This window comes from Bradyrhizobium sp. 191, from assembly GCF_023100985.1.
Taxonomy (GTDB): domain Bacteria; phylum Pseudomonadota; class Alphaproteobacteria; order Rhizobiales; family Xanthobacteraceae; genus Bradyrhizobium; species Bradyrhizobium diversitatis.
This window is the reverse complement of the sequence record NZ_CP064692.1, coordinates 4,717,156-4,774,664: the sequence shown is the minus strand read 5'-3', so window position 1 is coordinate 4,774,664 and position 57,509 is coordinate 4,717,156. Positions and strand designations below refer to the sequence as shown.

The window sequence follows — 57,509 nt, the reverse complement described above, 5'->3', positions numbered from 1 at the left end:
TTCGACGGGAAAGCCGAAATTCGCGGCTGGAGTCGTTCCGATGAAAATCGGAACGGCTTTAGAGTCTCAATCTGACGCGTTTTCTTTACGCGAACCGGCCACTGCTTCGCTCGAAAACGCTCTATTCGGCCGCGAGAGCCTGCAACGAGCTCGGATTCGCGGCCGAAACCATGAAGTCGTGAATCCGCGGCACGATCTCCGACTTGAAACGCGATCCGTTGAACACGCCGTAGTGTCCGACGCCCTTCTGGACGTAATGAACGCGACGATGATCGGGGATCGAGCTGCACAAACCGTGTGTTGCTTCCGTCTGACCGAGGCCGGAGATGTCGTCGTTCTCGCCTTCGACCGTCATCAACGCGACGCGCTTGACCTTGGACGGTTCGACGCGGGTTCCACGATGGGTCATCTCGCCCTTCGGCAGCGAGTGCTTCACGAACACGGTGTCGACGGTCTGCAGGTAATACTCGGCCGAGAGATCCATCACCGCGAGATATTCGTCATAGAAGTCGCGATGCTTGTCGACGAGATCGCCGTCGCCCTTCACCAGATTGGCAAACAGCTGCTTGTGCGCATCCATGTGCCGATCGAGATTCATGCTGATGAAGCCGTTCAGCTGCAGGAATCCCGGATAGACGTCGCGCATCATGCCCGGATGCGGGAACGGCACCTTGGTGATGACGTGGTTGCGGAACCAGTCGATACCGCGCTCCTGCGCGAGGTTGTTCACCGCGGTCGGATTGCGGCGGGTGTCGATCGGGCCGCCCATCAGCGTCATCGAGGTCGGCACGAACGGATCGCGCCGCGCTTCCATGATCGAGACGGCCGCGACCACGGGCACGGAGGGCTGGCACACCGCCATGACATGGGTGTTGCCGCCGAGCACATGCAGCATCTCGATGACATAGTCGATGTAATCGTCGAGATCGAAGCGACCTTCGCTCAAGGGGACCATGCGGGCATCGGCCCAGTCGGTGATGTAGACCTCATGCGCCGGCAGGAAGGCCTCGACCGTGCCGCGCAGCAGCGTTGCGTAATGGCCGGACATTGGGGCCACAATCAGCACGCGCGGTTGCGGGCTACGCAGCGGGCGGGTGAACTTGCGATCGAAATAGAGCAGCCTGCAGAACGGCTTTTCCCAGACCGAGCGGACCTCGACGGGGACGCGGATGCCGTTGACCTCGGTGTCGTCGAGACCCCATTCCGGCTTGCCGTAGCGGCGGGTGGTGCGCTCGAACAATTCGCAGGCCGCGGCGACCGACTTGCCGACCTCGGTGCGCGCCCAGGGGTTGAGGGGATTCTGAAAGAGCAGCTTGGTCGCGTCGGTGACCGCACGTGCCGGATTGAGAGAGGCATGAGCCATCTCGTACATCCAGTACATCGGCGTCGTCAGGACCGGACTGCCTTCTGCCGCCAGCGGCGGCGCGCCGCCAAACTCACCAATGGGCATTGCTATATTCCTCTTCGCATCGCAACATACTGCCGAATGCGTAATATTGCGTCAATGCATGGTTCCGTACATCTACGTAGCCGAAGTGGCCAAATCACCATGAATCCACGGGAAAGTGACCCTATTCGCCACCCGACAGCAGTGAGCCATGCTCCCGGGCGCTGCGCAAAAGGGCAAGGAATGCCCAAAAAGATGCAGCCAGAAGCAGGGCGTTGATGGCCAATGCCTGCAGCATCAGATCGGTCCTGAAGGTGTGCTCGATCAGGAGCGCGCGCATGCCCTCGAAGGCGTAGGTCGGCGGCAATGCCCAGGCGACGTATTGCAGCCAGACCGGCAACACGCTGACAGGATAGTAAACGCAGGCGAGCGGCAGGATCGCGAACATCAGCGTCCAGACGATGCTCTCGGCGCCGAGACCGTTCCGCAGCACGAGACCCGAGACGAAGATGCCGACCGACCAGCTCGTGAAGATCAGATTGCAGAAGAAGGCGATCAGCGGCAGGCCGAGGGCATAGACGTTGAAGTGAAACAGAAACAGCGCCAGCAGCGTCATCGGGATGACACCGATCGCGAGCCGGATCAGGCTCATGACCATCAGCGACAGCAGAAACTCGATCGGCTTGAGCGGGCTCATCATGAGGTTGCCGAGGTTGCGCGCCCACATCTCTTCCAGGAACGAGATGGAGAAGCCGAGCTGTCCGCGGAATAGGATGTCCCAGAGGATGACGGCGCCGATCAGCGTGCCGCCGGCGCGCGCGAAGAAACTGGCGTTCTCGGCGATGTAGAGCTGGAGGAAGCCCCAGGTAATGACCTGCAGCGCCGGCCAGTACAGGAGCTCGAGCAGCCGCGGCCAGGACGACAGCAAGAGATACCAGTAGCGCAGGATCATCGCGCCGATGCGGTGGAGCGAGATGCCGCGGTGGAGGGAGAGCTCGGTCATCGCGCGCTTCTGCTGTCATCCCGGGGCGCGACATCGTCGCGAGCCCGGGATCCAGAACCACAGGATTGAATTTGGCGGAGATTCGGAGTTGCCCGTCTCGGTCCATAACCGCCATTTGTGGTTATGGATTCCGGGCTCGCGCTCCGCGCGCCCCGGGATGACGACACTCTATTCAGGCTACGATTGCGGCTCCGCTTGTTCACCGCGCCGCCTCCTTCGTACCATTCACCCGGCCGCGCGCGACGTCCAGAAACACCTCCTCCAGCGTGGTGCGGTTGTAGCGGGCCATGATCGCTTCCGGCGCGTCGTCGTCCTCGATGCGGCCGCGCTTCATGATGATGACGCGGTCGCAGAGCCGTTCGACCTCGAGCATGTTGTGCGAGGCCAGGAGAATGGTGGCGTTGTTGTCCCGCCGATACCGCTCAAGATGCGCGCGCACCCAGTCGGCGGTATCCGGGTCGAGCGAGGCGGTCGGCTCGTCGAGGAGCAGCAGCTCGGGCTGGTTGATCAGCGCCTTCGCCAGCGCCACGCGGGTCTTCTGACCGGCCGAGAGCTTGCCGTTGGCGCGGTCGATGAATTCGGTGAGGTCGAGATCATCGGCGAGCTTCGCGATGCGGCCAGAGAGATTCTTCACCGCATAAAGCTTGCCGAACACGGTGAGGTTCTGCCGCACCGTGAGCCGCATCGGCATGTCGACATAGGGGCTCTCGAAATTCATCCGGCCCAGCACGGCCGCGCTCTCCTCGGGCATGCGATGCCCCAGCACCCGCACGCGGCCGGAGGTCGGCAGCACCAGGCCCATGATCATCGCGATGGTCGTGGTCTTGCCGGCGCCATTGCCGCCCAGAAGGCCGGTGATGCTGCCGCGCGGAAGCGTGAAGGAGATATCGTCGACGGCGCGGGTCTGCTTGTAGACCTTGACGAGGTGCTCGACCGCGATTGCCGCGGAGGAGCTGCGATCCGCGACAGTCGGCCGACTTGAAGCCTTGTCATTCTCGGTCATGCTGGCCGTTCTTCTGCTATTGCAGCGAAGAGCGCAAGGCTTGTAATGCCTGCGTGGTTCCGCGAGCCCAGCGCTGTGATCGAGAAAGCACCGCCACATTGTCCGATATGACCGAAATTGCCGCTTCCGACTTCCGCCACGCGCAGCGGCACATCCGGCTGGACACGATCCTGCGGCTGCGCTGGCTCGCGGTGCTGGGCCAGCTCGCCGCGATCTTCATCGTGGCACAGGGGCTGGAGTTCAACGTCGAGATCATCCCATGCGTCAGCATCATCGCTTTGTCGGCCGCACTCAATCTGGCGCTCCAGACCGCGGCCAATCCGATGCAGCGGCTGGAGCCGATGCAGGCGGCCGGGCTGCTCGCGCTGAACATCGTGGAGCTGGCCGGCCTGCTGTTCTTCACCGGCGGCCTGCAGAACCCGTTCTCGTTCCTGTTCCTCGCACCCGTGCTGATCTCGGCCACCGCGCTGCCGGCCCGTTTCACCTTCGGCCTCGGCCTGCTCGCGGTTGCCTGCGCTTCGCTCCTGTTCTTCTTCCATTTTCCGCTGCCGTGGGATTCCGACGATCCGCTGGTGCTGCCGCCGGTCTATCTCGTCGGCGTCTGGCTCTCGATCGCGCTTGCGATCGGCGTCACCAGTCTCTACTCGTTCCAGGTCACCGAGGAGGCGCGCAAGCTCGCGGACGCGCTGGCCGCGACCGAGCTAGTGCTGACGCGCGAGCAGCATCTGACCCAGCTCGACGGACTCGCCGCCGCCGCCGCGCACGAGCTCGGCACGCCGCTCGCGACGATCTTCCTGATTTCGCGCGAACTGGAAAAGACGGTGAAGGACCCGAGCTTTGCCGCCGACCTGAAGACCTTGCGCGAGCAGACCCAGCGCTGCCGCGACATCCTGAGCAAGATCACCCAGCTCTCCTCCACCGGCGCGCCGTTCGACCGCATGAAGATGTCGGAGCTGATCGAGGAGGTGGTGGCGCCGCACCGCGATTTCGGCGTCGAGATCAAGGTGCGGATCGCGGTGGCCGCGGCGGCCGAGCCGGTCGGCTCGCGCAATCCGGCGATCCTTTACGGCATCGGTAACATCGTCGAGAACGCGGTCGATTTCGCCCGCACCACCGTCGAGGTGAACGCATGGTGGAACAAGGATACTATCGAACTCGTGATCTCCGACGACGGACCGGGCATTCCGCCCGACATCCTCAACCGGATCGGCGAGCCCTATCTGTCGCGGCGCCGTACCCAGGACGATGGCGGCGGACGACGCGGCCTCGGCCTCGGCGTGTTCATCGCGCGTACCTTGCTGGAACGCACCGGCGCCAAGGTCTCGTTTACCAATCGGACCTTTCCGGAACACGGCGCAGTGGTCCAGATCACATGGCCCAGGCAGCGTTTTGAGGCTATCGAGACGCACGAAGAAACAATAGGATAGCCGCGACCTTGCGTCGCACAACAGGGCCGATCGACCATCGGCGGCCTTGGCACCGCGTGATTGCGAGGCCATATGTCGATGCGCTGGAGAGAGGACAAAACCTTGAACGCCATTGCCGAACTGAACGAACAGAGCGACCGCTCGCTTCTCATCGTGGAAGACGACAAGCCGTTTCTGGAGCGGCTGTCGCGCGCCATGGAAACGCGGGGCTTCTCGGTGACATCGTGCGACACCGTCTCGGACGGACTTGCGCAGATCGGCAAGTCGGCGCCGGCATTCGCCGTAGTGGACCTGCGGCTCGGCGACGGCAACGGCCTCGACGTGGTCTCGGCACTGAAGAAGAAGCGCCCCGATGCACGCGCGATCGTGCTGACCGGCTATGGCAACATCGCAACCGCCGTCACCGCGGTGAAGATGGGCGCGATCGATTATCTCTCCAAGCCGGCGGATGCCGACGACGTCGTCGCGGCACTGCTGTCAACCAGCGCGGAGAAATCCGAGCTGCCGACCAACCCGATGTCAGCCGACCGTGTGCGCTGGGAGCACATCCAGCGCATCTACGAGATGTGCAACCGCAACGTCTCGGAAACGGCGCGCCGGCTCAACATGCACCGCCGCACGCTGCAGCGCATTCTGGCCAAGCGCGCGCCGAGGTAATAAAAGGTGTCGTAGGGTGGGGTAGCCGAAGGCGTAATCCACCACCGTTTTGCCCCAGCGGAAACGAAAGAGGTGGGTTACGCTTCGCTAACCCAACCTACTGCCTCACTCCCAAGAATCCGCATGCCCCTGCGGATCGACCAGGCGGTTGATCCTTGAAGCCGCCGCCATCGCGAACCGCACCGTCATCTGCTTGCGCGTGGCGGCCGCGAGCTTGTGCTCGGGCGCCTCGCAATGCAGATGCGCGCCATAGGCGTCGGCGACGATCAGGCCGGTGTCATCGGGGAAGATCTCGCAGGGCAGATCCTGCGTGAAGGCGAAGAACAGCCGATCGCAATGGGCGCGGTATTCGTGCCATTTCTGGTCGGCGCGCAGATCCTCCACCGACGACTTGATCTCGACGATCCAGATCTCGCCGCGCTCATTGAGGGCCACCAGATCGGCACGGCGGCCCGAGGGCAGCGGCAATTCGCTGATGCAGGAAAAGCCGAGCGAGCGCAGCAGCCGCGCGGTGCCGCGCGCGATGGCGAGCGCGGTCTCAGACTGGCGGCGGTCCGGCGGCGGCACAAGGGCGATGTTGCGGGCGGTGTTGTCCATGGCGGGAGGATAGCCGATTCCCCTCCACCCGTCATTCCGGGGCGCGCGCAGCGCGAGCCCGGAATCCATAACCACAGGGAGACGTGTGGGGCAAAGCGGGCAACTCCGAGTGATCGCAAAACTCCTTCCTGTGGTTATGGGTCCCGGGCTCGCGACTTCGTCGCGCCCCGGGACGACAGTTTACGACGACGCCACCACCACGCCCTCGTTGCCGCGCAGGTCCAGCACGCCTTCGATCCCCTCGCCTTCGCGATCCAGGAACGTCGACAGCAGGATGTTGCTGCCGAAGCGGATCGCGCTGGTGGTCACCGCAACCGGATCGGGACCGAGATTGAGCGCCACGATCACGGCCTTACCCTGGATCTCCCGCCGATAGATCAGGAGATCGCCTTGCGCTGAGATCGGATGATAATCGCCCGCCATGAGCGGGGGACAACTCCTCCGCAGCGCGATCAGGCCCTTGTAGAGATTGAGGATCGAGCCCGTATCGGCTTCGAGATTGGCGACGTTTTCGCGGATGTGATCCTCCGGCAGCGGCAGCCACGGCCGGACTTGCGAAAAACTGGCGAAGTTCGACGAATCCCATTGCATCGGCGTGCGGCAGCCGTCGCGGCCGACGCCGATGCCGGGCACGTTCTTCTCGAAGGGATCGCGCACGTCCTCCGGCGCGATCGCGAGCTGGTGCATGCCGATCTCGTCGCCATAATAGAGCGTCGGCGTGCCGCGCAGCGTCAGCAGCAGCATGGCCGCGACGCGGGCCTGCTCGGGACCGACGCGGCTCGCCACGCGCGGCCGATCATGATTGCCGAGCACCCAGTTCGGCCAGGCGCCCTTCGGCAGCAACTTCTCGTAATCCTCGATGATCTTCTCGATCGAGCGCGCGCTCCAGAACGTCGAGAGCAGCGCAAAGTTGAACGGCATCTGCGCGCCGGTGAGATCGTTGCCGTAATAGGCCATGAGGCGGTGCAGCGGCAGATAGATCTCGCCGATCAGGACGCGGGCGCCGTAGGTATCGGTGACGCGCCGCATCTCGGCGATGACATCGTGCACCTCCGGCCGATCGGTCGAGTACTGCGTCAGGATCTTCTCGTTCGGCGGCCGGCCCTCGACATAATGCGGGTTGGACGGGTTGTCGCGGAATTCGGCGTCCTTGATCAGGTGCCAGATCACGTCGACGCGAAAGCCATCGACGCCCTTGTCCAGCCAGAACCGCATCACGTCGTAGATGGCGGCCCGGACATCCGGATTGCGCCAGTTCAGGTCCGGCTGCTGGGCGAGGAAGGCGTGGTAATAATATTGACCCGTGGTCTCGTCGAACTGCCACGCGCTGCCGCCGAACTCGGACAGCCAGTTGTTCGGCGCGCCGCCATCGGGGGCCGGATCACGCCAGATGTACCAGTCGCGCCTGGGATTGTCGCGCGACGACCGGCTCTCGATGAACCAGGGATGCTGGTCCGAGGTATGGTTCGGCACGAGATCGAGGATCAGCTTCAGGCCATTGTCATGGGCGGCCGCGAGCAGCGCGTCGAAATCGGCCATCGTGCCGAACAGCGGCTCGATGCCGACATAATCCGAGATGTCGTAGCCGAAATCCGCCATCGGCGAGGGAAAGATCGGCGACAGCCAGATCGCGTCGACGCCGAGCGATTTCACGTAAGGCAGCCGCCTGAGGATGCCGGCGAGATCGCCGACCCCGTCACCGTTCGAGTCCTGAAAGGAGCGAGGATAGATCTGGTAGAAGATGGCGTCGCGCCACCAATTCTCGTCGCCTTGAGCCATGCCGAGGACCACCCGAAATCTGCGCCTTGCGCGGGAGAACGCGACAGCAACGCCTGGGTTCGAATTGGCAGACCAATTGGGACGGCCATGTGACGAGAACCGCGGCTGTTCCCGAAGCTCTTGTCCGAATCTTTTGCGAATCTTTTGCTTGGCGGACTGACAAAAATCGGCATTGTGGCGCCATGACCGAGCAAACTGACACCCAGGACTCCTCGCCGCCCAAGGCGGGCGCGATCATCGTTCCCGTGACGCTGTTCGAGCAGAACTGCACCATCATCTGGGACGAGCCCGCCAAGAAGGCGGTGGTGATCGATCCCGGCGGGGACGTGCCGAAGATCCTGGACGCGATCAAGCAGACCGGCGTCACCGTGGAGAAGATCTGGCTCACTCACGGCCATATCGATCATGTCGGCGGCGCGGCCGAGCTGCGCGATGCGCTGAAGGTGCCGATCGAGGGACCGCATGTCGCGGACAAGTTCCTGCTCGACAACGTGGTCGAAAGCGGCGCGCGCTTCGGCATGACCGGCGTACGCAACTTCGCACCCGACCGCTGGCTCAACGAGGGCGACACCGTGTCGATCGGCGATCTCAAGTTCGACATCTTCCACTGCCCCGGCCACTCGCCGGGCAGCGTGGTGTTCTTCAACAAGGAGCTGCGCTTTGCCCATGTCGGCGACGTTCTGTTCGCGGGCTCGGTCGGACGTACCGACCTGCCCGGCGGCAGTCACGGCACGCTGATCGACTCGATCAAGACGAAATTGCTGCCGCTCGGCGACGATGTCGGCTTCATCTGCGGCCATGGCGCCGGCTCGAGCATCGGCCAGGAGCGGATGACCAATCCGTTCATCACCGGCGAGATGTAGCAACGAACTCCGCTATCGTCACCGACAGTCCGCCACAAACTCCGCCGTCGTCCCGGACAAGCGCAAGCGCAGATCCGGGATCCATAACCACAGGGAGACGTGGTTACGGGGACTCGGAGTTACGCTTTCGCGTTTCACTCAATCCTGGGAGTATGGGTCCCGGATCGGCGCGCGCTTGGAGCGCGCTTGTCCGGGACGACAGCGGGGATGGAGCTACTTCATCAACCCCGCGGCCGTGAGCGCGCGCGTGATGATCTGGCCGAGATCGAAGCCGCGAGCCTTCTCGCCCTGCGGCTCGGCCTGCTCTTCGGCAATTGCTGCACGGATCGAGCGGGCGAGATGCGGCGCGGGCGAGAGCGCCGGCTTCGTTGCAGGCTTCATGGCAGGCTTGGCCTCCGCCTTTTTCGTCGCGGCGTCCGGAATCCAGCCGGTGAGGCCGAAGAACTTTGCGATGTGGTAGGACGAGGAAATGCCGGCCTCGATCAGGAATGCGCCTTCGACGCCGTAGCGCTGATCGTTGTCGGCCAGCCCGAGCGGCGTGCCATGCGCCATGTCGGTGATGGCGTAGGATTCGACCAGCGTCTCGCCGTCCTTGTTCCACCAGGCCTGGCGCGGATGACCGTCGACGACCGTCTCCGCCATCGGCGCATCAGGCAAGTCGTGCAGATCGAGCCATTGCTTGACGATCTCGTTGGCATTGCCGGGGTTGACGGTGCGGTCGGCGCTGCCGTGCCACACCGAGACCTTCGGCCATGGCCCGCGATGATCCGAGGCGCTGCGCACGAGATCGCCGAGCTCGCGCGCGGGACGCGCTGGAGAATGAAACATGCCCTCGAGCGCCTCGCGCAGATTCGAGGCGATGCCATAGGGCAGCCCGGCAATGACCGCGCCGGCTGCGAAGATTTCCGGATAGGTCGCGAGCATCACCGACGTCATGCCGCCGCCGGCCGACAGGCCGGTGATGAAGACGCGCCTGGAATCGATGCGGTGCGTCTCGACCATATGCGCGATCATCTCGCGGATCGAATGCGCCTCGCCGCTGTCGCGCGTGGTGTCTTCCGGATTGAACCAATTGAAACAGGTGTTGCCGTTGTTGACGCGCTGCTGCTCGGGCATCAGCAGCGCGAAACCATAGTGCCGTGCCAGTGTCGACCAACCCGCGCCGAGATCGTAACCGGCTGCCGTCTGCCCGCAGCCATGCAGCACGACGACGAGCGCGCGCGGCTTCTGCAATTGTGCCGGCACGAACGCGAACATGCGCAAGGCTCCGGGATTGTCGCCGAAGCCAATAACCTCCTCTAAGGGGCAGGATGAATCGGCGCTGCGATCGAGCTCGGCAAAGCGCAGTCCGTCCAGCCTCGGCAGACGTCTCAAGAGATCGATATTTTTGGCTAGCGACACGGCGGCTTCCTGGTGGGCGACGTACAACGTCAGTCCAACCAGATAGTTGCTGCATTGCAAAATAAAAAGACCGTGCGCTGTCAATCTCGCGAAAAGGCCACGGATTCCCGCAGAAATCCCCACGTATTAACCGCAATGCCTCAACATCGTGCAGATGCGCGGGCATGCACGCCGGAAATGCGGCGCAAATCAAGATGATGTCACAAACGGCCAGAGCGAGACGACAGATCCTGCGCGCGCTGATTGCACCGCTCGGGCGATGGACAACACCGCGCCGCGAGCGGCCATCAGAAGTCCCCGACCATCAGCGAAGATGCTTATGATGAGCGCAGGCGCGAGCGGCGTCGGCACATCGACATGAAATGTGACGAGCGCGAGCGCAGCAAGGCCTGCGATCTGCAGCCCTCGATCAGCAATCTGGTGTCGCGATGCCCGCCTCGCCTCACCTCGCATGCCTGCATTCCGCTGCGCGGGACATCGCGCGATTGCGTTCGCGCCATCAGGCACGTAGCCTTGCCATCTCAACAAGCAGAAAATCAAAGCCGGAGAGACCGCCATGGCGCGCCTGAAGTTCGGAGCCTTTCTTGCCCCGCATCACCCGATCGGGGAGCATCCGATGCTGCAGTTCCGGCGCGATCTCGACCTCGTCGAGCAGCTGGATGCGCTCGGCTATGACGAGTTCTGGTGCGGCGAGCATCATTCCTCCGGCTGGGAGATGATCGCCTCGCCCGAGATGTTCCTGGCCGCGGCCGGCGAGCGCACCAAGCGGATCAAGCTCGGCACCGGCGTGGTGTCGCTGCCCTATCACCATCCCTTCAATGTCGCCCAGCGCATGGTGCAGCTCGACCACATGACCGGCGGCCGCGCCATCTTCGGCTCCGGCCCCGGCGCGCTCGCCTCGGACGCGCACACGCTCGGCATCGATCCGATGACGCAGCGCGACCGCCAGGACGAGGCGATCGGCATCATCCGCCGTCTCTTCAACGGCGAGCGCGTCACCGCCAGGAGCGACTGGTTCACGATGAACGACGCCGCGCTGCAGATCCTGCCGTTGCAGGAGGAGATGCCGTTCGTGGTGGCCTCCCAGATCTCGCCCTCCGGCATGACGCTCGCCGGCAAATACGGCATCGGCATCATCTCGCTAGGCTCGATGACGACGCAGGGCCTGATGTCGCTGCAGCAGCAATGGCAGTTCGCCGAGGATGCCGCCAGGAAGCACGGCACCAAGGTGAACCGTGCCGACTGGCGCGTGCTGCTGACCTTCCACATCGCCGAGACCCGCGAGCAGGCGCGCCGCGAAGCGGGCGCCGGGCTGATGCGTTGGCACAACGAATATAATGTCGGCACGTTGCAGCGGCCGGGCCTCACCGCATTCTCCTCACCCGACGAAGCGGTCGACAAGACCGCCTTCGTCGAGGGCGCCGCGTCCACCATCGGCACGCCCGACGATCTCGTCAAAACCATCAAGAACGTGATGCAGGTCTCCGGCGGCGTCGGCGCCATCATCGGCTTCGTGCACGACTGGGCCAATCCGGAAAACACGCGGCGGAGCTGGGACATGGTGGCGCGCTACGTCGTGCCGGAGATCAACGGCTACATCGACGGCCTGCGCAAATCGCAAAAATTCGTGATCGAGAACCGGGCGATCTTCGAGCGCGCGGGACAGGCCGTGATGGCCAAGATCATGGAGAACGAGAAGGCCGCCGAGGCGCTGAAGGTCACCGGCCCCGGCCGCGTCGCCATTCCCGCCGTCATCGCCCCGGATCTGCAGAAGGAAGCCGCGAAGCGGTAGGCCGGCAAACCATCGTCGTCCCGGACAAGCGCGCCCCAAGCACGCGCAGATCCGGGACCCATAGCCACAGGGAGAAGTTTGGCGGAGACTCGGAGTGGGAATTTCGCGCACGACTGCTTCCTGTGGTTATGGATCCCCGCCTACGCGGGGATGACGATCTCCGCTGTGATAATCTGGACGGCGTCACCCCGAGCCATCGTGCCAGTTTTGTACTATATCGTCGGAGTCAGCCAACCGGAGCAATCCTGATGTCGATGCAGACTGTGGCCGCCCCTGCACTTCAGTTTACTCCACCGAGGCGCAATGAGCTGACCCACATCCCCGGCGACGAAGGCTGGCCGATCATCGGCAAGACGTTTCAGGTGCTCGCCGATCCGAAGGGCCATATCGAGGCGAACGGCGCCAAATACGGCTTGGTCTACCGCACGCATTTCTTCGGCGAGACCAATGTCGTGCTGCTCGGGCCCGAGGCCAACGAACTCGTGCTGTTCGACCAGCAGAAGCTGTTCTCCTCGACGCATGGTTGGAACAAGGTGCTGGGCCTGCTTTTTCCGCGCGGATTGATGCTGCTCGATTTCGACGAGCATCGCCTGCATCGCAAGGCGCTGTCGGTCGCCTTCAAGTCCGGGCCGATGAAGTCCTATCTCGGCGATCTCGACCGCGGCATTTCTGCGCGCGTCGCGCAATGGAAGGCAAAGCCCGGCGAGATGCAGCTTTATCCGGCGATGAAGCAGCTCACGCTCGATCTCGCTGCGGCCTCGTTCCTCGGCGCCGATATCGGGCCTGAGGTCGATGAGATCAACCGCGCCTTCGTCGATATGGTCGCCGCCTCCGTCTCGCCGGTCCGCCGTCCCCTGCCCGGCACCCAGATGGCGCGAGGGGTGAAGGGACGCAAGCGCATCGTCGCCTATTTCCAGGAGCAGATTCCGCTCCGCCGCGGCAATCATGGCGGCGACGATCTGTTCTCGCAGCTCTGCCGCGCCACCCATGAGAACGGCGCGCTGCTCTCGGAGCAGGACATCATCGATCACATGAGTTTCCTGATGATGGCGGCGCACGACACGCTGACCTCGTCGCTGACGTCCTTCATCGGCGAGCTCGCCGCCAATCCGGACTGGCAGGACAGGCTGCGCGCCGAGGTGCTCGCGCTCGGGCTTGCCCCGGGGGCGCCCAGCAGCTTCGACGATCTCGAGAAGATGCCGCTGTCGGAGATGGCGTTCAAGGAAGCGCTGCGGATCAGGCCGCCGGTGCCGTCGATGCCGCGCCGCGCGATGCGCGATTTCAGCTTCAAGGGCTTTGCGATCCCCGCCGGGACCGCAATCGGCGTCAATCCGCTCTACACGCACCACATGAGGGAGATCTGGCCGGAGCCGGACCGCTTCGATCCGCTGCGCTTCACCGAGGAAGCGCAGCGTGGCCGCCACCGCTTCGCCTTCGTGCCGTTCGGCGGCGGCGCGCATATGTGCCTCGGCCTGCACTTCGCCTACATGCAGGCGAAATGTTTCGCGCGGCACTTTTTGCAGAACATCGAGGTGTCGCTCGCGCCGGGCTGCAAGCCGGACTGGCAGATGTGGCCGATCCCGAAGCCGCGGGATGGGCTGCGGGTGAAGGTGAAGGCGGTTTAGCGCCGCTCTCGTAGGGTGGGTTAGCGACGCGTAACCCACCACTTCTGTCACCGCGGACACCAAAGAGGTGGATTACGCCTTCGGCTAATCCACCCTACGGCCCTGCCCCTACGCCCCCTGATCGAACGCCTTGCGCAGGGCCACATAGCCCTGCTGCTGCTGGCTCCAATTGCGGCCGCCGGTCATGGCGCCGTCGACGACGAGGTCGTGGCCGTTGACGAAGCTGGATTCGTCGCTGGCCAGGAACACTGCGGCATGGGCGATGTCGTCGGGAAGGCCGGCGCGCGGGATCGGCTGTGCGGTCTTGTAGACCTCGCGCATCACGGCGGGCGTCTTCTCGGCTGCGTCGGTCGAGAGCCCCAGTGCCTTGCCGAAGATGCCCGTTGCGATCGCGCCGGGCGAGATCGAGTTGACGCGGACGTTGGATTCGCCGAGCTCCATCGCCACGCACTTGGTGAGATGGATCACCGCCGCCTTGGCCGCGCTATAGACCATCGACGACGAGAATCCGGCGAGGCGGCCGGCAATGCTGCCATTGTTGATGATGCTGCCCGCCCCCTGCTTCTTCATGTGTGGCGCGGCATGCTTCATGCCGAGCATGACGCTGCGCACCAGCGTCGCCATCGCCGCATCGAACCGCTCGGCCTCGAGGCCCTCGATGCCGCCGGTCTGCGCCGGCCCGCCGGCATTGTTGAACAGGCAATCGATCCTGCCGAATTTCTCGACCGCGAGCGCGATCAGCGCATGCATCTGCGCTTCGACCGTGACGTCGGTCTGGCGGAAGATGCAGTTGGCCCCGAGCTGCTTTGCCAGTGCCTCGCCTTCAGCTACGCGCCGGCCCGCGATCACAATTTTGGCACCTTCGGCAACGAAGACTTCCGCAGTGCGCAATCCGATCCCGCTCGTCGCCCCCGTGATCACTGCAACCTTGCCGTCCAGCCTGCCCATGGAATGTTCCTGTTTTCGAGCGATTTGATGCCAAATGGCGAATGTCGGCCGCCGCCGTCGCCGGAGCGGCCACTATCCCTGCCCGCTTCCGACAAGGCAAGCTATGCTTGTGCGGGCGGCATGCGTAACGTTCTCACAGGCCGCTCGATGTTCGAACGCATATCGCAACTGGGCTGCGCATGGGGAAGCTGATCGACGAGTTCCGCAAGGGCTGGCAGGGCGCGGCGCCGCCCTCGCTCGGTCTGAGCATCTCGTTTGCGATAGTCTGCCTGTTGGCCGCAACCCTGGTCCGCTGGGGGCTCGCTCAGGTTCGCCCCGACATCTACTTCACGCCGTACTTTCCGGCCGTGTTCTTTGCAGCTGCTCTGGGCGGATTCCGGATCGGCGTGGTCACGGCGCTGATCGGCGGCGTGCTTGGAGTCGTCCTGAATTTCGGCGATGCCTTTGCCGATCGCGCGCGCTTTGCGCTGCTGGCGCTTTACTGGGCCGTCTGCGCGATAACCATCTGGGGTGTCGAGCACTATCGCACCATGCTGGCAGAGCAACGCCGGATTTCCAAACGCCTGATCGAGGAAGAAGAGTATCGCAAGCTGCTGGTCGAGGAGCTGCAGCACCGGCTGAAGAACAAGCTGTCGACGGTGCATGCCGTGCTGCACCAGGTGCTGCACGACCACCCACAGGTCTGGGCCCGAGTCGATCCCCGGCTGCGCTCGCTGGCCGCAACCGACGATCTGATCTCGCGAATCGACAAGGGCGGCTGCGATATCCGCGACCTCCTGATCTCGGAGCTCGGCCCCTATGGCCATGTCCGCTTCACTCTCAACGGTGAGCGGCTGTTCCTGCCGCCGAAGCTCGCGGTCACGCTATCATTGATGTTTCACGAGCTCGCTACCAATGCGGGCAAGTACGGCGCATTCTCCTCACCGCGCGGCCTGTTGCAGGTGTCCTGGACCATCAGCGACGACCGCCTGACCATCACCTGGGACGAAACCGAAGGTCCGAGCGTGGACAAGGTGTCCGAGCCCGGCTTCGGTACCAAGCTGCTGAAATCGGCACTGTCGTCCTTCGATGGCAGGACCGAGATCGCGTATCTGAAGACCGGGCTGCATTGCATCATGCAGTGCCGAATCCCGCGAAGCGAATAGAACGCAGCGACGTAAAAGGCGTACTCCCTCCCCGCTTGCGCGGCGGCGCAATCGCGTATGGCATTTGCGCGACCCGAGCAAGCGCCTCGTCCTTCTAGACGGCGCTGACGCGCCTCCTCTCCAGGATGAGGCTAAGCGGCATCGATGTTCGTTCAAAGTGGCGCAACGCACTCCGGTCCTCATCCTGACGGCCCGCCAGCGGCGGGCGTCTCGAAGGATGGCCGCAGGCGAAATCGTTCCAACGCGCACTGCGCTCGCAGTTTCGCTTTGCGCGTTGACCCTCTGTTAATGACGATCGTCAGCGCGCGTCGCATCGTCGCAAGTTTTCTCCAAAACACCCCCGTATTTCTCCTGGCCCCTTAACCAAACTTAAGAGGGAACTGCGCAAGATCGCGCCCATTGCAAAGGCGCGCCGAAACAACAAGATTCATGACTTGTATGAACGACGATACATATTCCGGCGCGACTGAAGCCGAGCTCGGTTTTCTCAAGGAAATCGTTAGAATGCTACCTGCCGGCCTCACCGTGCAGGACGCGCATGGCGAGCTTCTGCTGGTCAACGATGCCGCCGCCGCCCAGCTCGGCATGGACGGCAGCCGTCCCTCACCCGATCTGGCCCCGCGACGCCAAGCCTGCCGGCAGGCGCTGAACGCCGGCCAGGCGGTCGTGACCGAGGAGGCGCTTCACGTCGGCGCCGCACGCCAGGTGCTGCTCACGACCCATCGTCCCGTTCGCCTCGCCGGGCGCGAGCTCCTGATCTCGGCATCCTCCGACATCACCGAGCAGAAGAATTTCGAAGACCAGCTGTTCCGCTCGGCCTATTTCGACGAACTGACCGGCCTGCCCTCGCGGCGCGTGATCGAGCATCGCGCCACCAGCCTGCTCGCGCGCGATCGCAGCAGCGAGCGCTTTGCGCTGGCCTTTCTCGACGTCGACAATTTCAAGCACATCAACGACTATTACGGCCACACCGTGGGCGACGCGCTGCTGGTCGAGCTGTCGAAGCGGCTCGGGCGCGACCTGCGCGATTCCGACATGCTCTCGCGCATCTCGGGCGACGAATTCCTGCTGCTGCTGTCACCGATCCAGAGCCAGGAGGAAGTCGCCGAGTTCATGCAATCGACGCTGGAGCGGCTGACCGCGCCGTTCTTCATCGACAATTCGGAGGTCTTCGCCTCGACCTCGGTCGGCATCAGCCTTTATCCCGACCACGGACGCAGCTTCGAGACGCTACGGCAGAACGCCGATATCGCGATGTACCGCATCAAGAACAACGGCAAGGGACTGGCCGCCTTCTTCGATGCCAGCATGGAGCGCGAGGCACAGGCGCGGATGAAGGTCGAGCAGTCGCTGCGGCTCGCCATCCTGGAAAAGCGCTTCTGCTGCGCCTTCCAGTCCAAGGTTGACATCCGCACCCAGGCCGTGAAGGGCATCGAGGCCCTGGTGCGCCTGCGCGACGACGAAGGCGTGATCCAGGCGCCCGGATCGTTCATCAATCTCGCCGGCGAGCTCGGCCTGATCGACGAGCTGACCCATCTCGTACTCGCCGAGATCGTCAAATCGATCGACCTGATCAACGACACGTTCGGCGCGGAAGCGACCATCAGCATCAACGTCGCCGCCAAGCAGGCCGGCAATCCCGAGTTCATGCGCAGCTTTGCGCAGGCGCTGGAGGAGACCGGCTTTCCCCAGCGGTTCATGATCGAGGTGACGGAAGATGCTTTCGTCGCCAAGAATCACTTCCAGGCCGAGATCCTGCCGATGTTCCGCAAGCTCGGCGTCGGCATCTCCATCGACGATTTCGGCACCGGCTATTCCTCGCTCTCGGCGCTCGCCGACATCACCGCGGACGAGATCAAGATCGACCGCTCCTTCATCACCGACATCCATAAGCGCCCGCGCAGCCAGGGCATCCTGCGCGCAATCGAATCCTTGAGCGAAGCGCTCGGCATGACCGTGATCGCCGAAGGCCTCGAATCCTACGAGGAGCTCGCCTATCTCCATGCGGCAACGAAGATCCGCTACGCGCAGGGCTACTACTTCTCGCGGCCGATCTTCCTGGAGGAGCTGAAGCTCGCAACGCCCGCCGCCAGCGAGGCGCGGGTCAGCGTGGCGAGCCGCCCGATGCAGCAGAACCGCCAGGGCTATTCGCGGGCGAGCGGGTATCGGCGGTAGGGCTAGAGCGACGCAACAAACACCGCTGTCGTCCCGGGCTAGCGTTAGCGCAGACCCGGGACCCATAACCACAGGGAGCCATGTGACGCGAAGCTCCCACTCCGAATCTTCGCCAAACGTCTTCCTGTGGGTATGGGTCCCGGGTTCGCTTCGCGCCCCGGGACGACAGCAATTGCCGAGCTCGCTGAGTACCCATTTCCCCCTTTGAAATTGCTGGCCTTTTGCTAATACACAGGCGGACCTCCCCGAGGTATCTCATGCCTGCCGCTTCCGCCTCGATCAGCGACCCTGCTTACCTTCGCGCGCGCGCGATGGAGACGCTGTTCGAACGGCTGGAACAGCTCTGCGAAGGTGCGATTGCGATCGACCGCGGCGGGCGCGTCGTCTACGTCAACGAAAAATATCTCGCCGCGCTCGGTCTCGACCATGCCCGCGAGGCGATCGGCCGGCCGATCGAGGAGGTCATCCCGAACAGCCTGATGCGCAAGGTGGCCGAGACCGGCGAGCCGATCCTGCTCGACATCATGGAGCTCGGCGGCGAGCAGCTCGTCGTCACCCGCATGCCGATCGAGGACGAGAACGGGACGGTGATCGGCGCGATCGGCTTCGTGCTCTATGATCATCTCGAGAGCCTGAAGCCCCTGCTCGCCCGCGTCGCCCAGCTCGAGAGCGATCTGCGGCTGGCGCGGCGGCAATTGTCCAACGCCCGCGCGGCGCGCTTCACCTTCGCCGATTTCGTCGGCACGACGCCTGCCATCGCGCGGGCCAAGGAGATCGCAAGCCGTGCCGCGCGGCAGAGCGTCACCGTCCTGCTCACCGGCGAAACCGGGACGGGCAAGGAGATGCTGGCGCAGGCGATCCACAACGCCTCCTCGCGTGCAGAGAGGCCGTTCGTCAGCGTCAACGTCGCCGCGATCCCGGACACGCTGATCGAGTCGGAGTTCTTCGGCACCGCGCCGGGCGCCTATACCGGCGCCGACCGCAGGGGCCGCGAGGGCAAGTTCCGCATTGCCGACGGCGGCACGCTGTTCCTCGACGAGATCGGCGAGATGCCGCTGCAACTCCAAGCCAAGCTGTTGCGCGTGCTCCAGGAGCGCGAGATCGAGCCGCTCGGCTCGGACAAGATCTCGAAGGTGGACGTGCGCGTGATCGCCGCCACCAATGTGGACTTGCGCAAGCGCGTCAGCGACGGCGCGTTCCGGCCCGACCTTTATTATCGGCTCAACGTGCTCTCGATCGAGCTGCCGCCGCTGCGCCATTGCCTCGACGATCTCCCGGATATCTGCGCCCGGCTGTTCGACGACATCAGCGGATCGGGCGACTACGTCAAGGCGAAGATCACGCCGAGCGCACTCGCCGCGCTCGCGCGCTATGACTGGCCGGGCAATGTCCGCGAGCTCCGCAACATCCTCGAGCGCGCGCTGATCCTCAGCGATTCCGGGCGGCTGACCGGCGAGGACGTCGCGCGCATCCTCCCGGTCGACACGGAGGTCAGGCTTGCACCGCCAGCGCGACCGGCCGGAGCGGTGGTGCCCTATGCCGAAGCCGAGGCGGAGTTCGAGAAGCACACGCTCGAACAGGCGCTTGCCGCCAGCAACGGCCAGATCACCGAGGCCGCCAGGATGCTGCGGATCTCGCGCGCGACCTTCTACAAGAAGCTCGCCAAGTTCGGTCTCACGACGGGGGCGGCGCCGGCCTGAGATCGTAGATCCGGATGGAGCCGTAGCTGCTGCCATACTCTCCGTGTCGTCCCGGACAAGCGTAAGCACAGATCCGGGATCTATAGCCACAGGGTTGAGTTTGGCGAAGATTCGTGGTCGCCAGCTCGCGCCACAACTTCCCCCTGGGGGTATGGATCCCGAATCAGCGCGCGCTTGTGGCGCGCTTGTCCGGGACGACAGCGGAGTGAATGGCTCGCTGTCGTGCGCTCTGTTCAGGTGCCTTAGTCCGTCTGAGTTTCGAGACACCGGACTGTCCGGAGTCTCGGATTCCGGACAGCTCGCCCGGCTGCTCTTCCGGGGCGAATTGCAGGCAATTCCCGCAGATTTCAGCAGTTTTGCGCGAAGCTGCGGGATCTGGCGCGGACCTTGCTCTCCGCTTTGCCGTCTTTCATTCGCGAGGAGCAACCTGTTCCGGGGCAGCTCTCCGCGGTAAGATCAAGCAAAACAAGGCCTACGGTCCAGGGTGCGGGAGGAACGCCGTGAGCCATCATCCAGCTCTGCCTTACTTGCGCAATTCCGAGAAGGGCAAGGTCGTCTCGGCGAATGAAGCCGTCATGCTGATCCGCGACGGCGACACCGTGGCGACCGGCGGCTTCGTCGGCATCGGCTTTGCCGAGGAGATCGCCATCGCGCTGGAAGAGCTCTATCTGTCCCACGAGGGCGACGCGCCCTATACGCAAGGCAAGCCGCGCAACCTGACGCTGGTCTATGCGGCCGGTCAGGGCGACGGCAAGCAGCGCGGCCTCAATCATTTCGGACATGAAGGCCTGGTCCGGCGCGTGATCGGCGGGCATTGGGGCCTTGCGCCGAAACTGCAGCAGCTCGCGATCGCAAACCAGATCGAGGCCTATAACCTGCCGCAGGGCGTCATCACGCATCTGTTCCGCGACATCGCCGCGCACCGGCCCGGCCACATCACCCGCGTCGGCATGGGCACCTTCGTCGACCCCAGGCATGGCGGCGGCAAGCTGAACGCACGCACCACCGAGGACCTGGTGGAGCTGATCACGCTGCGCGGCGAAGAGTGCCTGCTCTACAAGACCTTCCCGATCGATGTCGGGATCATCCGCGCCACCACCGGCGATCCCGACGGCAACCTCACCATGGAGAAGGAGGCGCTGACGCTGGAAGCGCTCGCCATCGCCATGGCGGCGCATAATTCCGGCGGCATCGTCATCGCCCAGGTCGAGCGCGTCGCCGAAGCCGGCAGCCTCAATCCGCGTCAAGTGAAGATTCCCGGCATCCTCGTCGACTGCGTCGTGGTATCGAGGCCCGAGAATCACTGGCAGACCTTCGGCACGCAATACAATCCGGCTTTCTCGAGCGAGATCCGCGTCCGCGCCACCTCTCTGCCGGTGATGCCGATCAGCGAGCGCAAGATCATCGCCCGGCGCGCCGCGCTGGAGCTGAAAGCCAACAGCGTCGTCAATCTCGGCATCGGCATGCCCGAGGGGATCGCCTCGGTCGCCAATGAGGAGCGCATCATCGATCTCATCACGCTGACGGCGGAGCCGGGCGTGATCGGCGGCATCCCCGCGAGCGGCATCGATTTCGGCGCGGCAATCAACACCCAGGCCGTGATCGACCAGCCCTACCAGTTCGACTTCTACGACGGCGGCGGCCTCGATGCCGCTTTCCTGGGACTTGCTCAGGTCGACAGTGCCGGCAACCTCAATGTCAGCAAGTTCGGGCCGAAGCTTGCCGGGGCCGGCGGCTTCATCAACATCAGCCAGAACGCCAAGGAGGTCGTTTTCGTCGGCACGTTCGGTGCGGGCAAGCAACGCATTTCAGTGGAGGACGGCAAGCTCGTCATCCTCGACGAAGCCAGGTCGCGCAAGTTCGTCGATCGCGTCGAGCACGTCACCTTCAGCGGCCCGTTTGCCGCCGCGCGCAAACAACGCACGCTGTACGTCACCGAGCGCTGCGTGTTCGAGCTCAGGGGCGAGGGGCTTGAGCTCACCGAAGTCGCGCCCGGCATTGACATCGAGCGTGACATCCTGCGCCTGATGGATTTCAAGCCGCTGATCCCGCGCGACCCTGTGCTGATGGACGCGCGCATCTTCGGCGAGGGTCTGATGGATCTGCGCGAGCGCCTGCTCACCATCCCGCTCGACCAGCGCTTCACGCTGGACGAGCAGCAGAACCTGTTCTTCGTCAATCTGGAGCGCTACCCGCTGCGCAGCAAGGCCGAGATCGACACCATCGCTGCCATCGTCGAGGCCCGCCTGGCGCCGCTCGGGCGTCGGGTCTACGCCATCGTCAATTATGACAACTTTTCCATTCTGCCGGAGCTGATGGACGATTATTCTGCGATGGTGCGCAGCCTCGTCGACCGCTTCTATTCCGGCGTGTCGCGCTACACCACGTCGGGCTTTCTGCGCATCAAGCTGGGTGAAGCCCTGGAGAAACGCGGCGTCGCGCCGCACATCTTCGAAAGCGCGGAGGAAGCGCAGTCGGACTGGCGCCAGGTCGAGGCCGGCGCAGCGAGGCAGGCCCAAAAATGATGCATGCCCGCAAAGGCCAGCCCGCGCCACCGGAAGGTTCAATTGCAATGTTCCCAAGCTTGTGCAAATCGCTGTTACCGAGAAACTTCAAATCAGGAGGGACCATCGTGCGTCGATCACTCATCATAACAGCAACCATCCTCGCGCTCGGCGCGGGCACCGCCGCACAGGCCGACGATCTCAAGATTGCGCTGATCTATGGCAAGACCGGTCCGCTCGAGGCCTACGCCAAGCAGACCGAGACCGGCCTGAAGATGGGCTTTGAGTACGCCACCAAGGGCACCATGACGCTCGACGGCCGCAAGATCGTCGTCATCACCAAGGACGACCAGGGCAAGCCGGATCTGGCCAAGGCCGCGCTCGCGGAGGCCTATCAGGACGACAAGGCCGACATTGCGATCGGCACGACCTCGTCGGCGGCGGCGCTCGCGATTCTCCCGGTCGCCGAGGAGAACAAGAAGATCCTGATCGTCGAGCCCGCGGTCGCGGACCAGATTACCGGCGAGAAGTGGAATCGCTACATCTTCCGCACCGGGCGCAACTCGTCGCAGGACGCGATCTCCAACGCTGTCGCAATCGGCAAGCCGGGCGTCACCGTCGCGACGCTGGCGCAGGACTATGCCTTCGGCCGTGACGGCGTCGCCGCTTTCAAGGAGGCGCTCGCCAAGACCGGCGCGACGCTCGCCGCCGAGGAGTATGCCCCGACCTCGACCACCGACTTCACCGCCGTCGGCCAGCGCCTGTTCGACGCGCTGAAGGACAAGCCGGGCCGCAAGGTGATCTGGGTGATCTGGGCCGGCGCCGGTAACCCGCTGGCCAAGCTCCAGGACATGGACCCGAAGCGCTATGGCATCGAGCTCTCCACCGGCGGCAACATCCTGCCGGCGCTCGCCGCCTACAAGGGCCTGCCCGGCATGGAAGGCGCGACCTACTACTTCTACGACATTCCGAAGAACCCCGTGAACGACTGGCTGGTCGCCGAGCACCAGAAGCGCTTCAACGCGCCGCCGGATTTCTTCACCGCGGGCGGCTTCGCCGCCGCGATGTCCGTCGTCGCCGCCGTCACCAAGGCGAAGTCGACCGACACCGAGAAGCTGATCACGGCAATGGAAGGCCTGGAGTTCGACACGCCCAAGGGCAAGATGGTGTTCCGGAAGGAAGATCATCAGGCGCTGCAGAGCATGTATCACTTCAAGGTCAAGGTCGATCCGAACGTCGCCTGGGCCGTGCTCGAGCCGGTGCGCGAGCTGAAGATCGAGGACATGAACGTTCCGATCAAGAACAAGCGCTGAGGTTTCTTGCTTCACCTCTCCCGCTCGCGGGAGAGGCCGGGAGAGGGCTCTATCCTCTCAGGGGTTCTCGCTTGCGGAGACACCCTCTCCCCGACCCTCCCCCGCAAGCGGGGGAGGGAGCGCAGCGCAGCCGCGGATACATCTCGTTTCATCGATTGCCAGATCCTCAATGCCGCTCACCCTCGAAACCCGCGACCTCACCATCCGCTTCGGCGGCCATGTCGCGGTCAACAACGTCTCCTGCACGTTTCGCCCGGGCGAGCTCACCGCCATCGTCGGGCCGAACGGCGCCGGCAAGACCACCTATTTCAATCTGATCTCGGGCCAGCTCCGCGCTTCACACGGCAGCATCCTGTTCGACGGCACCGACATCACGGGGCAGTCCGCGCCGATGCGCACCCGCGCCGGTCTCGGACGAGCGTTCCAACTGACAAATCTCTTTCCGAATCTCACCGTGGAAGAGAACGTCCGCCTCGCGGTGCAGGCTGCCAGCGGCACCCATTACGACATGCTGCGGCCCTGGATGGTGCGCCGCGATTTGATCGCGCGTGCCGACGCCATCCTCGACCAGGTCGCGCTCGGCAGCCGCCGCGGCGTCGCCGCGACCGCGCTGTCCCATGGCGATCAGCGCAAGCTCGAGGTCGCGCTGATGATCGCGCTGGAGCCGAAAGTGTTCATGTTCGACGAGCCGACCGCCGGCATGAGCATCGACGAGGTGCCCGTCGTCCTCAACCTGATCGCGCAGCTCAAGCAGGACAGGAGCAAGATCATCCTTCTCGTCGAGCACAAGATGGACGTGGTGCGCTCGCTCGCCGACCGCATCATCGTGCTGCATAACGGCCAGCTCGTCGCCGACGGCCCGCCCGCGGAAGTGATCGCCTCGCCGATCGTGCAGGAGGCCTATCTCGGCGTCGCGCCCAAGAACACTGCAGGGGACGCTGCAGGGGACACTGCAGGGGACACTGCAGGGAGCGCAGCATGACTGACCTGCTCAAGCTCTCCGGCGTGCACACCCATATCGGCCGCTATCACATCCTCCAGGGCATCGACCTCGCAGTCCCGCAAGGACAGGTCACGATGCTGCTCGGCCGCAACGGCACCGGCAAGACCACGACGCTGCGCACCATCATGGGCCTGTGGCAGGCCTCGAAGGGCGAGATCACCCTGGCCGGCGAGCGCATCGAGAGCCTTGCCACGCCCGACATCGCGCGGCGCGGCGTCGGTTACGTGCCGGAAAGCATGGCGGTGTTCTCCGATCTCACGGTGAAGGAGAACCTCGTGCTCGCGGCCCGCGACGGGCCGCTCGACGACACCCAGCTCGACTGGATCTTCGGCTTCTTTCCGGCGCTGCGCCGCTTCTGGCTATCGCGCGCGGGAAGCCTCTCGGGCGGGCAGAAGCAGATGCTGTCGATCGCGCGCGCCATCGTCGAACCGCGCAAGCTGCTGCTGGTCGACGAGCCGACCAAGGGGCTCGCGCCGGCCATCGTGATGGCGCTGATCGAGTGCCTGAAGGAGATCAAGCGCAAGGGCGCCACCATCCTGCTGGTCGAACAGAATTTCTTCGCCGCCCGTGAGCTCGGCGACAACGTGCTGGTCATGGACAACGGCACCATCGTCCATCGCGGCGAGATGGCGGCGCTCGCCGCCGACGTATCGCTGCAGGAGCGGCTGCTCGGCCTGAGTCTGGAGGCGCATCAGTGAGTGACATTGCCGCAACCGATCCGCTGCCGAAGCCGAAGCGGGATCTCGCACCGATCCTGCTGCCGGTCGCGCTCGCCCTTCTGATGATCCCGCTGATCGGATCGACTTCTTCCTGGCTCACGCTGACCGTGGCGAGCCTCGCCATGGGCATGATGATCTTCATCATGGCCTCCGGGCTGACGCTGGTGTTCGGCCTGATGGACGTGCTCAATTTCGGCCACGGCGCCTTCATCGCCGTCGGCGCCTATGTCGCCACGCTGGTTCTGGCCCCGTTCGCGGCGTCCATTCAGGCGGATTCGCTCTGGATGAACCTCGCGGTGCTGGCCCCGGCCGCGCTGCTGTCGATGGCGGTCTCCGGCGCGCTCGGCCTGGTCGTCGAGCGCGTGCTGATCCTGCCCGTCTACGGCCAACATCTGAAGCAGATCCTGATGACGACCGGCGGCCTGATCGTCGCCGAGCAGACGCTCTATGCGCTGTGGGGACCGCAGATCATCCCGATGCCGCTGCCCACCTCGCTGCGCGGCTCGTTCATCCTCGGCGACGTCGCGATCGCCAAGTACCGCGTACTGGCGATGCTGATCGGCCTCGCCATCTTCATCGCGATCCAGTTCGTGCTCAACCGCAGCAAGGTCGGCCTCCTGATCCGCGCCGGCGTCGAGAATCGCGAGATGGTGGAGGCGCTCGGCTACCGCATCCGCCGCCTGTTCCTCGGCGTGTTCATGACGGGATCGGCGCTGGCCGGTCTCGGCGGCGTGATGTGGGCGCTCTATCGCGAACAGGTGCACGCTTCCATGAGCGACGACCTCACGGTGCTGATTTTCATCGTCGTCATCATCGGCGGCCTGGGGTCGATCGGCGGCTGCTTCATCGGCGCCATCCTGGTCGCCATGGTCGCCAATTACGGCGGCTTCCTGGTGCCAAAGCTCGCCCTCGTATCCAACATCCTGCTGATGGTCGCCATTCTGATGTGGCGGCCGCGCGGCCTCTATGCGGTGACCAGCCGATGATGATCCTCTCAGGCGATCCGCCGCGTAGCCGCATCCTCACGCTCGTTCTCGTCGTCATCATCCTGGCGCTCGCCGCGACGCCGTTCCTGTTCCCGGGTGCCAAGGCGCTGAACGTGGCGGCCAAGATCTGCGTCTTCGCCGCGCTGGTCGCCTCCTACGACCTCCTGCTCGGCTATACCGGCTCGGTCTCGTTCGCCCACACCATGTTCTACGGCATCGGCAGCTACGCCATCGCGATCGCGCTGTACGGGATGGGCCCGAACTGGGCGGCGGTCGCAACCGGAATCGTCGTTGGCCTGCCGCTCGCAGCTCTGCTCGCTCTGGCCATCGGGCTCTTTTCGCTGCGCGTCGCGGCGATCTTCTTTGCCATGATCACGCTGGCCGTGGCGTCCGCCTTCCAGGTGCTGGCCTCGCAGCTGTCCTGGCTGACAGGGGGCGAGGACGGACGCAGCTTCCAGCTGCCAGAGCTGCTGCGCCCCGGCACCGTGCTGATCCCCAAGAGCCTGTTCGGCTTCGAGATCAACGGCCGGATCCTGACCTTCTATCTGGTGTTCGCCGTTTCGGCGCTGATGATCCTCGCCTTGCTGCGGGTCGTGAACTCGCCGTTCGGGCGTGTGCTGCAGGCGATCCGCGAGAACCGGTTTCGCGCCGAGGCACTCGGCTTCCGCACCGTGTTCCACCTGACCTACGCCAACTGCCTCGCGGCACTCGTGGCCGCCAGCGCCGGAATCCTGAACGCGCTGTGGCTGCGCTATGCCGGCCCCGATACCTCGCTGAGCTTCTCGATCATGCTGGACATCCTGCTGATGGTCGTGATCGGCGGCATGGGCACGATCTACGGCGCGCTCATCGGCGCCACCATCTTCATCCTCGCCCAGAACTATCTGCAATCGCTGATGGGCGTTGCCTCCAACGCGGCGGGCGAAGCCGGCCTGCCGCTGCTGCCGGGGCTGCTCCATCCCGATCGCTGGCTGCTGTGGCTCGGGCTGCTGTTCATCGCCAGCGTCTACTTCTTCCCGACCGGCGTGGTCGGGCGGCTGCGCAAGGCCAGCGGCGACAAGAGCGCCGGCAGCTCGCATTAAGCCTTTGGTAATGATGCAGCGCGGCGTTTGCTGCGCGCGCCGCACAACCGTGACGGGCTTCCCGCTGCGCGACATGCGGACGCCGTGGCTCAACCGGATTAATACTTGGGTAACTTGCTTTCCTAAGGTTTGCGCCATTTGTGCGGTGTATTCCTGTTCCTCGTGTGAGGTGGAATGCGCCAGGTCCTTTCTACGGTGGCTGCCGGAATGTCTCTTGCCGTAAGGAGCGGCTGGGAGGCCTTGGCGCGACGTAGTCCCGTCCTGTGGTTGACCCTGTGCGGCGTGTTGCTGGTCGCCGGAATCTTCGCCGTCACGGCCATGGCCGTCGGCGAGTTCCGCGAGCGGACCCTCGCCAACCGCGAACGCGAGCTGGAAAACACGGTGCAGCTGATCGCGCGGCATTTCGATCAGCAGTTCGAGGATTCCGATGTCGTCGCCGCCGATCTGATCGGGCAGATGAACCTGGCCGACATCACCTCCCCGGCAATGTTCCGCGAGCGCATGTCCGGTCCCGACACGAACCAGATGCTGCGCAGCAAGATCAGCTCCGTGTCCCATCTGGGCGACATCGCGATCTATGATGCCGACGGCGAGCTGATCAACTGGTCGCGGGCCCACCCGCTGCCCAAGATCAATATTTCGTCCCGGGCCTACTTTCAGACGTTCAAGACCAATCCGCAGTCCGAGACGGTGCTGCTGGAATCCGTCCGCAGCTTCATCATCAACAAATGGACCACGATCGTCGCACGCCGGTTGACCGGCGCCGACGGCACCTTCCTCGGGGCGATGGTGCGCCGGATCGACCCGGACAGCTACCGGCAGTATTTCGCGTCTGTCGCGCTAGCCGAGGGTACGGCCATCTCGCTGTTCGACCGCCAAGGCAAGATGCTGGCGCGCCATCCGCATGTCGAAGAGCTGATCGGGCGCAACCTCAGGGATGCGCCACTGATGCGGAAGGTGCTCACCAAAGGCGGTCAGCAGACTCTCCGCGTCAGGGGCCTCATCGACGACGAGGAGCGGCTCGGCTCGGCGGCATCGCTGACGCATTTCCCGCTGATCATTGTCGGCACCAACACCACGGCGGCGGCCCTTGCGGACTGGCGGCAGCAGACCGGCTTCATGGTCACGACCGCAGCGCTTTCAGCCGCCGTCATCGCGCTGATCCTGTATCTGATCATCCGCCAGATCAACCGGCAGAACCGTGAGGCGCAGGAGCGGATCGAAGCGAAGCGGCTTCAGCTCGACACCGCGCTCAACAACATGTCGCAAGGGTTGATCCTGTACGACGCCGCCGGTTACATCGTCACCTGCAACCGCCGCTACGCCGACATGTTCGGCCTCTCCCACGACGTCATCAAGCCGGGCTGCCACATCCGCGACGCGATGTATCATCGCAAGGAGCGCGATGCGTTCGACGGCGATGTGGAGACATTTTGCGCCGACGTGATGAGGATCGTCGCCGAAGGCACGGTCTCGACGAGAATTCATCAGTTGGCCAGCGGCCGCGCCTTCCAGGTCATCAACACCCCGCTCGCGCAGGGTGGATGGGTCGCCACGATCGAAGACATTACCGAGCGCCGCAACCTGGAACAGGAGCGCGACCGCAACTACACCTTCCTGCGCGAGATCATCGATCACATCCCCTCGCAGATCACGGTGAAGGACGCCCGAACGCGGCAATATCTGCTGATCAACCGGACCGCCGAGCAGCAATTCGGCCAATCGCGCGAAGTCATCGTCGGCAAGACCCCCTTCGATCTTTACCCGGAAGAAGCCGCCAGACTCGTCACCGAGGACGACAGCAGAGCGCTGCAGGCCGCCGGCGGATTGTTCAAGGACGAACATCCCTGGCGAAGCCAGACCAAGGGGCTGCGCTATATCACCTCGACCCGGATCGGCATTCGCGACAGGTCCGGCGAGCCGCGCTACCTCATCAGTGTCGTCGAGGACGTCACTGAGCGGCGCTACGCCGACGAGAAGATCGCGCATCTGGCGCACTACGATGCGCTGACCGACCTGCCGAACCGAACCCTGTTCCGCGAGCAGATCGAACGCGAGCTGGCGAAGGTCGCCGGCGGCGAACGGTTCGCACTGCTCTACATCGACGTCGACGAATTCAAGGGCATCAACGACTCGCTCGGCCATCACGTCGGCGACGAGCTGTTGAAGGCGATCGCGGACCGTCTCCGCGGCTGCCTCAAGCCGGGCGACCTGATCGCGCGGCTCGGCGGCGACGAATTCGCGGTGATCCAGACCGGGATCGAATCCCCCGCCGACGTGCTGTCCTTCCTGACGCGGATCTACCGGGCGATCCGGCAGCCCTATCATTGTCTCGGCCATCAGCTCTCCACCGATGCCAGCATCGGGATTGCACTGGCGCCGCAGGACGGAGCCGATCTCGATCAGCTGATCAAGAACGCAGACCTTGCAATGTACGGCGCCAAGGCCAATGGACGCCGCACCCACCGCTTCTTCGAGCCGGAGATGGATGCGAGCGCCAAGGCACGCCTGAGCATGGAGCTGGATTTGCGGCAGGCCCTCGTGAATGGCGGCTTCGAGATTCACTATCAGCCGCTGGTCGACCTGCGCACCAACGAAGTCTCCGGCTGCGAGGCGCTGCTGCGCTGGCGGCATCCCGAGCGCGGCATGGTGTCGCCGGCGGAGTTCATTCCGGTCGCCGAGGACACCGGCCTGATCAACGAGCTCGGCGACTGGGTGTTGCGGATGGCCTGCAACGAGGCCGCGACCTGGCCGGCGCATGTGCGCGTCGCGGTCAACGTCTCGCCGGTGCAGCTCAAATGCGACACGCTGGCGCTGCGGATCGCTGGCGCGCTCGCCGCCTCCGGCCTGAACCCGCGTCGGCTCGAGCTCGAGATCACCGAGGCCGTGCTGATCCGCGACGACGAGGCGGCGCTCTCGATCCTGCATCAGCTCCGCTCGATCGGCGTGCGCATCGCGCTCGACGATTTCGGCACCGGCTACTCCTCGCTGAGCTATCTGAAGCGCTTCCCGTTCGACAAGATCAAGATCGACCGCTGCTTCGTCGCCGACATCGCAGAGGCGAGCGGCTCGCCCGTGATCGTGCAGGCGGTGGTGAACATTGCGGCCGCCAGCAGCATGACCACGGTCGCCGAGGGCGTCGAGACCGAGGCACAGCGCGACATGCTGCGCGCGCTCGGCTGCACGCAGATGCAGGGCTATCTTTTCAGCGCGCCGAAGCCGGCCAGCGAGGTGCGAAAGCTGTTCGGCCCCGGCGACTCTGCGCCCGTGGCTGCGGTGGCCTGATGGCGAGGTCGAGGACAGTTCCGGCCACAGCCGTCGACGTTGCGGATTCCTATGCCGTGCGGCTGATGCAACACCTGGTGGTGCCGACCTTCGTGATCGACCCCAAGCGCCGTGTGGTGATCTGGAACATGGCCTGCGAGCGATTGACCGGCGTCGCCGCCTCCGAGGTGATCGGCACCGGCAAGCACTGGCAGGCCTTCTACGAGACAAGGCGCCCCTGCCTTGCCGACCTCGTCGCGCTCGACCGGCCGGAGCAGCTGCCGGAATACTATTCGGAATATGCCGCGCGCGGCCATAACGGGCTCGGCTTTTCCGCGGAGAACTGGTGCGTGATGCCGAAGCTCGGCAGCCAGCTCTATCTCGCCATCGACGCCGGCCCGATCCACGACGAGGCCGGACGGCTGATCGCGGTGGTGGAGACGCTGCGCGACCTCACCGACCAGAAGCGCGCCGAGATGGCGCTGAAGGAGCTCGCCACCAAGGACGGGCTGACCGGCCTGGCGAACCGCCGCTCCTTCGACCAGATGCTGTCGGACGAATGGGCCCGCGCCCAGCGCACGCAGAAGCCGCTGGCGCTGTTGTTCGTCGACGTCGACCATTTCAAGCTGTTCAACGACCGCCACGGCCACCAGAGTGGCGACGAGTGCCTGCGCGCGGTCGCTGGCGTCGTCAGCCGCCACGCCATGCGCCCGCTCGATCTTGCGAGCCGCTATGGCGGGGAGGAGTTCGCGCTGATCCTGCCGGACATGGATTGCGGCACCGCCTGCGAAGTGGCCGAGGCGATTCGCTGCGCGGTCACGGCCTTGCAGATCGCCCACGGCGCCACGGGCGCCGGCGACCACGTCACTCTCAGCGTCGGTGTCGCCAGCCACATCCCCGGCGGTGCCGACGGCGGCCCCGACCGGCTGCTGGGCGCCGCCGACGAGGCGCTCTATGTGGCCAAACGCCTCGGCCGCAACCGCGTCATCTGCGCCGAACGGGTTTTAGCCGAGTTCGCCGCCCTCGGCCGGGAGGCCGCGGCAGTTCCGGCGCCCTTCCGGCGCAAAATGGCTTGAATCCGATCCGGCGAGAAGCGGTTGCCCGCCCAGCGCCAATCGGCTACATGAAGCCTCTCTGCACCCGTAGCTCAGCTGGATAGAGCGTTGCCCTCCGAAGGCAAAGGTCACACGTTCGAATCGTGTCGGGTGCGCCAGTCAAATCAAGCACTTCCGAGATTTTGCGTTATTGGCAGGTCTCCTCGGGTAAGCACTGGGTAAGCAGCCTTTTCCAGATTCGGATGGTGAAATGCCCACCGGTCACGGAACGGTCTCTCTGGGCGGAGCCATAGCTACTGCAGCCGTGGCGGCGGTCGGATGGACTCTGGCTTACTTCCTAACTGGGTGGCGCGAAGATCGAACCAAACGTCTGCAGTTGGAGCTTGAGCATGCCTCCGAGCAGATTAGAGAATTTTACGCACCCCTCGCCGCCCTAACTGACCAGCTAGATAGCACCGCGGACGTCTATGATCGTGTGATCGAAGGCAAATCAGAGGAGGAAAGGGACGCGCTGTCGGGTTTATTCTACGCTCGGTTCTTTCTCCCCATCCACGAGCAGATCAACGAAATTTTGAAGAAGAAGGTACACCTCCTGGAAGGCCCTACCCCACCGAAGAGCTTTACCTATTACTTTCAACATTATGCTACGGAGAAGGCCTACTGGAATCTAAGAGGGGAGGGAAAGGACGTATCCAATGTTGTCATCCCGCCTTACCCCTCTGAGTTCTATTGGGACGTCCGGAAAGATTATCACGCAGTTCTGCAGCGATATGAAGACACTCTGCAAGAGTTGCGGCAGCGACGATGGCTTTTCAATTTTCTAGAGGTGAGCACTTCCCGTGCCCGAGCAATCGGGCGCGGGTTGCGGAAGTGGCGCTTGAAAAGAGCAAAGAAAGAGCCTTCGCCGCCCGCATAGCCGGATCCTCCCTATTTTCGGCGCCAATTTTCCGGAATTGGCCGCTCTGGCATGGTTGAAGGCGCATGCAAGCGGCCCTGCGCGGCATCTGCAAGCCAACCGGCCCAACGTTCAATGAGCGCCTCTGATTCAACCTGCTCCATTGGCCAGGCCAGCTGAAATTCAGCCATACCAGCCCAGAGCGCCTTCGCCGCCTCAATCCCCGGATCCGCCATAAAGGGCCGCATCGTCGTGTTTCTGCCCATCAAGGGCGAGACCATGAAGGCCGTTTCGATCCACTCAAATCGTCCCGCCTGGAGGGCGTCGCAATACCATAGCGAATGACTTCTTCCTTCGAAGTCATATCGGTCGCGGGGAACACGAAGAATGATACCGGCGTGAGCTATCACATCGAATGACGGAGCTTCCCACCCCCAAGGAGAGGCCGGTGTCTTCGCAAGAGGCACCAACTCGAGCTGAGCCGTGCCAAGCGAGATAGTGACACCATTCCTCTTCCCTGCCCTTCCCTTCTTCGCACTAGGTGCGGCTTCTAAAATTGCTTCAGACAGTTCACCATATAAGCCGTCGAGCAATGCGGACGCGCCCTGGAATAGATCATCACGCTGCTCTGTAGCGGAGCGAGCTGCGGACGCTTGCCGCTCCGATTCGCTCTGTTTGGCGACTTCGCCAAGATGCGCCTCGCTAAGCTTTCCTAGACCGCCAGAGCGTTGTTGCTGTGATCGCGTCAGTCGAGCAAGCAAGTTCGGAGGTGAGGGACGAGCACCGGGGGCCTTGAACAGCGTCTCCGTGACAATGGCCTTTAGCACCGGCGTTCCTACGTCAATGATCGGAGGTTCATTGTGAAGGTGTTGCTCTCGATAGTCTTCAATGTGAGGGCCAGGAAATGGCTTGCGGCCAACGAGCATTTCAAATGCCATAATTCCCAATGCGTAGACGTCAACAGCGCCAGTTGCCCTCTCAGCTCGCCATCGTTCAGGAGCTGCGTAAGGGGGGCTGAGAGCAAATTTTTGGGTGTCAACTGCCGTCGTTGCCTCCGCGTATCTCGAAATGCCAAAATCCGAAAGACACCACTTGCCATCTAGATAAAGAACGTTTTCCGGTTTCAGGTCTCTATGGATAACCTTGCCATTCAGCTCTACGAGGGCGGAAGCAATGTCGATCAAAATCGGTGTAGCATCCGCCGTGCTGAGCGGCGTTTTGGCGGTTGTCAAATGATCACGAAGGGATTTGCGAGCGCGCGGCATAACGAGAATCCAATGCTCGCCATGTTCACCGCTATCAATTATCGGAACGACCCCTCTCGCTCCCTTTAGATCGACAAACAACAGCTCTCTGCTCGCACCAGGCACTTTCGGTACCAGCTTAATTGCGGCCTTCGACCCATCGGGGCTCTCAGCAGCAAAGACCTGACCAAACCCGCCGGCTCCAAGACGCTCACCGAGAATCCAATCTTTTTTCAGGCTAATGATCGTCAAAGAGCGCTACTCCCAATACCTCATCTTAAATCCACGTCCGCCAAATGGCGATACTCCCTACAACTAGGCATATCAGCGAGCCGATCCCGCCGGTGATCGCAATCCACATTGTCACTTTCATACCCTTGCCTTTGTCGGGCTGCGGCCAATACTTGGAATCAGAAAGCATTCTCACGTCGGTCCAACTATGAAACAGCACTGAACCGCCCCGGGTTTGCCGGAGGCCATTTGGTTTAAGTTATGCCGCCATGGCCGGTTGTTCCAGCATGGCGTAGTAGCGTTGCTCGGCTTCGGCCGGCGGGATGTTGCCGATGGGCTCCAGGAGCCGCCGGTTGTTGAACCAGTCCACCCATTCCAGCGTCGCGAACTCGACGGCCTCGAAGCTGCGCCATGGTCCGCGCCGATGGATCACCTCGGCCTTGTAGAGACCGTTGATGGTTTCGGCGAGAGCGTTGTCATAGGAATCTCCGACGCTGCCGACAGAAGGCTCGACGCCAGCTTCAGCCAGGCGTTCGGTGTATTTGATAGAGACGTATTGGCTGCCCCTATCGCTATGATGCACGAGCCCGCCGCGATGGACCGGTCGGCGATCGTGCAGGGCCTGCTCCAGCGCATCGAGCACGAAGCCTGCGTGCGCCGTGCGGGAGGCCCGCCAGCCCACGATCCTGCGGGCATAGGCGTCGATCACAAAGGCGACGTAGACGAAGCCGGTCCAGGTCGCGACATAGGTGAAGTCGGAGAGCCAGAGGACGTTCGGCCTTGGTGCCTTGAACTGGCGATTGACGTGATCCATCGGGCATGGCGCGGCCTTGTCGCTGATCGTGGTCTTGACGGATTTGCCGCGGATGACCCCTTGCAAACCCATGTCCCGCATCAGTCGCGACACCGTGCAACGGGCAACATCGAAGCCTTCGCGCTTGAGCTGCCGCCAGACCTTGCGCACGCCGTAGACGGAGAAGTTTTGATCGAAGACGCGCCGAACCTCGATCTTCAGCGCGGCGTCCAGCCTGGCGCGCGCCGACCGCGTGGCCGGATCGCGCCGCTTCGCGACATGGGCGTGGTAGGTCGAGGGGGCAATCGGCAACACCTTGCAGATCGGCTCGACCCCATGCGCCCCACGATGATCGTCAATGAAGGCGATCATGGCTTGGACCGGCGGTCGAGCTCCGCCATCGCAAAATAGGCGCTTGCCTTGCGCAGGATCTCGTTGGCCTGCCGAAGCTCGCGGTTCTCCCGTTCGAGCGCCTTCAGCTTCTCGGCCGTATCGGTCGGAACGCCGGTCCGCTGCCCGCTATCGACCTCGGCCTTCTTGACCCAGTCATGCAGCGTCTGCGGCGTGCAGCCGATCTTGGCCGCGATTGACGTCACTGCCGCCCAGCGCGACGGGTGCTCGCCGGCGTGATCCAGAACCATCCGAACCGCTCGGGTCCGGACCTCGGGTGAAAACTTGTTCGTTGTCTTGCTCGTCATGGCTCCATCCTCTCAGGAGTTGGAGCCTCCGGCAAACCCGGGGCGGTTCACACCGCCGCGAAGGTGAAATTCCACCAAGCGGCGAATGCGGCGATGAACGCCGACACAATGCCAGCCACGAACCAAAATAAGGCGACTGAGTAGGATGGAGGATGTTCTCCGGAATGCGCTTTGAAAAGAAGGCCGACGATAGCGCCTGAGTGCATGAGCCACAGGGTATTGACCAGCCAACGACCGTATTCGATCTGTGCTGCCCGAGCGCTTTTCAACAGTTCGAAGCCGAGTTGATACGCAGCTTCAGCCTGCCTCTTGTAAGTCTCCTGATCAAGGCTCATCGACTTGTCCTACTAGGCCGCGCGTTCGCGATCCATGATTATGGAGTAGCGACTGCTCGTGGGAGGGACGCGGACGCATCCTCAACCGGGGCGACTATAGGCGCTTCTTCATCGGCAGCTTTCGGCGCGGCTTTCTTCCGGGTGGCAGCCCGCTGCAAACGCTTGATGTTCTGAAGAGCCGCCTTCGCTTCATCGCTATCGACCAAGTCGCGCTTGATGACTTCCTCACGCAACAAGGTCTTCAGATAGTCGACTTCCACCTTAACGCCGGAACTCATCCGACGAATCTCGCGGCGCAGAACTTCCAGGATGAAGTCGGTCTGCAGAACGGCTGCGACAGTAAACTTGTTCGTGACCTGCTTGTGCAGCAAGAACTCCGCCATCGTGCCCTTTGAAAAGCCTTCGCGACTCAAGTTTCCGAAACACTCCAAGGCTTCTGGACTCTTGGCGCTGGCCTCAATAGCGTCCAGCTCGCAAACGAGAATTTTCTCAATTGGCTGACCGAAATGCACCTTGTAGATACGCCAGTGAGCACCATTCGTGAGCACCACCCACTCGATGCCCTCGTTGGCAGCATAATCGATGGCTTGCTTGACGTGGGCATCCTTGAGGTCGATCCCGATGGCCTTAACTTCGATGATGAATCTGATTTCGTCATCAAACTTCACGGCAAGATCAACATAGGTGCCGCGGATCGCGTACTGGCTAGTGACATGCAGATATTTGTCATAGCCGCAGATGTCGGAAAGCATATCGTTGATGACAGTGACAGTATCAGCCTCGCTGACGTCGCGCTTCAGCAACCCTGACAGTACGCTCTGGTACCTTTTAAGCTGGGTGGTGATCCGAGTAGCAACTTTTGTTGAGAGTTTTGCCATGATTCGCCCCCTAGAAATAAAGGCACGAGCATCATGCAACCTTCCGGCGAGCGCAAGCCCCATTTAGTCGAAGTGTAGCTACTCAGGAGGCCGAGCCGTTCGGCGAAGTGGGCCCGCATTGCTTAGCCCCTCGTCTATGTTGACGAAGGACTAATGGAGTCGGAAGGCCGGCTCGCAAGAGGTAGCGGCTTGCGTCTTAGGCCTCCTCGCGGAATCCTCCGACATGAGCACTAAGTCGCGAGAGGTTATCTGGGGTGGTCGGATCATGGCGCGAAGATCCGAGCCAAGGGAGCTCGCGAGCGCGCCGAGGCGGCCGTTGGCGAAGCCGACCGAGCCGAGGCCGAGGCCTGGTCGGTCCGCATGGAAGGCTTTGGAGGCCCCGCACAGCCCTCCCCGACGATCGGCCAATGCATCAACGGCGGACTCGGCTGGCTGGAAGTCGAGTGCTCTCGCTGTAAGATGCGCAGCAATCTTTGTCTTGACGCCATCCGCCGACGTCCGGAGACGCCGCTCTGGAAGCTGGAAGCTTCGCTGAGGTGCCGGTCCTGCCGCACGCCTCGCTACGCGCCACCTGCCCGAATGATCAAACTGACCGAGACAAGACAGATCACCCCCTACAAGTGGGTGCATCCTACTGAAGAACGTTAGGTCGAGCTGCGAATCAAGTCATTTGAAACCATGTGCAATCTGTATTCGATCACAAACAACCAAGCGGCGATCAGCGCGCTGTTCCGCGCAACCGTAGGCGCGGCCGTGTTCTGCGACATGCGGCGTTCGTGTCAGCGAAGCGGTTCTCGGGAAACTTTGCATCGCCTTGCCGCATGGTTTGGCCGTTTCAGCTACCTTGTCTGCATTGCGACCCCATTCGGCCGGCGGTCGTGGAGCCGTTTTGAGCACAGATCTGATTTCATCGCCGTCAGGTTTTTGCCCCACGCACCACGTCCTGCCACTCCGGATGTCGCTCTATCTGCGCCTTTGCGAACGGGCAGAGCGGAATGATCGCGAACGCTTCGCGCCGCGCGTCCTCGATCGCTCGTCGCACCAGCCGCTCTCCGATCTTGCGGCCGCGCAAGGCGGCGGGAACTTCCGTGTGGTCGATGATGATCAACTTGTCGTTCGCCCGGCTGTAGGTCATCTCGGCTTCGACGCCGTCGACGACGAGCCGGTAGCGTCCCTTCGATGCGCCATCCTCCCGCTCGACCGTTTTGTCGTCGGCTGAATGCGTTTGATCAGACTGCGCGGCATCCGGGGGGCGGACCTGACGTGGCTGTCCGCGCGCGCATTCCAGAAGATCGCGGTCCCATCCTGCCAGATCGGCCGCAGCCTCGTAGGTCGAGACGAGGAAAGCCATCAGGGCTTCGTCGGGATCGGCGGCCGACTGCACGGCATCGTAGGGGAGCATGAATTCAGACAAGCCGTCGTGCCAGAACGCGGCATCGGGCCGGACCGTCGCGGCTCGGTAGCCGTTCGGCGCCGGATAGGCGTAGGCGTAGAAGGCAGGATAGTCGATGCCGCCGCCGCCCGGCCAGAACCCTGCTGACGAAACCTCTCGATCATAAGCCTCCTGCGCCACGTCGTCTGGCAAGGCAGGAATTCCGCCAGGGTGGAGCGGCGCGCGCCGTCCCGAAAAGCGCGTAACGGCGAGGTCGAAGCTGCCCCAGAACAGATGAACGGGGCTGGATTTACCGAGGAAGGAGGTGCGGAACCGATTGAAGACCCTGTCGATCGCCACGAGCGCCTGGTGAAAGCGCTGAACGGCGTGGCTATCATAGGGCCGGTCGCGATGATCTTCGGCGAAGGGGACCGGGTTGGGGACCTCGTTCGGCTGTCCGTTGAATGTCGGCGTGCCGCCGAGGTCCGAAATCAACTTCACGAAGCTGTCGTGGAACGCCGCGACCGTGGACGGCCCGAGCTCGAACGATGCTCGGCGGCCTTCACCGCTGGTGCCAACAACCTTGTGCTCCCGAAAATCAAACAGGATCTCGATGCCCGGGCCGTCGGGTATCGGCGAGGATGCCAGACCGTTCGGCGTGACATAGAAGGTCGCGTGCCACGAATGGTTCAGCCACGGTGTATGAGCCAGCCGGTACTTGCCTGCGACCTGGAGGTAGAGATGCAGAGCTGAACAAGTCTCGCGCCAGCTGAGGTAGTCGAGGTGGGGCCACTTGTTGCTCATTTTGAATTTTCTCCATCCAGCATCTGTACGCGATGTGGCATTTGATCTTCAGCGCTTGAGTTAGGTCCTGGCAATCACTCTATCCGCGCCCGTTATCCTACGCCTGCTGGCAACAACCGGCGAACGGCGCGGCAGAGACTGTTGCGCTGTTCCACGGCAGGACGATGTCAAAGCGCCCGCCAGGCGATGCAGAACTGTTTGATCGCGGCGTCGAACCGATCTTACCGAAACGCCTTGACAAGGCGGTGCGAGGGCTGCTGCGCAGGTGCCAAAATTGCGCTTCTTCCCGGCTACCGGAGAACCGGGGCCGCTCGCTGCGACCCGAACGAGAGTTCCACTTTCGTGAAACTCGATACAGGGCGCCTCGGTGAAACGCAGGGCGCTACGTAACGCGGTCGCCGGCGGCAGGTCAGAATGCTGAAAAGAAGGTGCCGCGCAGCACTTAGCCGCAAGATTGGCAACGTGTCGCAGGTTCCGCGCCGCATTTCGTTCGAAACGCTTGATAGGATCACCGGCTGAAACCCCGAGCGCTTTGTCGGGCACGCTGAGACCTATCCGGATGATTTGCACGGCCTGTTCGCCATGCGTCCCGAAGCGCTCGGCCCTGACCTGCTGGCCCGCGCCCGCGGCCCGACTGGCCGAGTCGCCTTGAGACGAGGTAAGATCATGACCGATACCACGAAGGCCATCGTCCTCCATAAATTCGGTGGCTACGACGCGTTCGAGCTGCGCGATGTTTCCGTACCGGCTCTCGGAGCGCGACAGGTCCGGGTGCGCGTCCACGCCACCGCCATCAATCCCCTGGACATTCAGATCCGCCGTGGCGACTATACCGATTACGTGCCGCTCCCCGCCATCATCGGTCACGACGTTTCCGGTGTCGTGGAAGAGACGGGAGCGGACGTGAGCGAATTCGGAATCGGCGACGAGGTTTACTACACGCCCAAAATCTTCGGCGGCCCCGGCTCCTATGCGGAACAGCATATAGCCGATGTCGATCTGGTCGCGCGCAAGCCGCGCAACATCAATCATCTGGAGGCCGCCAGCCTGACGCTGGTCGGGGGCACGGTCTGGGAAGCTTTGGTGACCCGCGCCCAGCTTGCCGTTCATGAAACGATCTTGATCCACGGTGGCGCCGGTGGCGTGGGCACGGCGGCCATCCAGCTTGCCAAGGCGATGGGTGCGCGGGTCATCACGACGGCGCGCTCCAGCAACCATGAATTCGTACGTTCGCTCGGAGCGGACGAGGTGATCGATCACCGGTCCGACGACTATGTTTCAGCCGTGGCGGATCTAACGCATGGGCAGGGGGTGAACGTCGTGTTCGATACCATCGGCGGCGATACCCTGGCGAAAAGCCCGCTTGCCCTCGCGGATGCGGGACGGGTGATCAGCATCGTCGACATCGCACAGCCGCAAAACCTGATCGAGGCGTGGGGCAGGAATGCCGCCTACCATTTCGTGTTCACCCGGCAGAACCGCGGCAAGCTCGACGCGGTGACGAACCTCGTCGAACGCGGCCTGATCAAGCCGGTGATCGGCGCGGTGCTGCCTCTGGCCCGGGTCGGCGAAACGCATGAACTGCTCGAAAACGGGGGATCGCGCGGACTTCGCGGCAAGGTGGCGGTTGATGTTGTGGGGCAGACTGTGGCGCTTCCCGTCCCTCAATAGATGCCTCCGCAGGGCAGCGGCAGCAGTTACTGCATCGCGATACGGCGGACCGGATCGCGAACCGCCCGACGATAATCGGTCGGACTCATGCGCTGATGCTTGAGAAAGACACGGGCGAGGACCTGGTTTGACGAGTATCCGACCTCCAGGGCGATCTGCGTGACCGGAAGGTCCGTATGTTCGAGCATTTCGCGAACTTTCTCCACTCTCAGTCGCGTCAGGTAAACCCGCGGCGGCACGCCGAGGCTTTGCTTGAACATGCGGGCGAAATGGAACGGTGAAAGCCGTGCCTCGGCTGCCAGATCGTCGAGGCTGATATCATCCGAAAGCCGCGCTCGCATCAGTTCCAGGCAGCGCCGTTCCGCCCAAGGCGCGAGGCCGCCCCTGGCCGGCGCGAACGGCATCCCACCCAGGCTGCAAAGCTCGGCGAGGATCTCGCAGCCCGCCGCGCGCGCCAACAGCCGCGACGGCGCCCCCTCGTCCTCACAGAGAGTCCACAGGTTGCGGACCGCCGATCGGATCGCCGACGAGTCGAACACTCGGCCGTAGATGCAGGAGGTGTCGAACGAGAAGCGGCCGTCGGCCGCCTCGTCGAGCACGCTCTGCCACCGGGCCAAAGGAAACGCCAGGCTGCGGAGCCGATGGCCTTCGTCATTGATCACCGAGGTCGCAAAGTTCGGCGCAGCAACGGCGAGAGTGCCTTTCGCGGTCTTCACATCGAAGCGACCTCCTCCCAGGTCTCCCCTGACACGACTGCAGCCAAGCATGTCCTCCATCAGCACAATGTCCGACACGGCCGGGCGGGACATGTCCCCGGCTGGTCGCTGGACCTCAAGAAGGTCGAGTATCCCGCCCGGGGATTTCGTCATGCGCAAGTAGGACGCATGTCGGCCTTTGCTGTGCCACTGGGCGAATGACGAAGCGGCATGGAAGGTCATTGCCGTCCCTCCAGAGCCGAATGCGCGCGAGGCGAGATCGATGGGCGAACCGGATCGCGAACGGTCCGACGATAGTCGGAGGGGTTCAAACGCATGTGCTGGAGTAAAACCCGGGTGAGGACCTGGTTCGACGAGTACCCAACCTCGAGTGCGATCGCCGTGGTCGGAAGATCCGTCCGTTCGAGCATATCCAGGATTCTGCCCGGCGATTTCCTGTACGCACATAAAAGGCCTGTCGGCCCTCGCAGTAACATTTGCTGAAAGACGAATAGGCAGGCACGCTCATTGCTGTGTCTCCTATTGAATTATCGTATTGCGATCCGCGCGCGCGGCCTGACGAGGCCGCCACCTGAGCTCGCCAGCTCATCTGCCCCCTGTGGTACACCCCGCAACATATGTTGGCGGCCAGACGGGTCCGCAACCTCGCGACGTCGGGACGGCCTGTGGCGTTCCGCCGCGCGGGTCTAGTGACAGCACCATGACGCGTCATCGCTCGCGTGACCGCCGTGCTGATACTCTCCCGTAATCTCTGCACCTCCACGGTGCGTCGGGGCCAGCTATTCAGGTAAGCCCCTCACGTCAGCATCGCGACAATCGGCTGGATCTGGTCGGAGGCGGACGTCACCAGTCCGTCATAGGACGTTTGGCCGTGTGCGGCGGCCTTCAGGATGCATTCGGCCACGGCCGCTTTGAGACCGAAGACCGATTGATGGGCTGGCACGCTCGCCATCACGGTTTCCAGGGCCTGACGCATCGTCTGAATGAGCTCGGAGCTATATTGCATTGGTTGTCCTCCGCTGGCTCATATTAGATCGCGGGCTCATGCCTGCCACTCACAAGCCCGGGATTGTTGTTTGAGATTGATTGAGAATCATCGTCTCAATTCAAACGCCAGATCGCCGCATTGAGCACGCCGGCAAACGCGACCCAGGCCGCATAAGGCACGAACAATGCGGCCGCCAGTCTGTCTCGTGGCATCTCGAGGCCGATGTAGGTCACGATCGCGGCGAACAGGCCGACGAGGATGACGAGCGCGGCGCCGATCTGGTGCATCGTGAACATGACGGGCGACCAGGCGAAATTGAGCGCCAGTTGCGCGGCCCAGGCCAGCATCGCCTTCCCCGACGGAACACGACGAAAGGTCCGCCAGCCCGCGACGGCGATCATGATGTAAAGGATGGTCCAGGCCACCGGAAAGGCCCAGTTCGGCGGCACGAAATCCGGCTTGGCCAGGGCCGCATACCGGTCTCCGGGGAGATTGGTCGCGCCGATCAGCCAGCCGATGCCGACCACGCCCGCCACGAAGAGCAACAACTGAAACATCCATCACCTCGCGCTTCCCCTGGCTCGATTGTATCATCTCTCCATGAGCGAATCCGACACGGTGACCGGCGCGGCCTCGCCGATCCGCAAGATCATCCATATCGACATGGATGCCTTCTATGCGTCGGTGGAGCAACGCGACAATCCGCAGCTGCGCGGCAAGCCGGTCGCGGTCGGCGGCTCCGCGGAGCGCGGCGTCGTCGCGGCGGCCAGCTACGAGGCCCGCAAGTTCGGCGTTCGCTCCGCCATGCCGTCGGTGACCGCGAAGCGGCAATGTCCAGAGCTGATCTTCGTCAAGCCGCGCTTCGAGGTCTACAAGGCGATCTCGAGGCAGATCCGCGAGATCTTCGCCGAGCACACGGCCATCGTCGAGCCCTTGTCGCTGGATGAGGCCTATCTCGACGTGACGGAGAACCTGCAAGGCATTGCGCTGGCGCGGGACATCGCGCGGAAGATCCGCGAGAAGATCAAGGCCGAGACGGGCCTCAACGCTTCGGCGGGCATCTCCTACAACAAATTCCTGGCCAAGCTCGCCTCGGACCATCGCAAGCCCAACGGCCAGTTCGTGATCTCGCCGGAGATGGGGCCGGCCTTCGTCGAGACGCTGCCGGTCGGCAAGTTCCACGGGATCGGCCCGGCAACAGCCGCGAAGATGAACGCGCTCGGCCTGTTCACCGGCCGCGACATCCGCAACCAGACGCTGGAGTTCATGAACGCGAATTTCGGCAAGTCCGGCGCCTATTACTATTGGATATCACGCGGCGTCGACGAGCGGCCTGTCAGGGCCAACCGGATCCGCAAGTCGATCGGCGCGGAGAACACGTTCTCGATCGACCTCGACGCATTCGATGCGCTGGTCGCCGAACTCAGGCCTCTCATCGACAAGGTCTGGCGCCATTGCGAGGCGTCCGGCAATCGCGGCCGCACCGTTACCCTGAAAATCAAGTTCGCCGACTTCGAGATCATCACGCGCAGCAGGTCCGTCGCCGCGGCCGTTGCGGGCCGGGACGAACTGGAGCGGCTGGCCTGCGGCCTGCTCGAAGCCGAGATGCCGCCGCCCAAGCGCGTCAGGCTGCTGGGGGTCTCGCTGTCCTCGCTCCAGGCCGGTGGCGATTCGGAGCCGCAGTTGACGCTCGGGATCTGAATCCGGCCAGAGGACCGCTTCGGCGAACGCGACATCTTTAGCAGCGACGCGGCCCAAAACCTGTCGTAGAGACGTCAAACAGGTCTTTTCGCGATTGATGTTGGAATGCTTGCCTTATTGATACGCCTCGGACTGCGCTTCGAAGACCGCATCGAGGAGCGGCGATTTGTCGACCAATATGTCCGGGGCAGCCTCGGATGGACGCAGATCGCAATGCTGCTCGGCGCCGCCACCTATGCCGGCTACACGCTCTGGGATTGGGTGCTGTACCCCGAAGTGGTTCCGATCACGCTCGCGATCCGCGGCGGCACGGCCGTCTTTATCCTGCTGCCGCTGACGGCGCTGCTGTCACGGCGATGGATGAAGCCATGGGCAGAGACGATCTTCCTCGTCTATTGTGTCATTCCCGGCTGCATCTTGCCCAGCATTTATCTGGTGCTGCCGTCGGGCTTTACCTTTGCCGCGCCCGGCATGATGATGATCATCCTGTTCGTCTCGACCATGCTGCCGTTGCGGATCGGCTCGCTAGCGATTTTCTGCCTGCTCTCGTGGGTGGCGCTGCTGGTCGCCGAGTCGTTCGCGACGACGATGCCGACCGGGCTGAGCTTCATCAATCATTCTCTCGTCGGCAATGCCTACGCATTGTCGCTCTACGCCGTGGCTGCGCGCGAATACCGGGCGCGAAGACAATTCCGGACGTCGGAGGCGTTACAACGGGAAAAGGAACGCTCGGAGAGATCGCTGCGCGATCTGCGCGCGACCCAGGAGCAGCTCGTGCAGGCGGAAAAGCTTGCCTCGCTCGGCCAATTGGTGGCCGGTGTCGCGCACGAGGTCAGCACCCCGCTCGGCCTCGCCCTGACGACCTCGACCACCATGCAGGCCGATCTGCAGACAATGGCTGATGCCTTAGGCGGAGCATCGGTCCGGCGTTCCGACCTGACAAAGGGCATCGACAGGCTCAAGCAGGGGCTCAATCTGACCTTCGACAATCTGCACCGCGCATCCGAGATGGTGCACAGCTTCAGGCAGGTCGCCGTCCATCAGGCCGACGAGGACCGGCGGACCTTCGAGCTCAAGGACTGGCTGTCGGAGTTGATGTCCAAGCTCGGGCCATTGCTGTCGCATCATGGCCTGACGGTCGCGGTCCGATGCCCGGCGGGGATCAAGCTCAACAGCTACCCCGGAGCGCTAGCTCAGGTGATCAGCAATCTCGCTCTCAATAGCGCAGGCCATGCCTATCCTGACAAGAGAGGCGGCCGGTTCGTCATCACAGTCAGCCAGCCGGACCCGACATCCGTCCGCCTCGTCTGCGCTGATGAAGGCATCGGAATTCCCGAGGAGTTGCAGGCGCAGATCTTCGATCCGTTCGTCACGACTGGTCGGGAGAGCGGCCATGCCGGCCTGGGGCTGCACATCGCCTTTAATCTGGTGGCCTCATCGCTGAACGGGCGCCTGCGGCTCGAGAGCACGACGGGTCCGGGGACTCAGATCGCCATGGAGATTCCGCTCCAGGCATGACTCCCGCGGCCAGGTTGGAGCCGCCTCGAAAAGTGAACACAGAGCGCCCGGCGAGTGCGACTGTCGGTGACGGATTTTCAGGCCCGCCACCGTTGAAAGTCGATTCGCTCGGTCCGCTCAATGCCTCACGTGCTCGAACACCACGATCACGCCGGTCGGTTCGGGCTCATGCGCCATCAGGCGCGTCAGGTCGGAATCGCCCCAATCGGCGAGGCTGACGACCTCGCCACTCTGGCGGTCGGTCTCGGCACCAAGCGATGCCGCAGGCTCGAGGACCTTGAGGCCCATCTCGTCGACAAAGAAAGTGTGCTCGCCGAACATGCTGTTGAGCTGCGGCATCGCGGGATGTTCGTCGGGCAGCACCTGAGCGCCGAGTTGGTTGACGGTCTGCTTCACCTGTTCGGATGTGAGCTTCATGAGCTGCTCCGTTTCTGTCTGCGGTTTCATTGACCCAGGCGGGAGCATGCGTTCCCTGCCCTTGTCCGCCTGGCTCAAAGTCCCGAACAGGCGCTGCGGACAAATGTTCCTGCAAAATGTATTTCGTGATCGCGCGCCGCATCCGCCGCGCTAGCGGCACGAGTTCGCCACAGGATGCACACGATCTGTCCGCTTTAGTCGGCGGCTTCGACGATCCGGATGTCGCGGTCGACGCCGTCGCCAAGCAGAGCGTGGGCGGCCTGATAGGCCGGGCTCGCATACGCCGCCCTGGCGCGCTCCACGCTGTCGAACTCGATGAGAACGACGCGCTCCATCTGGCCGAGCTCGAAGGCCGCGGCCGGCATCCCGCGTGCGAGCACACGGCCGCCGGCCGCTTCGATCGCCGGACGCGACAGCTTGGCGTAGGCCGCCATGGCATCGGGATTCTTGATCGCTCGGTAGGTTGCAACCCAGTAGGCTTTGGCCATCGCTTCTCCTGACGTTTGGGGCGAATTGCTACTCGCCGCGGTTCTCGCCGACCGACAAAGCGCAGATGCGTGACAGATAAGTGTAGGGCAGGCCGGTCTCCTCGGCCCAGGCATTGAACTGCGCCTGCACCTTGGCGAGATCGCCCTTCGACTTGACCTCTTCGGCGATGTCGAGACCTGCATCGCGCAGGCAGACCGCCACGTCCTTGGACGTCACGAAACCGTCCCAGCCGACGAAGCGCAGCAGCATCTGGCCGGTGTTGCCCCCTAACCGGCTGCCGCGCTTGTTGAGGAGATCGAGCAGGCCGATCTCGTCGGACGACGGCCACTTTGCCAGAAACCTGCCGAAGCTGCCGTGCTGCTTCGCGATCTCCTGCACGAAGGCGGCGTTGTCGCGCACCGACATGATCTTGGCGCCGTTGCGCACGATGCGCGCGTCGCGCAGCAGGCCCTCCCAATAGTCCTCGGGCTGGAAGGTGAGCTTGGCGGGCTGGAAATGCAGGAAGGCGTCTTCAAAGCCGTCCCATTTCGAATCGATCACGCTCCAGGCGAAGCCGGCGCAGAACACCCGCCTGGTCATCTCGGCGAGGATCCGGTCATCGCCGAACTTGGCCAGCCGCTTCAAGTCCGGCTTGGCCGGCATCAGTTTCCCCAGCGCCTTGGGCCCGCCCTTGCGCTTCTCGGCCCGCGCGCGAATGGTCTTGAAGGGGGTCATGTGAACACAGGTGTTGAGGGCAGGCCACGACACCAGAATTCGGCGATCCGGTCCAGCCCCCGCATTGCCGCCCCTTGCGCTCTGCGACGGGACGCAGCATGCTGTCGTTCATAGGATTGACGCAAAGGGGCGGCCGGGCTGGTCTGCTTCTTGCTTTATGCCGTTTTTGGAATCCCCTTACATTTTGATCTCTGGCCGTCGGATTTTCCATGCGCTGCCTGGTCGTGGCCGACCTGCATTACTCGTTGCCGCAGCTCGACTGGCTGGTCAGCGCGGCGCCGCAATTCGATCTCGTGGTCTTCGCCGGCGATGCGCTCGACATCGGCTCGATCGTGGACTTCCGCGCCCAGATCGTGGTGGTGAAGAAGTACCTCGCGCTCCTTGCCGCGCGGACCCGCGTGATCCTCTGCTCCGGCAATCACGACCTGGACGAGCGCAGCACCGAAGGCGAGAAGATCGCACGCTGGATTTCGGAGGTACGCGAGCTCGGCATCGCCTGCGACGGCGACAGCCTCAGCATCGGCGACACAATGTTCACGGTGTGCCCGTGGTGGGACGGGCCCCTGGTGAAGCAGCGCATCGTCGAACAGTTGCGCGATGCCGCCACCGGCCGGCTGCGGCGCTGGATCTGGGCGCATCACGCGCCGCCGGCGGATTCACCGACGAGCTGGGGCGGCAAGCGCTTCTTCGGCGACGTCGAGCTGGTGCAATGGATCATGCAATATCAGCCGTCGATGGTGATCTCAGGCCATGTGCACCAGTCGCCGTTCATCACCGGCGGCTCGTGGTTCGACCGGCTGGGCCAGACCTGGGTCTTCAACACCGGCCTGCAACCGGGCCGGCCGCCGACCTGCATCGTGCTCGACCTCGACGCGGACAGGGCATTCTGGCTCGCGGCCGGCGAAGCCCAGTGGATCGACCTGAATGCGCCGCTGAAGCGCCCCGCCGCCCCCATCGAGGCGCCGCCCGACTGGCTCACATTCTTGGATCGGATTTCCGATCCGAGCCTGGCGAGACCTCATGCGGCGGCAGGTTGATCATGCTCTGGAGCACCTCGCCGACCATGGCCAGATGCGTGCCGTGGCCGGCATATTGCCGCTTGAGATCGGCGAGATAGGTGTTGGCGACATTGAGCCGCTGCGCCAGCATCTTTGCGATCAGCAGGGCCACACCCGGCTCCTTCTCGAGGAACGAGGCGGCGTCCTCGAACTCATAGACGATCGCGTCGGAGCAGGCCCGCACGGTGGCGGTGTGCGGCTGGCCCAGCAGCACGGACATCTCGCCGAGCACGGCGCCGGGTTCGGTGACGGTGGCGACCACCATCTCGCCCTTGAGCACCTCGAGCTTGCCTTGCATCAGCACGTAGAGGTGGCCGCTGGTGCCACCCTCGTTGACAATCAGCGTGCCGGCGGCGACCTGCCGCTCCGTTCCGCCGGTGCAATAATCCAGGACTGCGCGCATCGCAGAAGCTCCCGTCGCTGCGGACCCCATCGCCCCAGACCAGAGCATGATCCGTGCCACACGACAAATCAACGCGTCTATGACGGGCGCGACAGCACTTGGCGAGGGGGACCGCGCCAGTCTCCAGGGCCGGTATCCCCAAAACCCGCCTCCGTCGCCAGGCCGCGCATGTCCGAGGCCGCGCAACGGCCGCATGGTCGGCGCTGCCCAACCTGGCGGCTGAAAACGAACAGCGCGTTTTCGCGTGCCGTGCGTCACACTCGGGAGAGCGAGGGCACCTCCTCCGGCACGATCGCCCGAAGCCCGCCGAAGCGGCGCTCGCGGCCGTGGAAGGCGGCGAGCGCCGCGGTGAGATCGCTCGCATCGAATTCGGGCCACATCCGCTCGGTGAAATGCAGCTCGGCATAAGCGCCCTCCCAGAGCAGGAAGTCCGACAGCCGCTTCTCGCCCGAGGTGCGGATGATGAGATCGACGTCGCGAAGGCCAGCCTCGCCGGTAACGAGCTGCGAGAACGCTTCGCGTGTGAGGCTGGTGAGCGCGGCCGCTTTGGCCGCCGCGTTGAGGATCGCATCGCGAGCTGAGTAATCCACCGCGATGCGCAGATGCAGCGCGCTTCCTCGGGCGGTCGCCTCCTCGGCGCGCGTGATCGCGGTGGCGATGCCGTCAGGCAGCCGGTCGCGGCGGCCGATCACGGTGAGACGCACACCGTTCCTGACCAGGCTCTGCACCTCGTTGGCGAGATAGAAGCGCAGCAAGGTCATCAGCGCCGCGACCTCGGCCCTCGGCCTCCGCCAATTGTCGGCCGAGAAGGCGTAAAGCGTCAACGTGCCGATGCCCTGCTTGGGCGCGGCCTCGACGATTCGGCGGATGGTCTCGACGCCGGCCTCGTGGCCACGCACGCGGGACAGGCCGCGCCGCGTCGCCCATCTGCCGTTGCCGTCCATGATGATGCCGACATGGAGCTTCTCGTTGCGCGAGGTGGATTCGCTTTGCATTGCAAAGTCTCCGGTCAATAAAAGGGGGAGAATCAGGTCGAGGCGATACCGAGGCGGCCGAGCAGCGACGCCTCGCGGCCGGCGGCTTTCGCCGCGTCGCGCACCAGCCGCTCGAGCACGGCGAGATAGTCGAGGAAACGGCGGCGGCCGGCCTTGGTCAGGCGACAGGTCGTGTGCGGGCGGTTGCCCTCGTAGCCCTTGGTCATCTCGACGAGGCCCGCCTCCTGGAGCACGGCAAGGTGCCGGCTGAGATTGCCGTCGGTGAGGCCGCAGAGCTGCTTGAGATCACCGAATGCCAGCCCCTTGGGATGCGCCATCAGCGAGGTCAGAAGCCCGAGCCTCGCCTTCTCGTGGATCACGCGGTCGAGTCCTTCATAGGAGAAGGGCGCGCTGTCAATCTTCGACATCGTTGTCTCCGGACGCGAAATGCAGAATGGCCGCCATCACCGATTGCCCGATTACGAAAGGCAGTCCCATGGTCCATGGCGACAGCGTGTGGGTTCGGCTCGCCAGCACCACCACTGCGAAGCCGGACACGAAATACCACGCGCCGGCGAACGCGACGGTGCGCGGCAGTGAGCGGACCGAGGCAAAGATGCCGAGCGACACCAGGATCTGCCACAGGCCCGGCAGCAGCCACAGCGTCTCGCTCGCGAACTTCCACATCACCACCGCGAGCAGCACGCCGGCAACGCCTGCCGGCAGGAACTGCTCGACGGCCTGGTGGATCATGGCATCCGCCAGGCCCGAATGGTGACGGCGCGAACGCGCCCGCATCTCGATGCCGATCATCAGCCCCGAGAGCACGGCGGCACTGAGCCAGCCGATGAAGAATCCGAGCGGCTCGCCGGTGGGGTCATCCAGCAGCCAGAACTGCAGAACCGCGGTGATGAGCGCGACAGCGCCGGTCGCCACCATCGTCGCCGGGCCGTAGCCGCGGAAGGCTGTACCCGCCGCGATCTGGCTGCGGATCGTCACGATGTCGGCCAGCGCCTTGTCGAGATCGCGCATCGGCAACGCCAAATCCTCGTTCCACCCGGGTGTTTCGGGGCGTGATGTCCCGTTACTTTGTATTGCAAAGTATATGGCACCGCAAAGCAAAGGCAAGCCCGAATGTCGCGACGGCCCGACCGGACGCGAGCGGACAACTGGCGGTTGCGCGCTACATATCCTGACGGATAAGATGGATCCGGAAGCGTTCCAGGGGGCTGGTATGTGGCGGAAGTCGTTTGTCGTTGCGTTTGTTCTCGAGGTGATGCTGGCCGGGTTCGTTCATGCGGCGGGGCCTTTCGGCACAATCCACGTCGGCAACTGGAACGGTGGCGCTTTCACCCATGACTCGACCGGCGCGTTCTCTCACTGCGCTGCAAGCATGCCCTACGCCAATGGCATGACCTTGCTTGTCGGCCAGGATTCGAACAACGCGTGGCTGCTCGGTTTTGCCAATCCAGCGTTTCGTTTCAAGAAGGGCGAGAACCTGACGATCGACCTGACCTTCGACGGTCAGGCCGAGGTGAGGCTGTTTGCGACCGCCTTTTCCGAGGTCATGGTCTCAGCCGTTCTGCCGACAAACGTCGCGCGCGCTTTCCAGACGGCGAGCCTGATGGTGGCGGTGGCGAGAGGCACGCCCTTCCAGTTCAGCCTGACCTCGACTGCCCCTCTGATTGCCGCCGTCAGCAATTGTGTGATCCGGGTCAAGGCCGACGGGCTGGACAAGGTCGGCGATTTCACCAAGATGGCTGCCAAGCTGCAGGCCGCGCCGGACAAGCAGGCGGCATCGCCCGCCGCCGGCAAACCCGCCAGGGCCAAGAGCGGCACCGGCTTCGTGGTCAGTACGAGCGGACACATCGTCACCAACCACCATGTGATCGACGGCTGCGTCGGCGACATCAAGGGCAATCTCACCGGCGAGGCAGCAATGGTGCTGCGTGTCGTGTCGAGCGACACCAACAACGATCTCGCCCTGTTGCAGGCGCCATCGACGACGACATTCAAGGACTTTGCCCGGATCCGCGACCGCTCGATTCGCTCCGGCGACTCCGTGGTCGCGATCGGCTTTCCCTATCACGGCATCCTGACCTCGGACTTCAGCGTGACCACCGGCATCGTGAGCTCGCTCAGCGGCATGCGCAACGACTCGCGCTTCCTGCAGATCAGTGCCCCCGTGCAGCCCGGCAACAGCGGCGGGCCGCTGTTCGATAGCACAGGTCAGGTCGTGGGCGTGGTCACCGCAAAGATCCCGGCATTGCGTATCGCGGTGGCGACCGGCAACATCCCTGAAAACATCAACTTCGCCATCAAGACCGGCGTGCTGCGCGACTTCCTCGACAATTCCATGGTGCCCTATCAGACCGCCGAGCCAAAGAGCGAGCTCAAGACCACCGACATCGCCACCGACGCCCGACCTTATACGATGCTGATCTCGTGCAGCGCGACGGAGCAGGCGGACGCGAAGCGGTAGCTATCGGGGCAGGGCACACCCTGCACATCACCCTCGGCTGTCATTCCCCGCCACCGGGTCTCGCCTTCGGCGAGCCCGATGACAGGCTCCGGCGGGGAATCCAGTACGCCGCGGCCTCTCGATTCATCACAGCCGTCTCGGAGTACTGGATCGCTCGCGCAGCCGGGCGATGACACCGTTGTTGCCGATCCAGCGTACAACTTCACCCATGACAGCACGCCCCCTTCGCCGCCTGCGGCTCGTACTGGTCGCGCAGGCGCACCCAGTCCATCGGATAGGGCAGGCCTTCCTCGTGACGGCCGAGCGGGGTGAGATCGAGATATTGATAAGCAGCGTTCATCATGTCGAGGCCGCGGGCGAAGCAGGAATAGGTGTGGAAGATCGCGCCGGCCTCGTCGCGGAAGAACACGCTGATGCCGGGCAGTTCGGGGCCGTAGAGCGGCGTGGTCCCGAAATTGTACATCGGCTTGCCGGTCGCGACTTCCTCCGGCGAGAACGTCACGCCGTAATCGCGGTTGAAGTCGTTGCGGCCTGAGGAGATCCAGTCGAAGGTCCAGCCCATCCGCTTCTTGAAGGCTTCGAGCTTTGCGCTTGGCGCCAGCGAGACCGCAACCATGGCGGTGTCGCGCGCGACCAGGTGCGGCACCATGCGCTCGAACCCATCGGCCCAGAACGAGCAACTTTTGCAAGCCGCGTCCCAATCGGGTGCGAACATCACGTGCTGCACGATGAGCTGCGGCCGGCCCCTGAACAGGTCGCCCAAGGACACAATACCGTTCGGCCCTTCAAATTCGTACGCCTTGTCGACCTTGACCCAGGGGAGCCGGCGGCGCTCGTCGGCAAGCCGTTCGCGGGCCTGCGTCAATTCCTTCTCGTGGGCCAGAAGAGCCTTGCGCGCGATGATCCATTGCTCGCGCGAAACGATCTGATGTTGCTGCATGGCGTTCTCCTTGGGGTCAAGCGACGAAAGCATCGAGCTTGTCGAGGAACGAGCTCCAGCCGCGCCGGTGGTTGTCGCGTGCGGTCTCGTCGAAGAACTGGGCGTGATGGAACACCATCAAGGTGCCGGCACCGTCCGGCTTCAGTGAGATCGTCACCAGCGATTCACGCTCGGGCGTCGAATGCCAGGCCCAGGTGAACACGAGCAGCTCGTTCGGCACCACCTCGCGATAGAGGCCGCCGGCTTCGAAATATTCGCCGTCGTCACGGATGAAGCTGATACGGTAGCGGCCGCCGACGCGGACGTCGAGCTCGGCCTGAAGCGTCGCCGGCTTCATGTTCGGCGGCCCGAACCATTGCGCTAGCTGGGGGCCTTGCGTCCAGGCGGCGTAGACCTTTTCGGGCGGCGCGCGGAGCCGGCGCGTGAGCGTGAGGCTTGGACGTTCTGCCGGGCGTTCGGCGGCGGCGGCGTTGGCCATTTCTCATCCTCCACGAAGGCGGCGAGGCGATCGAAATTGTGGGACCAGAACTGCGCATAGCGATTGAGCCAGTTCATCGCCTGCTCCATCGGCTGCGCGGTGAGCCGGCAGGCGACCGTGCGTCCGGTCTTCTCCCGCATGATCAGGCCGGCATCCGTGAGCACGTCGAGATGCTTCATGATCGCCGGCAGCGAGACCGGAAACGGGGCCGCCAGCTCGCTCACCGTCAGGCCGTCCTGCTCGCCGAGGCGTGCCAGCAGCGCACGCCGTGTCGGGTCGGACAGCGCCGCAAAGGTCCGGTCCAGCGTCTCGTCCTTATACTTAACCATATGGTTTAGTATAAACGCGAGCGGAAAGGCGTCAAGCAGGAACCCGTTCGCACGGGTCCGCACGACTGCGTGATCAGGCGAGCGTAGCGCGATCAGTACGGAGTGACAGGCCGCGTGCGCCGGTGCGGCCGCGGTTGCGGGTCCTGTTGCTGGCCGTAGGCAAAGCGAGGATTGCGATCGCAGAACAGCAGGCGGCCGGAGACGCTGGCCTGGCACTGCTCATAGGTGCTGTAGGCGCATTCGCCGGGATAGTCGTACTCGCCGCCCTGCGCGCACCAGGGATAATCGCGCGCGGTGGCGGGGGTGCTGGCGGCGAAACCGACGAGAACCATGGTGGCCAGCGCCGGCAGCGCCAATTGCATCATGCGCATGATTCGAATTCCTCTCTTGGTGACGCGAGATACGGCCCCACATACCATCAGGTTTCGCTGCGCCCTTTTATTCCAGATCAACGGAATCGTGCGAGCAAGAAAAAAGCCCTGCCGAACGGCAGGGCTCCATCTCGATCATCACAAGATCGCTACTCGACCTTCAGGCCGGCGAACTCGACGACCTTCTTCCACTTCTCGGTCTCGGCCTTGATCTCTTCGCCGAACGCCTCCGGCGTCTGCACCCGCGGTTCGCCGCCGAGCTCGACCAGACGCTTGGCCATGTCGGGCTCCTTTATCAGCGCGTTGACCTCGGCGTTGAGCTTGGCGATGATCTCCTTCGGCGTGTTCTTCGGCGCACCCATCCCGAACAGCGCGCTGGCCTCGTAGTCCTTGACGGTCTCTGCGATCGCCTGCACGTCGGGCAGTTGCGGCGAGCGCTGCGCGGTGGTGACGCCGATCGCCCGCAGCGAGCCGGAGCGGATGTGCTGGATGATCGAGGGCATGTTGTCGAAGATCACCTGCACCTGGCCGCCCAGCATGTCGGTGATCGCGGGCGCAGCGCCGCGATAGGGCACGTGCTGCATCTTGCAGCCGGTCATGGCCATGAACATCTCGCCGGACAGATGCACCGAGGTGCCGTTGCCTGACGAGGCCATGTTGACCTTGCCGGGATTGGCCTTCACATATTCGATGAACTCGGCGACGTTCTTGGCCGGCACGTCCTTGTTGACGGTCATCACGTTCGGCACACGCTGGAACGAGGCGACCGGCGCCATGTCGCGCACGAAGTTGAACTTCAGGTTGGCGTAGAGCGAGGCATTGATGTAGTTGGCCGGGTTGACCAGCTGCAGCGTGTAGCCGTCGGGCTCGGCATTGATGACCGATTCGGTCGCGATATTGTTCCCGGCGCCCGGCTTGTTCTCGACCACGAATTGCTGGCCGAGCTTTTCCGAGAGCCGCTGGCCGAGCAGCCGCGCCAGGATGTCGGTGGCCCCGCCCGGCGGATAGCCGACCACCCATTTCACCGGACGGGCCGGGTAATCGGCGGCAAGGGCCTTCGACAGCGGGGTGGCTGCAAGCGGACTGGCGGCGAGCAGGCCCAGCGCGGTACGGCGAGTGATCATCTCAAGGGTTCTCCCAGTGTTGTTCTTGAAAGTCGGATAGCTTGAAGGTCGCGTCGGTTGTAACAAAGCTTGCCACAGGCGGAAAGTGCGCAGCGCGCATCACGACGAAAGGATGAGACATGCCGATCAAGGTTCACGCCCTGGATCATCTCGTGATCAATGTCAGCGATGTCGCGATGACCGCGGAGTGGTATCGCAAGATTCTCGGCATGGAAGTCAAGCTGTTCGATCCTGGCGGCGGCAAGCCGCCCCGCACTTTGCTTGAATTCGGTAACCAGAAGATCAACGTCCGGCAACGCGATGCAGATAAAGTGGAGTGGTTCACCGCCGGCCACCCGACCGCCGGCAGCGAGGATCTGTGCTTTCTCACCTCGGCCACACCGGACGAGGTGGTGGCGCATTTGCAGGCACATGGCGTCGCGATCGAAGCAGGCCCAGGCCCGAGGCAAGGCGCGCGCGGCACGCTGCGCTCGGTCTATTGCAGGGACCCGGATGGCAGCTTGATCGAGATTTCGTCGTACGAGGATTGAGGCCGCCGCCAACCCCGCCCGTCATTGCGAGCGAAGCGAAGCAATCCAGACTTCTTCCGCGGAGGGACCCTGGATTGCTTCGCCGCAAGGGCTCCTCGCAATGACGGAGGAAGGAGCGCGCGCCATGCCCTGCGATTTGCTTCCCGCGTCATCCGATGGCAGGAAGACGCAATCATCAAAAAGCAGCCGCCAGCAAGATGCAGGCTGCACGGGAGGACACATGGCTATCCAGAAGACCGCCGCCGGAATCGTGAGCCCCTTCGACGGGCTCGACGTGCCCTGGCTCTTGAGGATGCGCGCCGAGCTGCGCAGCTCCCATCCGTTCCTGATCTGGGCGCCGTTCGACGCGCCGGCACGGCACTGGAGCTATGGCGAATTTCACGAGCGCGTCGGTGCGCTCGCGGCAGGGCTGGCCAAGCGTGGCGTCAAGCCCGGCGAATATGTGCTCATTCACCTCGACAATTGCATCGAGGCGATGCTGGCCTGGTTTGCCTGTGTCGAGCTTGGCGCCATCGCGGTCACCACCAACACCCGCTCGGCGCCGGCCGAGATCGAATATTTCGCCGATCATTGCGGCGCAGTCGCCGCAATCACGCAGCCGGCCTATGCGGAAGTGGTCGCGCAGAACTGCCGCAACATTCGCTGGATGGCCGTGACGTCGCATGATTCCGGCACGGCGCCCGCGCAGGCCGTCTCGCGCGGCGACCGTTTCGAGGCGCTGTTCGCCGACAGCGCCGACCGCCCGCAGCGGGCGACCGATCCGCTGGCGCCGTGCAGCGTGCAGTACACGTCAGGCACCACGTCGCGGCCGAAAGCAGTGCTGTGGACCCATGCCAATGCGCTGTGGGGCGCCAAGATCAACGCCGCGCATGAGGATCTGCATGCGAGCGACGTGCACCAGACCTACCTGCCGCTGTTCCACACCAATGCGCTGGCCTACTCCATGCTGGCGACGCTGTGGGTCGGCGGCACCTGCGTGATCCAGCCGCGCTTCTCCGCCAGCCGGTTCTGGGGCGTCGCGCGCGAGCACGGCGCGACCTGGACCTCGACGATCCCGTTCTGCATGAAGGCGCTGCTCGAGCAGGAGATCCCGAAAGACCACAAATTCCGCCTGTGGGGCACCGCGATCAACGAGCCGCCGGCGTTTGCCGCGTTCGGGGTCAAGGTCATCGGCTGGTGGGGCATGACCGAGACCATCACCCACGGCATCGTCGGCGAGGTCGATCAGCCCAACATCCCGATGTCGATCGGCCGCGCCGCGCCGGAATACCAGATCCGCATCACCGACGACGACGGCCGGCCGACGAAAGTCGGCGGCACCGGCAATCTCGCGATCAAGGGCATTCCCGGCCTGTCGTTGTTCGCCGAATATCTGCACAACGAGAAGGCGACGCGCGAGAGTTTTGACGAGCACGGCTTCTTTCTCACCGGCGACCGCGTCGAGCGGCTTCCGAACGGCTACATCAAGTTCGGCGATCGCGCCAAGGACATGCTGAAGGTCGGCGGCGAGAACGTCGCGGCCTCCGAGATCGAGCAGGTGATCGCGCTGGTCCCGGGCGTGCGCGAGGCGGCGGTGGTGGCGAAGACGCATCCGATGCTGGACGAGGTGCCGGTCGTCTTCATCATCCCGCAGGGCGGCGTCGCGGGCGCCGCGCCCGACCTGCATGACAGGGTGATGGCCGCCTGCCGCAAGGGTCTCTCCGACTTCAAGGTGCCGCGCGAGATCAGGCTCGTCGACGACATGCCGCGCTCGACGCTGGAGAAGGTGGCAAAGGCGGAGCTCAGGAAGATGGTGGGGTGAAATTCGTAGGGTGGGTTAGCCGAAGGCGTAACCCACCAACTTCGTTCGACAAACGCGGAAGCATGGTGGGTTACGCCGGGCGCCTGCGCTTCGCGCAGCCGCGAGGCTAACCCACCCTACGGCATTT

51 protein-coding genes, 1 tRNA gene and 1 other annotated feature are annotated in these 57,509 nt (G+C 63.7%); of the genes, 25 read left to right on the top strand and 27 right to left on the bottom strand.

The window, feature by feature from the left end; genetic code table 11:
• Positions 1-121: 121 nt before the first annotated feature.
• The 3 genes from phaZ to IVB23_RS22180 form a co-directional block, all read right to left on the bottom strand.
• Positions 122-1,450, bottom strand: a complete 1,329-nt coding sequence (gene phaZ / locus IVB23_RS22190) for a polyhydroxyalkanoate depolymerase (protein WP_061879836.1) — start codon at positions 1,448-1,450, stop codon at positions 122-124.
• Between the two features lie 121 nt (positions 1,451-1,571).
• Complete coding sequence (locus IVB23_RS22185) at positions 1,572-2,390, bottom strand: ABC transporter permease (protein WP_247800038.1); 819 nt, start codon at positions 2,388-2,390, stop codon at positions 1,572-1,574.
• A 199-nt stretch (positions 2,391-2,589) separates the two neighbouring features.
• A complete protein-coding gene (locus IVB23_RS22180) occupies positions 2,590-3,393 on the bottom strand; it encodes an ABC transporter ATP-binding protein (protein WP_247800037.1) in 804 nt (267 codons plus the stop codon).
• 107 nt (positions 3,394-3,500) lie between these two features.
• Between IVB23_RS22180 and IVB23_RS22175 the strand changes: the two genes are divergently transcribed.
• Positions 3,501-4,820, top strand: a complete 1,320-nt coding sequence (locus tag IVB23_RS22175; RefSeq protein ID WP_061879839.1) for an ActS/PrrB/RegB family redox-sensitive histidine kinase — start codon at positions 3,501-3,503, stop codon at positions 4,818-4,820.
• A gap of 102 nt (positions 4,821-4,922) precedes the next feature.
• A complete protein-coding gene (locus IVB23_RS22170; protein ID WP_028176842.1) occupies positions 4,923-5,477 on the top strand; it encodes an ActR/PrrA/RegA family redox response regulator transcription factor in 555 nt (184 codons plus the stop codon).
• A 105-nt stretch (positions 5,478-5,582) separates the two neighbouring features.
• Here IVB23_RS22170 and IVB23_RS22165 read toward each other — a convergent pair whose 3' ends face one another.
• Together IVB23_RS22165 and IVB23_RS22160 are read right to left on the bottom strand one after the other, a co-directional pair.
• On the bottom strand, positions 5,583-6,074 hold the full coding sequence (locus IVB23_RS22165) for an MmcB family DNA repair protein (RefSeq protein WP_247800036.1): 492 nt from the start codon (positions 6,072-6,074) through the stop codon (positions 5,583-5,585).
• 180 nt (positions 6,075-6,254) lie between these two features.
• Positions 6,255-7,853: an alpha-amylase family glycosyl hydrolase gene (locus tag IVB23_RS22160; RefSeq protein WP_247800035.1), complete on the bottom strand. Its 1,599-nt coding sequence runs from the start codon at positions 7,851-7,853 to the stop codon at positions 6,255-6,257.
• A gap of 182 nt (positions 7,854-8,035) precedes the next feature.
• On the opposite strand from IVB23_RS22160, the gene IVB23_RS22155 reads away from it, so the two are divergent.
• Complete coding sequence (locus tag IVB23_RS22155; RefSeq protein ID WP_247800034.1) at positions 8,036-8,716, top strand: MBL fold metallo-hydrolase; 681 nt, start codon at positions 8,036-8,038, stop codon at positions 8,714-8,716.
• A 213-nt stretch (positions 8,717-8,929) separates the two neighbouring features.
• Here IVB23_RS22155 and IVB23_RS22150 read toward each other — a convergent pair whose 3' ends face one another.
• Entirely contained in the window at positions 8,930-10,117 is a 1,188-nt protein-coding gene (locus IVB23_RS22150; protein WP_197965391.1) for a PHB depolymerase family esterase, read from the bottom strand.
• Positions 10,118-10,673: 556 nt separating this feature from the next.
• Here IVB23_RS22150 and IVB23_RS22145 point away from each other — a divergent pair.
• Together IVB23_RS22145 and IVB23_RS22140 are read left to right on the top strand one after the other, a co-directional pair.
• A complete protein-coding gene (locus tag IVB23_RS22145) occupies positions 10,674-11,909 on the top strand; it encodes an LLM class flavin-dependent oxidoreductase (protein ID WP_247800033.1) in 1,236 nt (411 codons plus the stop codon).
• Positions 11,910-12,157: 248 nt separating this feature from the next.
• Entirely contained in the window at positions 12,158-13,534 is a 1,377-nt protein-coding gene (locus tag IVB23_RS22140; protein ID WP_247800032.1) for a cytochrome P450, read from the top strand.
• Between the two features lie 108 nt (positions 13,535-13,642).
• On the opposite strand, the gene IVB23_RS22135 is transcribed toward IVB23_RS22140, so the two are convergent.
• Positions 13,643-14,482 (bottom strand): glucose 1-dehydrogenase, encoded by an 840-nt coding sequence (locus tag IVB23_RS22135; protein WP_247800031.1) that lies wholly within the window; start codon positions 14,480-14,482, stop codon positions 13,643-13,645.
• 179 nt (positions 14,483-14,661) lie between these two features.
• On the opposite strand from IVB23_RS22135, the gene IVB23_RS22130 reads away from it, so the two are divergent.
• From IVB23_RS22130 to IVB23_RS22070, 13 genes are all read left to right on the top strand, one after another.
• Positions 14,662-15,627 (top strand): HWE histidine kinase domain-containing protein, encoded by a 966-nt coding sequence (locus tag IVB23_RS22130; protein WP_061879847.1) that lies wholly within the window; start codon positions 14,662-14,664, stop codon positions 15,625-15,627.
• A 438-nt stretch (positions 15,628-16,065) separates the two neighbouring features.
• Positions 16,066-17,802, top strand: coding sequence for an EAL domain-containing protein (locus IVB23_RS22125; RefSeq protein ID WP_247800030.1), 1,737 nt, complete (start codon positions 16,066-16,068; stop codon positions 17,800-17,802).
• Between the two features lie 257 nt (positions 17,803-18,059).
• Positions 18,060-19,502 carry a sigma 54-interacting transcriptional regulator gene (locus tag IVB23_RS22120; protein WP_247800029.1) on the top strand — a complete coding sequence of 481 codons (1,443 nt, stop codon included), beginning with the start codon at positions 18,060-18,062 and terminating at the stop codon, positions 19,500-19,502.
• A 500-nt stretch (positions 19,503-20,002) separates the two neighbouring features.
• Positions 20,003-22,027 (top strand): acyl CoA:acetate/3-ketoacid CoA transferase, encoded by a 2,025-nt coding sequence (locus IVB23_RS22115; RefSeq protein ID WP_276578546.1) that lies wholly within the window; start codon positions 20,003-20,005, stop codon positions 22,025-22,027.
• A 107-nt stretch (positions 22,028-22,134) separates the two neighbouring features.
• Entirely contained in the window at positions 22,135-23,319 is a 1,185-nt protein-coding gene (locus tag IVB23_RS22110) for a substrate-binding domain-containing protein (RefSeq protein WP_247800028.1), read from the top strand.
• 169 nt (positions 23,320-23,488) lie between these two features.
• Positions 23,489-24,301 carry an ABC transporter ATP-binding protein gene (locus IVB23_RS22105; RefSeq protein WP_247800027.1) on the top strand — a complete coding sequence of 271 codons (813 nt, stop codon included), beginning with the start codon at positions 23,489-23,491 and terminating at the stop codon, positions 24,299-24,301.
• On the top strand, positions 24,298-25,020 hold the full coding sequence (locus IVB23_RS22100) for an ABC transporter ATP-binding protein (protein WP_247800026.1): 723 nt from the start codon (positions 24,298-24,300) through the stop codon (positions 25,018-25,020). The genes IVB23_RS22105 and IVB23_RS22100 overlap by 4 nt, the downstream gene beginning before the upstream one ends.
• Positions 25,017-26,027 (top strand): branched-chain amino acid ABC transporter permease, encoded by a 1,011-nt coding sequence (locus tag IVB23_RS22095; protein ID WP_247800025.1) that lies wholly within the window; start codon positions 25,017-25,019, stop codon positions 26,025-26,027. The genes IVB23_RS22100 and IVB23_RS22095 overlap by 4 nt, the downstream gene beginning before the upstream one ends.
• Positions 26,024-27,109 (top strand): branched-chain amino acid ABC transporter permease, encoded by a 1,086-nt coding sequence (locus IVB23_RS22090; protein WP_247800024.1) that lies wholly within the window; start codon positions 26,024-26,026, stop codon positions 27,107-27,109. The genes IVB23_RS22095 and IVB23_RS22090 overlap by 4 nt, the downstream gene beginning before the upstream one ends.
• Positions 27,110-27,283: 174 nt before the next feature.
• Positions 27,284-30,394, top strand: coding sequence for an EAL domain-containing protein (locus IVB23_RS22085; protein WP_247800023.1), 3,111 nt, complete (start codon positions 27,284-27,286; stop codon positions 30,392-30,394).
• Entirely contained in the window at positions 30,394-31,449 is a 1,056-nt protein-coding gene (locus IVB23_RS22080) for a diguanylate cyclase (protein ID WP_247800022.1), read from the top strand. The genes IVB23_RS22085 and IVB23_RS22080 overlap by 1 nt, the downstream gene beginning before the upstream one ends.
• Positions 31,450-31,509: 60 nt before the next feature.
• Positions 31,510-31,586: transfer RNA gene (locus tag IVB23_RS22075), tRNA-Arg, on the top strand.
• Positions 31,587-31,678: 92 nt separating this feature from the next.
• A complete protein-coding gene (locus IVB23_RS22070) occupies positions 31,679-32,344 on the top strand; it encodes a hypothetical protein (RefSeq protein ID WP_247800021.1) in 666 nt (221 codons plus the stop codon).
• 11 nt (positions 32,345-32,355) lie between these two features.
• Here IVB23_RS22070 and IVB23_RS22065 read toward each other — a convergent pair whose 3' ends face one another.
• The 5 genes from IVB23_RS22065 to IVB23_RS22045 all read right to left on the bottom strand — a co-directional run bounded on the left by IVB23_RS22065 (position 32,356) and on the right by IVB23_RS22045 (position 38,678).
• Complete coding sequence (locus tag IVB23_RS22065) at positions 32,356-33,819, bottom strand: serine/threonine-protein kinase (protein WP_247800020.1); 1,464 nt, start codon at positions 33,817-33,819, stop codon at positions 32,356-32,358.
• A 238-nt stretch (positions 33,820-34,057) separates the two neighbouring features.
• Positions 34,058-35,289 (bottom strand): IS3 family transposase gene (locus IVB23_RS22060; RefSeq protein ID WP_247800019.1). Its coding sequence is split into 2 segments (ribosomal slippage): positions 34,058-34,998 and positions 34,998-35,289, totalling 1,233 coding nucleotides; the frame shifts between segments, so codons are not numbered across the junction.
• Positions 34,889-35,005 (bottom strand) — a sequence feature (AL1L pseudoknot). (Overlaps the previous gene by 117 nt.)
• Before the next feature lie 47 nt (positions 35,290-35,336).
• On the bottom strand, positions 35,337-35,624 hold the full coding sequence (locus tag IVB23_RS22055; RefSeq protein ID WP_247800018.1) for a hypothetical protein: 288 nt from the start codon (positions 35,622-35,624) through the stop codon (positions 35,337-35,339).
• Positions 35,625-35,662: 38 nt separating this feature from the next.
• On the bottom strand, positions 35,663-36,502 hold the full coding sequence (locus tag IVB23_RS22050; protein ID WP_247800017.1) for a type I restriction enzyme HsdR N-terminal domain-containing protein: 840 nt from the start codon (positions 36,500-36,502) through the stop codon (positions 35,663-35,665).
• 916 nt (positions 36,503-37,418) lie between these two features.
• On the bottom strand, positions 37,419-38,678 hold the full coding sequence (locus IVB23_RS22045; RefSeq protein WP_247800016.1) for a DUF5996 family protein: 1,260 nt from the start codon (positions 38,676-38,678) through the stop codon (positions 37,419-37,421).
• Between the two features lie 666 nt (positions 38,679-39,344).
• Here IVB23_RS22045 and IVB23_RS22040 point away from each other — a divergent pair.
• Positions 39,345-40,349 carry a zinc-dependent alcohol dehydrogenase family protein gene (locus tag IVB23_RS22040; protein ID WP_247800015.1) on the top strand — a complete coding sequence of 335 codons (1,005 nt, stop codon included), beginning with the start codon at positions 39,345-39,347 and terminating at the stop codon, positions 40,347-40,349.
• A 26-nt stretch (positions 40,350-40,375) separates the two neighbouring features.
• Here IVB23_RS22040 and IVB23_RS22035 read toward each other — a convergent pair whose 3' ends face one another.
• The 3 genes from IVB23_RS22035 to IVB23_RS22025 form a co-directional block, all read right to left on the bottom strand.
• Positions 40,376-41,287, bottom strand: coding sequence for an AraC family transcriptional regulator (locus IVB23_RS22035; RefSeq protein WP_061879859.1), 912 nt, complete (start codon positions 41,285-41,287; stop codon positions 40,376-40,378).
• Positions 41,288-41,861: 574 nt separating this feature from the next.
• Entirely contained in the window at positions 41,862-42,071 is a 210-nt protein-coding gene (locus IVB23_RS22030) for a hypothetical protein (RefSeq protein WP_061879860.1), read from the bottom strand.
• Between the two features lie 95 nt (positions 42,072-42,166).
• A complete protein-coding gene (locus IVB23_RS22025) occupies positions 42,167-42,610 on the bottom strand; it encodes a TspO/MBR family protein (RefSeq protein WP_247800014.1) in 444 nt (147 codons plus the stop codon).
• Positions 42,611-42,653: 43 nt separating this feature from the next.
• Here IVB23_RS22025 and dinB point away from each other — a divergent pair, with 43 nt between their 5' ends.
• On the top strand, positions 42,654-43,754 hold the full coding sequence (gene dinB / locus IVB23_RS22020) for a DNA polymerase IV (protein ID WP_247800013.1): 1,101 nt from the start codon (positions 42,654-42,656) through the stop codon (positions 43,752-43,754).
• 105 nt (positions 43,755-43,859) lie between these two features.
• Positions 43,860-45,272, top strand: a complete 1,413-nt coding sequence (locus IVB23_RS22015; RefSeq protein ID WP_061879862.1) for a HAMP domain-containing sensor histidine kinase — start codon at positions 43,860-43,862, stop codon at positions 45,270-45,272.
• 117 nt (positions 45,273-45,389) lie between these two features.
• Here IVB23_RS22015 and IVB23_RS22010 read toward each other — a convergent pair whose 3' ends face one another.
• From IVB23_RS22010 to IVB23_RS22000, 3 genes are all read right to left on the bottom strand, one after another.
• The gene (locus tag IVB23_RS22010; protein WP_061880256.1) at positions 45,390-45,689 is read right to left on the bottom strand and encodes a hypothetical protein; all 300 of its coding nucleotides are present in this window, start codon (positions 45,687-45,689) and stop codon (positions 45,390-45,392) included.
• A gap of 194 nt (positions 45,690-45,883) precedes the next feature.
• Entirely contained in the window at positions 45,884-46,177 is a 294-nt protein-coding gene (locus IVB23_RS22005) for a DUF1330 domain-containing protein (RefSeq protein WP_061879863.1), read from the bottom strand.
• 28 nt (positions 46,178-46,205) lie between these two features.
• Positions 46,206-46,892, bottom strand: coding sequence for a DNA-3-methyladenine glycosylase I (locus IVB23_RS22000; RefSeq protein ID WP_247804949.1), 687 nt, complete (start codon positions 46,890-46,892; stop codon positions 46,206-46,208).
• A 209-nt stretch (positions 46,893-47,101) separates the two neighbouring features.
• On the opposite strand from IVB23_RS22000, the gene IVB23_RS21995 reads away from it, so the two are divergent.
• Positions 47,102-47,929, top strand: coding sequence for a metallophosphoesterase family protein (locus tag IVB23_RS21995; RefSeq protein WP_061879865.1), 828 nt, complete (start codon positions 47,102-47,104; stop codon positions 47,927-47,929).
• Here the strand turns inward: IVB23_RS21995 and IVB23_RS21990 are convergent.
• The 4 genes from IVB23_RS21990 to IVB23_RS21975 form a co-directional block, all read right to left on the bottom strand.
• Positions 47,868-48,353, bottom strand: a complete 486-nt coding sequence (locus tag IVB23_RS21990; protein ID WP_061879866.1) for a cyclic nucleotide-binding domain-containing protein — start codon at positions 48,351-48,353, stop codon at positions 47,868-47,870. The two genes, IVB23_RS21995 and IVB23_RS21990, sit on opposite strands and share 62 nt — an antisense overlap.
• A gap of 254 nt (positions 48,354-48,607) precedes the next feature.
• A complete protein-coding gene (locus IVB23_RS21985; RefSeq protein ID WP_061879867.1) occupies positions 48,608-49,348 on the bottom strand; it encodes a di-trans,poly-cis-decaprenylcistransferase in 741 nt (246 codons plus the stop codon).
• Between the two features lie 32 nt (positions 49,349-49,380).
• A complete protein-coding gene (locus IVB23_RS21980) occupies positions 49,381-49,755 on the bottom strand; it encodes a transcriptional regulator (RefSeq protein ID WP_247800005.1) in 375 nt (124 codons plus the stop codon).
• Positions 49,742-50,359: a hypothetical protein gene (locus IVB23_RS21975; protein WP_061879869.1), complete on the bottom strand. Its 618-nt coding sequence runs from the start codon at positions 50,357-50,359 to the stop codon at positions 49,742-49,744. Before IVB23_RS21975 ends, IVB23_RS21980 begins: the two co-directional genes overlap by 14 nt.
• 202 nt (positions 50,360-50,561) lie before the next feature.
• On the opposite strand from IVB23_RS21975, the gene IVB23_RS21970 reads away from it, so the two are divergent.
• Positions 50,562-51,809, top strand: a complete 1,248-nt coding sequence (locus IVB23_RS21970; RefSeq protein ID WP_247804948.1) for a serine protease — start codon at positions 50,562-50,564, stop codon at positions 51,807-51,809.
• A gap of 202 nt (positions 51,810-52,011) precedes the next feature.
• On the opposite strand, the gene IVB23_RS21965 is transcribed toward IVB23_RS21970, so the two are convergent.
• From IVB23_RS21965 to IVB23_RS21945, 5 genes are all read right to left on the bottom strand, one after another.
• A complete protein-coding gene (locus tag IVB23_RS21965) occupies positions 52,012-52,749 on the bottom strand; it encodes a thioredoxin family protein (protein ID WP_247800003.1) in 738 nt (245 codons plus the stop codon).
• A 16-nt stretch (positions 52,750-52,765) separates the two neighbouring features.
• A complete protein-coding gene (locus IVB23_RS21960; protein WP_247800001.1) occupies positions 52,766-53,227 on the bottom strand; it encodes an SRPBCC domain-containing protein in 462 nt (153 codons plus the stop codon).
• Positions 53,110-53,556, bottom strand: a complete 447-nt coding sequence (locus tag IVB23_RS21955; RefSeq protein ID WP_247799999.1) for a metalloregulator ArsR/SmtB family transcription factor — start codon at positions 53,554-53,556, stop codon at positions 53,110-53,112. Before IVB23_RS21955 ends, IVB23_RS21960 begins: the two co-directional genes overlap by 118 nt.
• A 92-nt stretch (positions 53,557-53,648) precedes the next feature.
• Positions 53,649-53,927, bottom strand: a complete 279-nt coding sequence (locus IVB23_RS21950; protein WP_131870351.1) for a DUF3551 domain-containing protein — start codon at positions 53,925-53,927, stop codon at positions 53,649-53,651.
• A 149-nt stretch (positions 53,928-54,076) separates the two neighbouring features.
• Complete coding sequence (locus IVB23_RS21945; protein WP_247799985.1) at positions 54,077-55,051, bottom strand: tripartite tricarboxylate transporter substrate binding protein; 975 nt, start codon at positions 55,049-55,051, stop codon at positions 54,077-54,079.
• Between the two features lie 119 nt (positions 55,052-55,170).
• Here IVB23_RS21945 and IVB23_RS21940 point away from each other — a divergent pair, with 119 nt between their 5' ends.
• Together IVB23_RS21940 and IVB23_RS21935 are read left to right on the top strand one after the other, a co-directional pair.
• Positions 55,171-55,581, top strand: coding sequence for a VOC family protein (locus tag IVB23_RS21940; protein ID WP_061879875.1), 411 nt, complete (start codon positions 55,171-55,173; stop codon positions 55,579-55,581).
• 220 nt (positions 55,582-55,801) lie between these two features.
• Positions 55,802-57,382: an AMP-binding protein gene (locus IVB23_RS21935; RefSeq protein ID WP_247799983.1), complete on the top strand. Its 1,581-nt coding sequence runs from the start codon at positions 55,802-55,804 to the stop codon at positions 57,380-57,382.
• The last annotated feature ends 127 nt before the right edge of the window (positions 57,383-57,509 follow it).

Bases quoted from the DNA above. Each gene is read 5' to 3' on its own strand.
- IVB23_RS21945 (WP_247799985.1), bottom strand. From the start codon at position 55,051: ATGATCACTCGCCGTACCGCGCTGGGCCTGCTCGCCGCCAGTCCGCTT.
- IVB23_RS22120 (WP_247800029.1), top strand. From the start codon at position 18,060: ATGCCTGCCGCTTCCGCCTCGATCAGCGACCCTGCTTACCTTCGCGCG.
- IVB23_RS22050 (WP_247800017.1), bottom strand. From the start codon at position 36,502: ATGGCAAAACTCTCAACAAAAGTTGCTACTCGGATCACCACCCAGCTT.
- IVB23_RS22180 (WP_247800037.1), bottom strand. From the start codon at position 3,393: ATGACCGAGAATGACAAGGCTTCAAGTCGGCCGACTGTCGCGGATCGC.
- IVB23_RS22055 (WP_247800018.1), bottom strand. From the start codon at position 35,624: ATGAGCCTTGATCAGGAGACTTACAAGAGGCAGGCTGAAGCTGCGTAT.
- IVB23_RS21965 (WP_247800003.1), bottom strand. From the start codon at position 52,749: ATGCAGCAACATCAGATCGTTTCGCGCGAGCAATGGATCATCGCGCGC.
- IVB23_RS21940 (WP_061879875.1), top strand. From the start codon at position 55,171: ATGCCGATCAAGGTTCACGCCCTGGATCATCTCGTGATCAATGTCAGC.
- IVB23_RS21975 (WP_061879869.1), bottom strand. From the start codon at position 50,359: ATGCGCGATCTCGACAAGGCGCTGGCCGACATCGTGACGATCCGCAGC.
- IVB23_RS22080 (WP_247800022.1), top strand. From the start codon at position 30,394: ATGGCGAGGTCGAGGACAGTTCCGGCCACAGCCGTCGACGTTGCGGAT.
- IVB23_RS21985 (WP_061879867.1), bottom strand. From the start codon at position 49,348: ATGCAAAGCGAATCCACCTCGCGCAACGAGAAGCTCCATGTCGGCATC.
- IVB23_RS22130 (WP_061879847.1), top strand. From the start codon at position 14,662: ATGGGGAAGCTGATCGACGAGTTCCGCAAGGGCTGGCAGGGCGCGGCG.
- IVB23_RS22105 (WP_247800027.1), top strand. From the start codon at position 23,489: ATGCCGCTCACCCTCGAAACCCGCGACCTCACCATCCGCTTCGGCGGC.
- IVB23_RS22015 (WP_061879862.1), top strand. From the start codon at position 43,860: ATGCTTGCCTTATTGATACGCCTCGGACTGCGCTTCGAAGACCGCATC.
- IVB23_RS22155 (WP_247800034.1), top strand. From the start codon at position 8,036: ATGACCGAGCAAACTGACACCCAGGACTCCTCGCCGCCCAAGGCGGGC.
- IVB23_RS21960 (WP_247800001.1), bottom strand. From the start codon at position 53,227: ATGGCCAACGCCGCCGCCGCCGAACGCCCGGCAGAACGTCCAAGCCTC.
- IVB23_RS22100 (WP_247800026.1), top strand. From the start codon at position 24,298: ATGACTGACCTGCTCAAGCTCTCCGGCGTGCACACCCATATCGGCCGC.
- IVB23_RS21980 (WP_247800005.1), bottom strand. From the start codon at position 49,755: ATGTCGAAGATTGACAGCGCGCCCTTCTCCTATGAAGGACTCGACCGC.
- IVB23_RS22025 (WP_247800014.1), bottom strand. From the start codon at position 42,610: ATGTTTCAGTTGTTGCTCTTCGTGGCGGGCGTGGTCGGCATCGGCTGG.
- IVB23_RS22085 (WP_247800023.1), top strand. From the start codon at position 27,284: ATGCGCCAGGTCCTTTCTACGGTGGCTGCCGGAATGTCTCTTGCCGTA.
- phaZ (WP_061879836.1), bottom strand. From the start codon at position 1,450: ATGCCCATTGGTGAGTTTGGCGGCGCGCCGCCGCTGGCGGCAGAAGGC.
- IVB23_RS22125 (WP_247800030.1), top strand. From the start codon at position 16,066: ATGAACGACGATACATATTCCGGCGCGACTGAAGCCGAGCTCGGTTTT.
- IVB23_RS22140 (WP_247800032.1), top strand. From the start codon at position 12,158: ATGTCGATGCAGACTGTGGCCGCCCCTGCACTTCAGTTTACTCCACCG.
- IVB23_RS22005 (WP_061879863.1), bottom strand. From the start codon at position 46,177: ATGGCCAAAGCCTACTGGGTTGCAACCTACCGAGCGATCAAGAATCCC.
- IVB23_RS22160 (WP_247800035.1), bottom strand. From the start codon at position 7,853: ATGGCTCAAGGCGACGAGAATTGGTGGCGCGACGCCATCTTCTACCAG.
- IVB23_RS21970 (WP_247804948.1), top strand. From the start codon at position 50,562: ATGTGGCGGAAGTCGTTTGTCGTTGCGTTTGTTCTCGAGGTGATGCTG.
- IVB23_RS22030 (WP_061879860.1), bottom strand. From the start codon at position 42,071: ATGCAATATAGCTCCGAGCTCATTCAGACGATGCGTCAGGCCCTGGAA.
- IVB23_RS22045 (WP_247800016.1), bottom strand. From the start codon at position 38,678: ATGAGCAACAAGTGGCCCCACCTCGACTACCTCAGCTGGCGCGAGACT.
- IVB23_RS22145 (WP_247800033.1), top strand. From the start codon at position 10,674: ATGGCGCGCCTGAAGTTCGGAGCCTTTCTTGCCCCGCATCACCCGATC.
- IVB23_RS22165 (WP_247800036.1), bottom strand. From the start codon at position 6,074: ATGGACAACACCGCCCGCAACATCGCCCTTGTGCCGCCGCCGGACCGC.
- IVB23_RS22040 (WP_247800015.1), top strand. From the start codon at position 39,345: ATGACCGATACCACGAAGGCCATCGTCCTCCATAAATTCGGTGGCTAC.
- IVB23_RS22090 (WP_247800024.1), top strand. From the start codon at position 26,024: ATGATGATCCTCTCAGGCGATCCGCCGCGTAGCCGCATCCTCACGCTC.
- IVB23_RS22070 (WP_247800021.1), top strand. From the start codon at position 31,679: ATGCCCACCGGTCACGGAACGGTCTCTCTGGGCGGAGCCATAGCTACT.
- IVB23_RS22000 (WP_247804949.1), bottom strand. From the start codon at position 46,892: ATGACCCCCTTCAAGACCATTCGCGCGCGGGCCGAGAAGCGCAAGGGC.
- IVB23_RS22185 (WP_247800038.1), bottom strand. From the start codon at position 2,390: ATGACCGAGCTCTCCCTCCACCGCGGCATCTCGCTCCACCGCATCGGC.
- IVB23_RS21935 (WP_247799983.1), top strand. From the start codon at position 55,802: ATGGCTATCCAGAAGACCGCCGCCGGAATCGTGAGCCCCTTCGACGGG.
- IVB23_RS22135 (WP_247800031.1), bottom strand. From the start codon at position 14,482: ATGGGCAGGCTGGACGGCAAGGTTGCAGTGATCACGGGGGCGACGAGC.
- dinB (WP_247800013.1), top strand. From the start codon at position 42,654: ATGAGCGAATCCGACACGGTGACCGGCGCGGCCTCGCCGATCCGCAAG.
- IVB23_RS21995 (WP_061879865.1), top strand. From the start codon at position 47,102: ATGCGCTGCCTGGTCGTGGCCGACCTGCATTACTCGTTGCCGCAGCTC.
- IVB23_RS21955 (WP_247799999.1), bottom strand. From the start codon at position 53,556: ATGGTTAAGTATAAGGACGAGACGCTGGACCGGACCTTTGCGGCGCTG.
- IVB23_RS21950 (WP_131870351.1), bottom strand. From the start codon at position 53,927: ATGCGCATGATGCAATTGGCGCTGCCGGCGCTGGCCACCATGGTTCTC.
- IVB23_RS21990 (WP_061879866.1), bottom strand. From the start codon at position 48,353: ATGCGCGCAGTCCTGGATTATTGCACCGGCGGAACGGAGCGGCAGGTC.
- IVB23_RS22175 (WP_061879839.1), top strand. From the start codon at position 3,501: ATGACCGAAATTGCCGCTTCCGACTTCCGCCACGCGCAGCGGCACATC.
- IVB23_RS22010 (WP_061880256.1), bottom strand. From the start codon at position 45,689: ATGAAGCTCACATCCGAACAGGTGAAGCAGACCGTCAACCAACTCGGC.
- IVB23_RS22035 (WP_061879859.1), bottom strand. From the start codon at position 41,287: ATGACCTTCCATGCCGCTTCGTCATTCGCCCAGTGGCACAGCAAAGGC.